Below are 57671 nucleotides of genomic sequence, written 5' to 3'. Positions count from 1 at the left end.
GGGCTGATTAGTGACTGCTTTCAATTTTGCGATCGCATTCCCTAAAGCCTTGACATCATTGCCATCACAGCGCTCAACATACCAGCCATAGGCCGCAAACTTCCGTTCCAAGTCCCCCAAGTCACTCACTTCGGAAACCCAAGTATCGGACTGGATTTTATTATGATCCACAATCACAGTCATTTCATGGAGTCCCAGATTTGCTGCTGGTTGGAGAGACTCCCAAAACTGACCCTCCTGCAACTCCCCATCCCCAGTTAAGATATAAACGTTTCCCTCTCGACCCATCAGCCGATTTGCTAGGATCATCCCCTTAGCCTTAGAAACCCCCATTCCCAAGGAACCAGTATTCGTTTCCAACAACGGAATCGAAATATCTGGATGACCAGGAAGTCCATCTAACCGCCTCAAGCTATGGATACGCTCAAACTCCAGCAAACCATGGCCAATCAAAACCGAGTAAAAACCCGGTACATCGTGACCCTTAGAGGAAAAATAAATATCCCGTGGTTGATTAGAGTTAGTTTTCCTAACCCGTAATTCATTTAAAAACAGCCAACAAACAATATCTAAACTACTAAAACTACTACCAATATGCCCTGAACCCGCCTGTTTTATCATATATAAAGTATTGATTCGACAGTAGGTAGCAAAAAGCTCAGTATGAGTTTCGGGAGTAATGTCTAAATCCTTCAGGCGTTCAAACTCCCGAAACGGGACTAGAGATAGATTTGTCATTTAATAAATATAACTAAATTGGTTTTTGACAGACGAGAGGTAAGTGAGCGTCTCCCTGTTCTATTAAATAGTTCACATACCACCAATCTTTCAAGTCATTAATATCTAATCCCTCATGATCATGGGTAATAAATGGCATAATCACCTTTCCAGCAATTGTATACTCTTCCAGCACTACTCTTGACCAAGCAATTTCTAAGCTAGCATTTTGCACATAGACCTCTGGCAAGGCCTGATAGGGAGTACTATGCCAGGGGGTATGGGGGGTTGAAGGTTGGGGGGTTGAAGGTTGGGGGGTTGAAGGTTGGGGGGTTGAAGGTTGGGGGGTTGAAGGTTGTTCGCGTAGCGTGGCCTTTTGGCCAAGGTTGGCTGGTTGGGTGGTTAGCTGGTTGAAGGTTGTTCGCGTAGCGTGGCCTTTTGGCCAAGGTTGTTGGCCTTTGGGGTTCGAGAAGGGTAGGTTGGGGGGTTGGAGGTTATGGTTAACCTGACAATTGCCTAATTCAAAAGTGTTCTGCTCAAGCAACGGTTTCATCAGGCTGCCGTTGAGTACCCACATTTTCCCAGGATGCTGCTGGCATTTCTCTACTGCCCGTAAGGAGTCTACTTGATCAGCTTGAGCCAAAAACGCTTGCCAAGCTCGTTGAATCGTCTGGGGTTGGCGACAAGGACTGGTTGGTCGCAGGATGCTGAAGCAATCAAAGTCTCGCCCCAGATTACTCAAATGCCTCAGGGTGTAATCAATCCACTCAATATCTGGTGACTTGTCGGTAGCATACTCTGGCGGACGCAAAAATGGTACATCAGCGCTATAGTAACGAGCAATTTCCGCCACCTCTTCTGAGTCAGTGGAAACAATCACGGCTGAGAACACTTGGCTTTGAGTTGCAGCAGCAATAGTATAAGCAATTAACGGATGCCCTTTTAAACGACGAATATTTTTACCAGGTACTCGTTTGGAACCAGCCCGGGCTGGAATTAGGGCAACTACTGTCGGAGTTTTAGAATCCACCAATTTTCTTGATCTTAGACAATAATCTTGCTGGCAAATTTTTGATCACCACTTTATAGTTTACAGAAATAGGGAATAGGTAAGCTATCAGCTATCAGCTATCAGCTATCAGCTATCAGCTATCAGTTATCAGCTATCAGCTATCAGCTATCAGCTATCAGCTATCAGCTATCAGCTATCAGCTTAAGCGCTACGCGCACGCTACGCGAACAGCTATCAGCTATCAGTTATAGCAATCCTAAACGAGGTTTATTTTCAGCTGACGGCTAACAGCTGACGGCTGACAGCTAACGGTAGTCGGGAGTATAACGGGCATCTTGCCCGTTACAATTTTACTAGTAATTGTTGGTTTTATAATAACTCATTATTGCAGTTAGTTATCTATTAGTAATTACTAATTTTAATACTTGTCAATATTGACAAGTATAGTGTATAATTATATATGGCTCAATCAATTACTTTAAGTACAAATTACTGGGTTTTAGGAAGTAGGGATTAGGTAGTAATAATTGCTCCTTGCCACCGTGAATTAAATCCCACAGACAGGATTTACTTAATAAGGAAATAAACTTGTTCGCGTAGCGTGGCCTTTTGCCCAAGGTAAATCATCTGGTAAATCATAAGTAGTAAAAAACCGTTCTAATAGAGCAATGGTAAAAATTAACATTCACAGCGTGTAATCGCAAATCACACTATAAAAATAACACCATAAACAGAATCTACACTAGTTTAATCAAAATAATAGCGGTGATACTACTTAGGATTTACACAGATTTTTTATTTTATGCCCTATTGCCTGTTACCTAAAATCCAAAACGTACTTCAACCAATTGATAACTACTATCGTAAACATTCTATTGCAGCAAAGCAAATGACAAACTCAGACCAGTTTGATACTCGTTTCAACCTTTTACTAACTGCCTTCGAGCGGATCACCCAACAGATTGAACAGCTCGGTCAAAGAACCGATTCCAATGCTCGTGCCATCGAGCAGACCAACCAACAGATTAAACAGCTCGGTCACAGGATCGATTCTAATGCTCGTGCCATTGAAGCTCTAACCAATACTGTCCATGAGTTCAAACGAGATCGCGCTCAAGCATACTCTTTGATGGCAGATTTAGCTCAAAATCAATCCCGAATGTATGGCATGATGGCCAACTTAGATGAGCGACAGGAACAACTCTCCCAGCGACAAGGTGAGATTGTAGAAATTATGAAGTTACTGACTAAATCTAATTAGGATTTAGAACCACTAGGGTGAGGATTTAGCTATAAACAGTCAGCTGACTGCTTATAGCTATTGAGAAAACACTAAACACTATTGCAGCAAATGACAAACTCAGACCAGTTTGATACCCGTTTCAATCTTTTACTAACTGCGATCGAGCAGATTAGCCAACAAATTGAACAGCTTCGTCAAAGAACCGATTCTAATGCTCGTGCCATTGAAGCTTTAACCGATACTGTCAATGAGTTCAAACGCGTTCGCGTAGCGTGGCCAAAGGCCATCGCTCTCAACTGTATTCTGTAATGGCTAATTTAGCACAATCTCAGTCTAATTTATTTCAATCTCAGGCTAATTTAGCGGACAGTCAATCCCGAATGTATGGCATTATGGAAAATTTAGATGAGCGACAGGAACAACTTTCTCAGGGACAGGAACAACTGTCTAACCGACAGGGGGAGATTGTAGAAATTCTGAAATTATTGACTCAATCTAATTAGGGTTTATAACCACTAGCGTAAGCTATCAGCTTAAGCGCTACGCGCACGCGATCGCGTTCAGCTGATAGCTTACAGATCTTGATAAAACACTACACACTATTGCAGCAAAGTAAATGACAAACTCAGACCAGTTTGATACCCGTTTCAACCTTTTATTTACTGCCATTGAGCGCATCGACCAACAGATTGAACAGCTCGGTCACAGAATTGAACAGCTTCGTCAAAGAACCGATTCCAATGCTCGTGCTATCGAAGCTCTAACCGATACTGTTAATGAGTTCAAACGGGATCGCGCTCGACTGTATTCTGTGATGGCCGATTTAGCAAACTCTCAGTCTAATTTAGCTCAAAGTCAATCCCGAATGTATGGCCTAATGGAGAACTTAGATGAGCGACAAGAACAACTTTCCCAGCGACAGGAACAACTGTCTAACCGACAGGGTGAGATTGTAGAAATTCTGAAATTATTGACTAAATCTCAACCAGCTTAAATCTAAGCTATCAGCCCTCAGCTATCAGCGGTCAGCTGAGGGCTGATAGCTGAATGCTTAAGCAAAAGGGGCAAGGGAGATTTATATCAATTGTTTTGGTTCCCTTCTAGTAAACTATCCAGCTTATTTTCAATGGTGTTAAGTTTCCTGAGAATAGTGGGACGGTCATCATCGATAGCTATTAACATCCGAGTCAATCCTTCCTCAACTCTGGTAACTCTATTGACAACCTCTTCCATGGTCTGAATTCTCTCTCCATGGTCATTGGCAATAGCTTCTACAGAACGAGCTAATGACTGCACCACTGCTTCAACCTCTTCCATGGTCTGAATTCTCTGTTGATGATCATTAGTAAGAGCTTCTACAGAACGAGCTAATGACTCCACCACTGCTTCAACATTTTCAATGGTATGAATTCTCTGTTGATGGTCATTAGCAAGAGCTAGTACAGAACGGGCTAATGACTCCACCACTGCTTCAATCCGGTCTAATCTATCGTTGTTATTACTCACTGCTATAGCATTTATAAATAGCTTATGAACACCAATACTAATTTAGTATAGCATTTCGATTTAGTATAGCATTTCCTGTAGTAATTTAATAAAAATATTACCGCTTTTTACATTACCCAAAATCCCTTTATACTCGATTAATTATTGCCTGTTGGGTGCATCTCACTTTTGCCTAATTTCAAAACTGAGATGCACCGGTACCTACTCCCTACTCCCTACTCCCTACTCCCTACTCCCTACTCCCTTTCCTAATACCTTACTCACAAATCAGTTTTTTATTACTGATGAGTAATTGAGGCTAAACCTTTTGTTTAGATGGGGAAGGTTTCAGCTTACGTTTGATGGTTGAAGCTAAGCCGAGAATGGCAAGGGTAAAGATACTTATACTATGAGTGGGTTCAGGGACAATCACCGGTTTCGCAGAAAAACTAATCGGCAACTCGCTATCTTCTGGTCCAAAATTTTCAAAACCAGTGATAAATGGCGGTGCTGAAAAAATTTCAAAAAAACTAGGGGGCTGCAAAAAACTAGCGAAAAAGACATTAACAAAGTTTCCAGCTGAGGTGGAAAATCCAAAGCCGTCAGTTGTTAACTGATTACCATCAATACTAATTAAATTGTCAACCTCGAAAGGTTCGTTTCCCGGTGTAGAAGTACCAGTAGGTTGCAAACCAGTAATTGTTTCGCTGTTGCGCGTGCCAGTAATTTCATAAATCAGGAAAAAACCCAAATCATCAGGAGTATCATTAGTAGTGAAAGTACCACTGGCTTCGATACCAGGAGCAGAATAACTCCAGTTCCAATTTAAAGCTGAAGCTGCCTGGGGTGCCACCAAAACCAATCCAGAGGTAGCAATCAGGAGTGTGGTAGATAGCAGAGTTAGATTTTTCATCGCAAATTTAGGGTTGATCAAAACTGTAATTTAGACTAAACATTGAATAATATAGCGTTTCTCTCAGTTATGAGGTACGCTTTTCAACTTCAAAGTCCCCCTTATTAAGGGGGATTTAGGGGGATCAAGTTGTACCTTATGGGATATAGAATTAAATAATAACTCAATACATGAAGCCGCACAACATGATTATCCGAGATGCAGAAATAAGGGATCGTGAGAGCCTGCGCTCCTTACATATGTCAGCCTTTCCGATCGGGGAGGGTGATATGGTGGCAGGTCTCGCTGATGACCTCATCTCCAATATTACCGAGCCATGTACCTTATCATTGGTAGCAGTCGATGACAATAAAATAATTGGAAACGTTGCATATAGTCCTGTATTTATTTCCGAAAAACAAGATTTTCATGGCTATATTCTGGCACCACTCGCTGTTAAGCCAGAATGCCAAGGTAATGGTATCGGGAGTCAACTAATTGATGCTGGGATTAAGAGATTGCGTAGTATGAATGTGAATATTGTCTTCGTGTATGGTGATCCTAGGTATTATCAACGATTTGGCTTTAAGGCAGAGTTGGCAACACATTTCATTCCTCCATATCCATTGCAGTGGCCTTTTGGTTGGCAGGCGCTCCTACTTCGCGAGATAGAGAAGTCAGGTGCTGCTGTGAATATCAAATGCGTAAAATCTTTAAACAATCCTAAACTATGGTGATAGGTTGCTAGGATTGCAATAACACTTTCAATTATGTTTTAAAACCATAGTATTATCGTTAGTTTTAGGGATGGATTTGCTGCCAAATTGTACCAAATACTCTTCCCATACTCCCCTGAGCCGCATAGTCCTAGATTCCTGGCATAAAAAGATTTGAAAGATTTGGTTGATTTTCATAAAGGGGTTTTGACAAGCGGATTTGGTATTAGATCTTCCCAATAGATCTTCCAAGTTAAGGGAAATAATGCGAGTTGTAGGATGTTCCTCTCCCAACTGTTTGACAGCAATCTTTCGAGCCTGCTGGTACAGGGGTTCCGCTTCCAAGTACTGTCCCTGACTTTCGTACAGTACTGCCAGGTTGTTGAGGATTTCTGCCACATCTGGGTGTTCTTGGCCCAGGAGGCGTTTCCTCAGGTCTAAAGCTTGCAGGTAAAGGAGTTCCGCTTTTTGGTATCGCCTCTGACTATAGTACAGTAAAGCCAGGTTTTGGAGGGTGCTTGCCACATCTCGGTGTTGTTGACCCAGCAGACGTTTCATCAAGTCTAAGGCTTGCAGGTAAAGGGGTTCCGCTTTTTGGTATCGCCCCTGCTTCCAGTACAAATAAGCCAGGTTGTTGAGGCTGATGGCCACATCAGGGTGTTCTTCACCCAAGCGCTCTCTAACCGTTGATAAGCATTGCTCATACCAAGGCCATGCTTGTTCGTAAGCGCCTTGACCATGGTAAAACCAGGCTAAGCCAACAAAAGGACAGATTAAATCTTCGTTATTTAAGTAATCCTTTTGGTTAGTGACAACTTCCACCAGGTGAGGGATAGCAGGGGTAATTGCTAGAATGTCTGACTGAGTTGGGGTCTCAGGAATATTCTTTGCTATTGTTACTATCGCTGAACAAAAGCCCTGTTTGAGGATTTCAATATCAGCTAATTGTTCCCCCTTGATACTCAAAAAGTCTCTAATCCGTTCCTGAAGTTGGTAGGTATTATCATCCAACTTCTGTAGTAAATACTTTTGAACTAAGATATCCCGATTAACGACCAAATCAAAGTCTAAGCTAGCAGCTCTAGCAGCCTTTGAAACTAATGACCAGGGAATAGGAGCTAAAGCAAATAAACTCAAGAGACCAGCCATGGTTTGAGCTGAAGACTCTAAGGAATCCCAATTGAGTTCCAGCACAACATCTGTACCAGAGTCACCTTCTTGAGATTGCTTCTGCTCTAGGAGCAATAAAATTTCTTCTAGCATCATGTACTCCCTGGCTTTGAGAACAGCCCTGCCAACGTATATAAAGCTAAAGGTTCAAAGTGAACTTTTTTACAGAGTGTTTTGGCAAACTCTAGCTCTTGTTGATCAAACTCTTGCCTTAACAAGTTTGCTAATAACTCTAGAGCCTCATTTTCTGGTAATCCCCCCAGAGAAAGTGATGGATAGGTTAACTGTGAGCTACGTGTGGTGATTAATACCCTGAATCGAGAACCCATGGGCGGTAAGTAGTCTTTGATTTGCTCGATGTTAGTGACATTATCGAAAACTAATAAAACCTTACCTGGTTGCCAGCTACGCCAGCAATAAGCTAGTTGGCTAGCAATGCTGAAATTTTCAGGAATATTAAAACCAGGAAATTCATTCACAATTGCAAATTCCGAGAGCTGGGTGACGATATCCACTCCCTTGAAATACAACCAACAACATCCACCGGGATAATCTTCTAATTTGTACCAAGAGTATTGAATTGCTAGTTCTGTTTTCCCTACTCCCCCCTTACCTGTGCGATCAGTAATCGCCACAATAGTATTGTCTTGCAATAGCTGATCTAACTTTTCCAGTGGCTGGTGTCTATCCACAAACTTACAGGCTTGAGTACTGGGTATATTGTGGGAAATTTCAAAGGGATTAGGATGATAATCCTCCCGATCACCATCCCAACTGCGCCGATAAAAATAGGTTGGTAGTTGTTGTTTATTTAAACTAGCAAATTGTTGTTTAACGTGCTTAGCAACTGCTGGCATATCTGGCAGCCAGTCATGGTGCGCCAACGCTTCTCTTACTGCTTGGGAAAAGTATCCCATTTTTTCTGAGGAGTTAACTTTGGCTGTCTCCCCTTCTCTAGTAGCTAGTAAGACAAACTGTTGACTGTCTTTCCTAGGTTGACCACTAGGAAACTGTTTCCCTCCCAAATTGGTTGGTCGCCCTTTTGACTCTAAAACATAATTAGCACAAGCATCGACTATACAAATATGATGTGGAATTTTAAAGGCATCTGAACCTAAAAGCAGTAACAGGGAATTAAAATCTAGATTCTGCCAATTATTTTTACTAGCATCAGCACAAAGTAGCCTGCGATTCCGCTCCGAAGTAATTAAACCATGACCAGCCCAAAACATAAACAGTAAATCTCCGTTTTTTTGGGACAGGTCATTGGTAATGATATCAACTAGATTATGCTCCGTTGCTGGCTTTGACGTTATCTCAAATTCCTTAACCAGTTCACTATTTTCAGTTAAAGGAGACAAACAGAGCTTGATATTATCTGTTGGCACTGCTTGTGATAACAACCAATCAGCAAACTTGATGGCATCATGAACGGGACCATTAACATTCCAGTTTGTTGCTTGATAGTTCTCGATACCGACAATCAACCCATAGGTTTTTTCTGGCCTAGCATTAATGGTCATGGAGTGCATCTCACTTTTATAAATGTCCCGTAGGGTGCGTTAGGGGCGGACTTGCCATGATTTTTTGCGTAGCCAGGGTTGTGATAGCCCGCCCCGTAACGCACCACCGGTTCAAACAGCAAATATGAGATGAACCCATAGTCATGGTAATCGCGGGATAATTGCTTTCCAGGTAGCTGGGTTTGTCCAATAAGCACTATGAGCTTGGGGAAACGGTTGTTTACTATCCACCAAAACATCCTGCACTTTATTAGGGAATAGAGTAGCGCCAATGTAACTAAGGAAATCGCGTGAATCATAAATATTCAACCACTCCGGAAAAAAGTCGGGCAGAGGCTGACCAAATTCTAGGCTATATAAGCCATTAATTTCGTATAAAAAGGGAGCTTGAGAACCAACTGTAATTAATAATGTCACCTGTGCCATTGGTTCAGTTACCAGTAAATCAACACAAGCAATCCCTCCTAAACTATGGGCTAATATAACAACTGGTGGTTCAGCATCTTCTATAGTTTTTTGGATAAAATCACGTATTTTATGACCCCGACTTTGATAGAGTATAATATCACCAGGTGTAGGAGTATTTGCTTCAGTAATTGCACCCCTCTTACTCCTCACCCAAGCTGTCGCTGGACCCGCCAATAAGGAAAGTGGTTTCTGGATCCAGTCACCCAATCCCAAGTCTTCCTCCTTACCCAAAGCATTACTGAGTGATTTCACGAGTTGATCACGCAATTCCGGATCAGGAAGGATGAAGCCATGGTGGTGCTGCTGAGAGTCAAAAATTGCCTGAGCAACAATTGCTCTTGCGATAGTATCATAACAGTCACTATCTGAATCAGAGACTTGGTTTAATACTTCTTGATAAACAGCACTGCGAGTAACATGGCGTCGTGCCTGATCAAACACCTCTGCTATGCCCGCTGCTTGTAATTTTTCTTGCAATTCTCCAGTAGGAATCAAATCCAGCAACCGGTCATGTAATTGATCACCCGGTTGTTCTCCAAAGGGATTACTATCACCACCAGTCCTAGGTTTAAACGACAACAATCCCAACTCATAAAGGGGATTGCGATATAACTCCTGCCAAAGAATAATAGTTTGATCCTCTTCTTCTCCCTGATCCAGAGCTAAGGTAGCATCATACAAGGGTATCGATGCCCCTTCAGCATTGAGCTTACTCCCAAATTGCTCACCCCAAAAGCAAGGAACAACGGTAATATCTGGACGTTGTTTTGTGACAAAACCCTCAACTATCTTAAAGGTTTGCTCATAGGCAGCTTGCCTAACCCCTGTGCCATGGACAAATACGAGAGTTGTCATAGTTGAGAAGATAGTTGATCAATATCTATATATTTTACTGTGAGCGGTCAGCGGTCAGCGGTCAGGGGTCAGCGGTCAGGGGTCAGCCGTCAGCGGTCAGCGGTCAGCCGTCAGCAGACTTAACTCAGATTAAAAGAATGCTTATATCTTTTATTCAAAAGCTGAAAGGTAAGCATATGCCCTACGTGCAGGCTACTTGATGTGACTTCAGCTGATAGCTGTTCGTGTAGCGTGCGCGTAGCGCATAAGCTGATAACTGATAACTGACCGCTAGCTGATAGCACCTCAAGTAGCGTGGCCAACGGCCTTTAGCTGATAGCTGATAACTGACCGCTGATAACTGACCGCTAGCTGATAGCTGATAACTGACCGCTGATAACTGACCGCTAGCTGATAGCTGATAACTGACCGCTGATAACTGACCGCTAATAGCTGATAGCTGATAGCTTAGATAAAAAAATTCGGTCAAGTTTGGTTTAACCCAAATGCTTGACCGAATTCTATTGTGTAAACCTAATTGAGTACAGCTTAGCTGTCATCAAATCCAAACAAAAACTGAATCAAGGAATCCATTCTTATCAAGTTACTCAGGTACTGCTTTCCAGCAAGCACATCCTAACTCTGTTTACATTATACCCGATACTTTTTAGCTACCAAAGTCTACCAAGATAGACCTTGGCCCGCCAATGCAAGATGCAATAGCATCCAGGGGGTATCTCCCAAAGCTCTCAGGAATATCCCGCGAGCGCCATAAAAATGTCAAAACGTTAGTTCCACCGTAGGTCGAGAGCGCAACTATTAAACCCTTGGTTTTCGGCTTTAATTTAAGTTACATAATAATCCCTGTCGGTGTTACCCTAATTTAAGTCTAACAAATAATAAAAGTTTTTGGTAGACTCTGCGACATTTTCTCTAGCTGTTTACTAACCCTCCACGTAAGCATTCAGTAGTCAGCCGTCAGTGGTCAGTGGTCAGTGGTCAGTGGTCAGTGGTCAGTGGTCAGTGGTCAGTGGTCAGTGGTCAGTGGTCAGCCGTTGGCCACGCTACGCGAATGGCTGATAACTGATACGCGACACGCTGATACGCGACACGCTGATAGCTGATAGCTTAAAAATAACCTCCACAATTCTTGGCCGCCAGGGCGGCAAACCCTGGCAAAACCCTATCCTAATCTAGATATAAATACCGAATCAAGGTGGTCATCACCTCACCAGGATTTTCCGTAGGCTCGGGAGTGCTCCACTCATCGGGATAGGCGTATTTAAGGCCATAAATGGCATAAATAGTATGCCGAACTTGTTTAGGAGAACCAATCAAGATGTGCTTGACTTTCTTAGGTTTGCGACCTTGATTGTCAGGGTTTTGATTGTCATCGGAGTTGGGGTTAATGTTTTGATTCATGACCAGTAATTAGTGTAAATGGTTTACACTATAAATATATTAATAAATTAATATATTGTCAAGGGGTTTAGGAATTTTTTTTGTTACGAAATATGGAGATTGTGGAGAGGGTGGGGAGTGTTTAAAGTGTGGCCAGGGTGGGAATATCAAATAGTTTTTATTTGTTTACATTTTTGATAAAAATAATCCTATAGAGTTAGGGCAGCAGTAATCGTAGGGTGGGCAGTGCTTCATAGCAATTAAAAAGCTTGTAATCGGTTGAATCGGCACTGCCCACCGACAGTAACTTAGGGAAGTATGGGGCAGCAGTAATCGTAGGGTGGGCAGTGCTTCATAGCAATTAAAAAGCTTGTAATCGGTTGAATCGGCACTGCCCACCGACAGTAACTTAGGGAAGTATGGGGCAGCAGTAATCGTAGTAATCGTAGGGTGGGCAGTGCTTCATAGCAATTAAAAAGCTTGTAATCGGTTGAATCGGCACTGCCCACCGACAGTAACTTAGGGAAGTATGGGGCAGCAGTAATCGTAGGGTGGGCAGTGCTTCATAGCAATTAAAAAGCTTGTAATCGGTTGAATCGGCACTGCTGCCCACCGACAGTAACTTAGGGAAGTATGGGGGAGCAGTAATCGTAGGGTGGGCAGTGCTTCATAGCAATTAAAAAGCTTGTAATCGGTTGAATCGGCACTGCCCACCGACAGTAAATTAACTCGACAAAATAGTTAATTGTATTATTTTTTAATAATGTTAATCGTCAGGTGGGCAGTGCTTCATACCAATTAAAAAGCTGACAATCTCGAAGGTAAGCACTGCCCACCCTACATCTCTAATGAGGGATTTTTTCCCTCTTGCCTCTTGCCTCTTGCCTCTTGCCTCTTGCCTCTTGCCTGCTCCCTGCTCCGAACGCGCCCCGCGTGGCCTACGGCCTCAGTCCCTGCTCCCTAAAACCCATAAATTTGTACCTCACAAGTTGTAGAATTGCTATATCATTATCGGGGAGAAGAATTAGTGGACAGCAGAAAATACGCTGCAGCAACCCAGCGCAACCGGGAACCAATTTTAAAAGTACTTTTAGAGATACTACCAGCCACTGGCACAATTTTAGAAATTGCTAGCGGTACCGGAGAACATGCTATCTATTTTGCACAACAGTTAAACCCTCGAAAATGGATTCCTTCCGATATCAATGCTTCCCTCCGTGAAAGTATTATCGCCTGGGCTAAAGATTACCCTAGCGACAACCTCCATCAAACCCTTGATATTGATGTCAGTCAGCCAGTTTGGAAAGTAGAAACGGAAATACTATCAGAAATACCAGATATTGTAGCGATGGTGAACATTAATATGATTCACATTTCACCATGGTCTACTTGTTTAGGATTAATGGCAGGTGCTGGTCGTATCCTTTCATCAGGAGATATTCTATATTTATACGGTCCCTACAAACAAGGTAATAAACATACTGCACTTTCCAATGCTGATTTTGACTCCTATTTACGAGAACAAAACCCAGAATGGGGAGTACGTAATTTAGAAGATGTTGTAGACGTTGCTAATACTCATAATCTCATCCTTGAAAAAACTTATCAAATGCCAGCTAATAATCTTTCAGTAGTATTTAAACACATGTAAGTAAAATCGTAGGGTGGGCAGTGCCTAAGACCCATCCTAAAACTTGTAGTTGCTTTGATAAGCACTGCCCACCCTACTTGGATATAGTGCTACGCGCAAGGCATGCATGCCTTTAGCATGCATGCTAAAGAGAATAAAAATCATCGTAGGGTGGGCAGTGCCTAAGACCAATTTCAAAGGTTACCATCGCTATGATACTTACTGCCCACCCTACATCAACTAAAATAATTTAAAATTGCTATAATAAAATTAAGTATTTAAAACGAAGAATTATATGATTACAGTTACACGAGAAGAAATTGAGCAATTTCGGTATCAATTGGCAAATTATCCAGAGGCTTTGGCTGCCCTAAATGAGATAGAAGAAGAGGAAGGAGATTTGGAGTATGCGACTGAAATTATAGCTTCGGAAGCCGGAATCGACAGAATAGATATAAAAGAGAGTTGGTTGCAAAATTTAGCCAGGCGGTGTCGCCATATAATTTGTCAAGATGAATTTAAAAATGATCTACTCGCTGGAGGAATTACTACTTTGATTCCGTATTTAGTGCAGTCGGTAAATTTGCCCGTGGCATTGGCGACTCCAGTAGCTATTTATATAGTTAAGATTGGAGTCAAAAGTTTCTGCAATCAAGAGGAAACAAGAAACCATAAAGATTATCCATTAGCACAAGAATTAATTGCCGATAATAAAGGTAATATCGAGAAAGTATTAATTGATTTTCAGGACTATGAACGTTTAATTGAAAGCTTTGAAGATGAAGGACTATATCGTGCTATGATGGAAGTTAAAGATGAAACTCCCTTAAGTTTGGAAGAAGCATTAGCAGAACTAGATAAGGAATGAAAACCGAATATCTTCCAACCTTTCTTAAAGATCTTAAATCTCTGAAAAGCACGCCCGTTTATAGAACGATTAAAAAGTTTACGTTTCAGGATATTATTTCCTGTCAAAATCTTAGGGATATCAAAAACATCAAAAAATTAAAAGGAGAAGAAAATGCATATCGAATTCGTTTAGGGGATTATAGAATTGGTTTTTTTATAAAAGGCGATACTATCATATTCTCCCGTGTTCTCCATAGACGAGAATTTTATCGTTATTTTCCTTAAAGCAATAGAAAATTATAAAGTAGTAGGGTGGGCAGTAGAATCGCAGCCCACCGGCAGTAAATAAAATTAATCGTAGGGTGGGCAGTGCCTAAGACCAATCCCAAAGCTGGTAGTAGCTTTGATAAGCACTGCCCACCGACAGTAAATAAAATTAATCGTCAGGTGGGCAGTGTATATAACCAATTTCAAAGGTTTCCATCGCTATGATACTTACTGCCCACCCTACATCAACTACTCCCGACTCCCGACTCCCGACTCCCTACTCCCTAATGATCAAAATTGCTCAGGATCGATATTAATATAGATATCCTTCAACTCAGAATAGACATCCAACGCTTCTGTGCCTGGTTCACGGGTACCATTACCAGATTGCTTGAGTCCACCAAAGGGCATATGAGGTTCACTGCCATAAGTACCGGCATTCACTACAGCTACGCCAGTTTGGACTTTCTCACAAAACCTTACTGCACGGTGGATGTTGCGAGTGTGAATCGAAGCAGTTAAGCCATAGGGGGAATCGTTGGCAAGAGCAAGAGCTTCCTTAAAGTCTTTGACCCGGTAGAGACTAGCAATCGGACCAAATAATTCACATTGAGAAATTTCCGCGTGGGGGTCTACATTCTCTAGGAGGGTCGGAGCCATATAGAAACCAGTAGCATGGTCAGGGTCTGTTAAGCGATCGCCTCCCACCAACACCGTTGCTCCTGCTTCTTGTGCCTGTTTCACCGCTGCTATCATATTGATCAACTGTTGCTCATTAATCACTGGACCAAGGTCATCCTGGTCAGTGGGACCTAATTTTAATTCCTTAGTTTTCTCCACTAATTGGTCACGGAATTGATCATAAATGCTATCAAAGACAATGATTCGACTAGCAGAAGCACAACGTTGACCGGCATTACTGAACACTGAGAGTAAGGTCCACTTGATAGCATTGTTCAAATCCGCATCATCACACACGACCAAGGGATTCTTACCCCCCAATTCCAGGGATACCCTGCCAAAGCGCTCCCCAGCTACCCGTTGCACAATTCGTCCTACTTCTGTGGACCCGGTAAAGCTAACCACAGCGACATCATTATGAGCAACCAAGGGAGCGCCAGCTTCTTCACCATATCCCTGAATAATATTGAGGACACCAGGGGGTAACCCAGCCTCTTGAGCAATTTGTCCAACTATCCAAGCCGTGGCGGGAGTGTCTTCTGCTACTTTTAATACAGCGCTATTGCCACAAACCAGGGCTGGAAAGACTTTCCAGGCTACATTAGCAATGGGAGTATTGGCCGCAATAATTAATCCAGCAACTCCCAGAGGTTGACGCACAGTCATGGCATATTTATTAACCACACCGCTGGTAGTGGTGCGACCATACAACCGTTGTCCTTCACTAGCGTAGAATAATCCTAATGCGATCGCACCGCCAGTTTCTCCATAAGCTGAACTATAGGACTTACCGGTTTCTGCTGCTACTATCTTGGCAATCTCCTCCTGACGGGCTTTCATACCCAGGACAATCTCGTGTAAGATAGCTCCCCGTTGTACCGGGGGAGTATCAGCCCAAGCCGGTTGAGCCTGTTTAGCTGACCTTACCGCTTGCTCAATATCTGCTGCTCTTGAGCGAGCCACCTGACATAGCACTTGACCATTAGTGGGGTCTAGCTTCTCAAACCATTCTCCTGCCACTGCTGCTACTTGTTGACCATCAATCCAGTTCAAGACTTGGCTCGGTAAATAGTCTTGTGCCATTATTTTTTCCCCCTTGGAAGTGTCTCATGGTGAGTCATGATACCAATAGAAGTTCAAACAATAGCAATCAAGATAGGGAATAGGGAATAGGGAATAGGGAGTAGGAGTCTAATCTACCAAACTGTAAAACCACCATCAACTCTGAGTTCGATACCTGTGACATAGGCAGAGGCATCGGATGCCAGAAACACTAATGGGCCAAGTAAATCATCAAACTCTGCCATCCGTCCTAGAGGAACGCGATCGCAAAATTGACCTTTGAATTCCTCATCTTGTCCACCCAATACTCCTCCCGGAGAAAGGGCATTAACCCGGATGCCAAAGGGTCCCCAGTGGGTAGCAAAGTACCGGGTTAAATTCACCAGTGCTGCCTTGGATGCCCCATAGGCAGGGGGTTTTAAAAAAGGAGGGTCGCACTCCAGATGCTCATAAAACCGGGCATCGGGAGATACGCTCCCATACAAGGAACCGATATTAATGATTGAACCTCGTCTAGCTTCCAGCATCGGGCTACCGAAGACTTGAGTCACCTGGAATGCTCCCAAGACATTCACCTCAAACACATTGCGGCAAATCTCTAGGGGTATCTCTTCCAAGCTGTAGGTTTTCACTGGACCAGGAGGTTGGTCAATCCCAGCATTGTTGACAATCACAGCAGGAATGCCAATGTCGGTCAGGATGCGATCGCGGATTGCGATGATGGCAGTGCGATCGCATATATCACCCCGCTCCAAAAACAAACGAGTCTTGGGATAATGCCGTTGAAGTAGCTCAAAAGACCTTGGCACCTGAGCCAATGGTAGGTCTATCCCCACAACCGTTGCGCCAGCATCCAGTAATGCCCGACTCCACACCGGTCCAAGTTTACCTAAGACTCCAGTAACAATAGCGATTTTGCCAGAGAGGTCAAAATAGTTCACGAAGCCAACAACACCCTACAAAGCAACCTTTTCAACATTTTCCACCAACCCAGCCAACATAATCGACTCATCCACCCTTAGGGGTTTGGTTAAGACTTTACCAATCACATGGTCCAATTCATAAGGGGGTAAACCATCCCCTGGGGATTTCATCGCGATATCCTCTGCCCTTAAAACATGTCCTACAGGTAAATTATCCCCAGCAACCAGTTTTTTACCCATCTTCAAGTAAGCAGGACGTTCATTTAGGTGTACTTTCTTCACCCCATCCCCAAAAGCTTGGCGAGTGCGTCTGAGGTCTCTTACCATCTTGCGCAACCCTGTCGGTTCTAACGAGAAAGCATGGTCTGTTCCTTTCATCGCCCGGTTCAGGGTAAAGTGTTTCTCAATCACACGAGCCCCAAGAACATAAGCCGCCACTGCCATGGCGATACCGTTGTCATGGCTAGATAGACCAATCACAATATCACTGAACAGTTCCCGATAGGTCTCGATCACCTTCAGGTCAAGTTCTTCAAAGTCCGCTGGATAGCTTGCCGTACATTGGAGGATACACAGCTGGGGGTTAATCGGCATGATCGCATCATAAACCCGTTGCACATCCTCTAAAGTAGCTGCACCGGTGCTAACGATCATCGGCTTTTGGAATTGGGCAACATGTTTAATTAGGGGCAAGCTCTTAAGGTCTCCAGAAGCGATCTTATAAGCTGGCATATCCAACTCACCCAAAAAGTCCGCACTCGGAATATCAAAAGCAGTAGAGAAAAACGTAATCCCTACTTCTTCAGCATACTTTTTCAATTCCTGATATTCGTAAGCACCAAATTCTAGAAACTCCCGATGCTCACCGTAGGTCAAACCAAAACTATTTTCATGGTCATAAGGTCTGTCAAAAGCAGCTTTCGTGTAAAGGGCACGATTGTCTCGTTTTTGTAGTTTTACAGCATTCGCTCCGCATTCCTTAGCAATCCGGAACATTTCTTTACACTTTTCCAAGCTGCCTTGATGGTTATTCCCAATTTCAGCAATCACAAAGCAATCGCTATCGTCATGAATTTCAAAGCCATTAATAGTCAGTCTTCGAGACATTTTACACTCCTACAACCAATAAATTCCTATCGGTTTTTCACCACTGACCAATGGTTTACCATTAATTAGCTGAGATTTCAATACTTATTTGTCTTTTTGTCAGCATTCAGCATTCAGCAGTCAGCCGTCAGCCTTCAGCCGTCAGCGGTCAGCGGTCAGCGGTCAGCCGTCAGCTGATAGCTGATAGCTGATAGCTGATAGCTGATAGCTGATAGCTGATACGCGACACGCTAATAACTTATAGCTGATAGCTAATAACTTATAGCTGATAGCTAATAACTTATAGCGTTTCTCCCAGTTATGAGGTACGCTTGTCAACCTCAAAGTCCCCCTTATTAAGGGGGATTTAGGGGGATCAAGTTGTACCTTATGGGATATATAATTGCTATATAGCTAATAACTTATAGCTGATAGCTGATAGCTGATAGCTGATAGCTGATAGCTGATAGCTGATAGCTGATAGCTTTTACGATAACGGCTCGACTTCAAATGATCTCGGTCGTAAATATCCTGGACAATGTTGAATTAAGTGATAACTTTTACGTTGGGTAGTCATCGGATCGGTGATACTAATATACCGACTGGTCATGATGTTGTGCCAATCCCGAGGGATGAGATTCCAGAAGATCGGTTGGTCTGAATTGTAGTGTTGATCAAACCCGATCCCTTTACGAAACAATGCCCAAAGATACTTTTTCAGTTGCCATAACCAACCTGCTTTAGCATACTTTGAGTACCGTTCCGCATAAAGGGCTTTATAGTGCTTTTGCCTCTCCATCATTTGGGCATATTCTGGAGAATTAGGATCCGAACTCCAATTCCGGTAATGATGAATAGCAATTTTTTTAGTATAAACGATATCATTCCCTGAATATAAAACTTTCGTGGTCAAATCCGGATCAATCCCATAATCTCGAAATACTTCACAGAATCCACCCACCTGTTTTAATACGGAAGTTCTCAGCACACCTTGGTTAACATTTAATACACCAATTACTGAGACACCACCAATGTAGGGAGCACTCACGAAGGGACCTTGTTTATCCCTTACTTTCAGGGCTACCATCGCGATCTTCGGCTTATCCTCAAGTATTTTTACCGCCGTATCCAGACCCTGATTCACAATGACATTATCATCACTTACCCAACACACATAGGGAGTATCTACCAGTCTGAACACATCATTATAGGCTTTAGCTTGACCAAGCTTTTCTCCCACCAAAATCGGAATCACCTGTGGATTTGAGGATGCGATCGCATTTAAATACTCAATAGTGCCATCATCAGACCCCGCATCAGTTACATAAATTTTCGTAGGGGTTGATGTTTGTTCAAGAATACTAGTAATACATTGCTTCAGAAGACTCAATCGATTATAGGTACCAACAACAACAGAAAGTTTCATGGTTGCTTCACTCCTCACCTTCACTCCTAAAAATTAACGTAAGCATTCAGCTATCAGCATTCAGCTATCAGCATTCAGCTATCAGCATATGCGCTACCCGCACGCTACGCGAACAGCAGTCAGCGGTCAGCGGTCAGTGGTCAGTGGTCAGCCGTAGCACAGGCCACAAGCGTGATGTAGCCCATAAGCTAATAGCTATTAGCTGATACCTGATACCTGATAGCTGACCGCTGATAGCTGATACCTGATAGCTAATACCTGATAGCTGACCGCTGATAGCTAATACCTGATAGCTGATACCTGATACCTGATACCTGATACCTGATACCTGATAGCTGATACCTGATAGCTGATACCTGATAGCTGATAGCTTGCACAACCCTAACGGACATACAAACAATGACAGAATAATGGCTGTCCCGACTTGATAGAATTAATTTGATTTTTAATTCCCGCAAATCGGTAACCCAACTCTACCAAACATTCATGTACCTCTTCAAATAATGGTTGTTCCTTATACAGGGGAACAAATGACATTTCTACCAGAACACATCGCCCTATTGAAAATAGCTTTTTACCTCCCTTTATCACTTTATCTTCAACCCCTTGGACATCAATTTTTATAAAAACATCTCTCTCAAATTGATCAGACTCTAATTCTGACTGTAATAGGTCATCCAGGGGGCAAACCTTTACTTTCATTTCACTTTCTCCTGATGTCTGTGGAAATTCCTTCTTACATAGTTCACTGATTCTTAACATGGAAGAAGCTGGCCCATAAGAATTCTCATAGAATAACTCTTCTCCTTGATAATCCGACAACGCTACATTAAAAATTTTTAGATTAGGAATCTTAGCGCCTTTCCCTTCCAAGTCTGATATATAAGATGGCAATGGTTCAAATACATAGGTCTGTTTAGCATTGAAGTAAATGGCTAAAAATTCCGCAAAATCCCCATTATTTGCTCCAATATCAATTACCGTCTTAATCGAATAATTTTCACGAAGCCATCGCCATAGCTCCCTGCCTGGATCGGGACTCGCTTCAACAATTTGTTTGTAGTCTGAAAGCCTTAACAACTTTAAATTCATGGATGCTAACAGACGATTTACCAACCGACCAATTTCCTGTTTCACCGAAGCCATTTAGTTACTCCTATAAAACTTAATAAACTAAGTCCATAAACTGGTCTGCTGTTCTATTTTTGTCCTCATATAACCTATTTACTCGTCTCCGGAGATCCCGCTTATATCGATGATAATAAATTCCTTCCCATCGCTTCAAGTAAGCCTCTCGGTCATGGTCTAAAACAGCATTGTTAGTCTGGCGAACCGCTTCATTTCGATCATAATAATGTTCAACATAAGCCCCTGGACAATCTACAATTTCATAATTAAGCTGCCACATCTTTAAACAGAGATCACCATCAGCTTTATAAAAGATATATCGCTCTTCATCCGCCCAGTCAACTGCTGCTAGGGCTTCTTTTAAGTACATACCATGATTAACAAACAGTTTGCCACCAAGGGTATGTTGTACATAGTACTCTTCATCCTCTGGCCAATTCCGAAAATAGAAAGCTACTCCCCCTATTTTTCCGCCAGCTTTTTCCACCTCTTCAAACTTGTCCAACCCTAAATTAACCGCATTCGGTAATAGCAGACAATCATCACTGATCATCAAAATATATTTACCTTTAGCTGATTTAAAGCCAAGATTCATAAAATACCCCCAACTGCGACGCTTGAGTGGCTTTCCTTGGAATTCCCCTCGGTTATGTTGGATGATAGTAATAATATCTTTCTGCTGAATGAGCCATTCTAAAGAGCCATCCGTTGACCCCCCGTCAATCACAATGATTTCATAGGGAACCCGAATCTGATTATCTCGAACACTTTGAATCGCTTTTTCCAGTAAAGGTCTACGGTTATAACTCCCAATCACCACCGAGACGATGCAGGTTTTCTCAGAGCTAATTACCGGTTTAGCGAAAGACTTTAATATCTTCAAATGACTCAATTGTCCTGGATTAGCTGGTCCTGGATTAGCTAGTTTAATAGGAGAATGAGTCAATGAGCCATTATACAATTGTTTGACTTGACGAAAAGGCTTAGCTAGAATTTTGATATAGTTCATAAGGCACTCCTGAACACACCTGTATGGAGCCATCACCATTAAGCGATTTAGCTTAATCTGATGTGGCCGTTATAGTTGCACCCTCGGGGATAATGATATCAAACTATCCCATTGTTTATGTTATAATAACAAGTCATTATGGATAGATAAATCTAAAAATTTTCTGAAGGCTGGCCGAGTCCGTAGGGTGCGTTAGGGGCGCGCCTTGCCATCATATTCAACTTCGTAGCCAGTAGCCCCGTAACGCACCACCCAAGGGCTTGCCCTGATTTTCCGCCTCTTCGCGCCTGGTTGGGATAGTCCGTCCGGAAATTGATCACGGGCAAGATGCCCGTTCCACGCCTGATCCCCGTTCCACGCCTGATCCCCGTTCCACGCCTGATCCCCGTTCCACGCCTGATCCCCGTTCCACGCCTGATCCCCGTTCCACGCCTGATGCTCATGGCACCAAGATGCTCATGGCACCAAGATGTCCATGCCACCCACCGGGTCAAACAGCTTTAATGAGATGCACCAGATGCTTAATCCTTAGACGCGATCAATTCCCAACCGTTCCGCTGGATAGATAAAAGGAGAACCAGACAAGATGCCATCACAGATAATATCCAAACCCGGATCTGCACCAGGAAGTAATTGGTCTAGGCTAGTAATATTGAGCTTTACGTAAGGATTTTCCGATAGGGGTTCGGTAAACTGTAGGGGAATCATGCGTCTGAAAAAGAAATGGTAGGCGTACATCCTCGCCCGTTTCAGGGAATTAGAATCTAACCGTTCACCAAGGGGTAGCTTATCCAAGCATTGGAAATACTCCTCTGCTGTCGAAGGATCCATCGTGATTCCCTTATCTCGGATCCAAGCTTCACCACCAACGATCACCGGAATGCCTACACTGGTCAACTCTACTCCAGTTTTTGTCCCATAAATAATCACCGAATCGCACTCCATCATCGCTGCATAGGTACTCACAGGACTTTCTGGAGGAATGATGAAAATATTTTTAGGCAATTGAGACCAGACCTTCTTGATTTCTGGCAACAATGGTTGGCGAGAAGGCAACGTTCCCCGAATCTCTGCTGGATGAATCCGAATCAGCAGTTGTAAGTCAGAACGTTTAGCAAAATACTCAATCGTCTGGAGTACCCACGTTAGCATATTCGGAAAAGCATTAGCGCGATAGTGCAACTGGGCATCCCACATCACATTGGTGAGCATCCCAATCACCGGCTGGTTCAGGTCAAGCCCCATCTCCTCAGCATTTCGGCTAAATTCTTCATCAGGTTTTTCATGAAACCAAATCCAATCCCGAGTGCCTTGCCATCGACTTTTCAAATACTGTAGGATGTCATCTGTCATTGCCTGATTCCAAGGCATGGTTTCCCAGGCATGGAGAGGCTCACTGAGCATAGTGTGATGATAAGTGTCTCCATGGCTAAAAATAAAGCAACGCTTGCGGTAGGCAATCGTCCAGTTAACCACCCGCACTTGGCGTGAGCGACACACCTCACCAATGATGCCATGAGGTAAGTAGATGCCATGATTGAAGCAAGCAGCCTTAAAATTATAGTTACACAGTAGCTTACTGATAGCATACGCAGTCAGCAAAGCCCCTTCAAAATACCGACGCACCACGATTTCACTGTTGGGTTCGTTATCTAGATTCCCGCTGGTAAAATAGCGCAGCGCCCCAGCATAGGCGTGTTCACCAATATTCCAGTTGCCCAGGCAATAGTTTTCAATCTCTGATAGCCTTACGTGTGCTGCGATCTGTTTTGCCTCTAGCCTGTCGAGCCCAGTGAGCAGTTCACTGAATACATGGTTCGTCAAATGCAACGGTTGATACAGATAACGACCGGTTGCAAAACACTTTTGGCACTTGATCGTTTCTAGATCATAGTTTTCAATCCTTTCTTGAGGTGTATCTAGTTTTTGAAGATTGAGGCAGGCAGGCAGAGAATGGTCACACAGGAGAGTATGAACCTGTGCTCCTCTGAGGGTAAGGGCTACTGCTAGTAGGCTTTCTGGTAGTGACAGTGGCGCTGACCCCCCTACGGTAGTTGCTATTAGGACCATTGGTCCCTGGTGAGACCGTTGCTTGGCTTCTCTCCAGAGGGAGGGGTTAGTTTCGATAATAGCTCGCCAATCTAACAAGTTACTTTGCCCTAGTTGCCAAGAAAGCAAGGGACTTGGCTCTAGTTCGTCAGCACTAGTCAGAGACATATAATCAAGTCAGATACTTACTTCTCAAGGGATTATAACAAGTTCCTACTCGACAAATTTCCCTAAACTATGATAAGAATATACACACCGAAACAGAACGGTTGCGCGATGAAGCGTTCGCAAAGCGTGGCCTACGGCCTCAGCTTCCGCGCTTATGCGATTAGCCCAAAGGTCTACGCTACGCGAACGCGCCGTAACCAAAAGTGCGGGGTGGGAACACGACAGGGCGAATTTCTTCGCAGTATATGTTATGGTTCTAAAAATGCGCATCTAAGAACCAGTGGGGAGGCTAACTTGAATCCCTATATATTCGGTTCTATATATTCATATTCGGTTCTATATCTTCGGTGTATAAATTATGACCTTATCCCTCAAGGCTAACACCGCACGGTGGCAACTTCAGCGCTATTGGGAGTTGCTGTATATATTAACAGAGCGAAATCTGAAGGGACGTTATCGAGGATCGCTTCTGGGAGTATATTGGTCTTTGTTAAATCCTTTGATTATGACAGGACTATATACAGCAATTTTTGGTGCTACCTTTGCCTCTTATTATGACAACTCAACCATTAACTATATTCTGGCGGCTTTTACTGGGTTGCTTGTCACTAACTTTTTCTCCGCTTCAACCAACCAAGCATTAGTCAGCGTAGTTGGCAATGGTGCCCTGTTGAATAAAGTTCGTTTACCAATCAGTGTCTTCCCAGTTTCAACCATTGCTGCTAACGTGTTTCAGTTAGCTGTTGGCAGCTTTCCTCTCCTAGCTATTGTCACGTTGCTTACTTCAAAAAGTGTAGTCAATTTGCTAGCGTTGAGTCTTCCGTTAATCGCATTAATTTTGGTTAGTATCGGCCTCGGTTTTTTCGTCAGTGTTCTCTATGTTTTCTTTAGGGATTTACCTTATTTCTACGAACTAGTATGCTTTGTGATCTGGATTAGCTCTCCAGTCTTTTATCCAGCAGCAATTGTCCCAGAGGCGGTTCAACCCTTTTTGTTTTTAAATCCCTTATTGCCGATTATTGAAAGCATTCGACAGATTTCTTTGTCAGGAGGTTTGCCAGATGTAGGGTTAATTGGACACTCATGCCTAAGTGCCATAGTAATTGTATCCTTAGGCTGGACTTGCTTTCGAGTTTGGCAGCCTCACTTCATGGATTTGTTATAGATGACAGAAGAAGTTATTAGACTCGATCGGGTTTCATTGTGGCGAAGAACCCAAGAAGAGTTTTCCTATGACCTCAAGAAAACCATACTATCGTTTTTGGAGGGAAAATACCGCAAACCTTCCAGGAATTTAGTCCTTGATGACATTCATCTAGCAGTAGAAGCTGGGGAAAAAATCGGCATCATTGGACCGAATGGTTCAGGAAAATCAACGCTACTTAAAGTTATCTGTGGCATATTAAAGCCGACAGGGGGTCAGGTATGGATCAGAGGTGAAATCGCTCCTCTGATTGAGCTAGGAGCTGGATTCGATCCGGAACTTTCGGTAGTGGATAATATCAAACTCTATGGCGTGATGCTAGGTTTCTCTAAACAAGAGATGAAACTCAGAACCCCATCGATTTTGGAGTTTGCTGAGCTAGAAGACTACAAGTTAATGCCAGTGAAAGGATTATCCTCAGGGATGTCAGCGCGGCTAGGCTTTGCCATTGCCACTGATGTACAGCCAGATATCTTAATTTTAGATGAAGTGTTATCCGTAGGGGATCAAAGTTTTAGAATTAAGTGCCAGCGACGCATGGAAAGATTTTGGGAGGCTCATGCCACTGTTTTAGTGGTCTCCCATGATTTATCCTTTGTGCGCCATTACTGCAAGCGGGTAATTTGGTTAGACAAAGGCAGGATAAAGTTAGCGGGAGAGAGCAATGAGGTAGTCGATTCCTACTTAAATAGTGTTAAGGAAGTGGTTTAACCTTAAAAAAAGTTAAAAGTTTTAAACAAAAGTTAAAAGCTTAAGGTAAATGAAAGATGGTAATCTCAGCAGTTGGAATATAGTTAAACCTATAGTTAAACCGTCAGCTATCAGCCGTCAGCTATCAGCCGTCAGCTAATAAATGGGAGGTAGTAAACAAGCATCGGGGGGCTGGTACGGTTGGTTAAAAATCCCTGCTCATTTCACTGATCCAATCCCGTGCATTTAAAGCGCCTGGTAGCACCATCTGTAGCCCATAAGCTGATACGCGACACGCTGATAGCTGACTGCTGAATGCTTAGGTTAAATCTGTTAAACAAGTCTTATCACCCTAATAGTGATAATTTTGAGGAGGAGCATGTGAGGATTTCAATTATCACTGTATGTAAAAATGCTGAGCGATTTATAGAACGAGCGATCAAGAGTGTCGTCTCTCAGACCTATGAGGATATAGAGTACATTATTATTGATGGCAACTCCCAAGACAAAACTAAGGAGATTGTTCATAAATATAGTGATCACATTAGCAGATTTATTAGCGAACCTGATGGCGGTATCTATGAAGCCATGAATAAGGGAGTTAGGTACTCCTCTGGTGAGTTTATTGCTTTTATTAACTCAGATGACTATTATCTTGATAAAAAGGTAATCCAAGATACCGTTAACTTCCTGTTGGCAAATCCCTCCTGTGATTTTGTGTATGGAGACCTAGAGGTTAGAGAGCAATCTGGGTCTTCCTTTTTAGTGAAGCCTCCCATGCCTGAAGATGTAGCTGATGAACTGATTTGTGGATGTTTGCCTCACCAAGCCAGCTTCTCCAGAGCTAACTTGTTTTTCTCTAAGATAGGGCTTTTCAATGAACGCTACAGAATATCATCGGATTATGAATGGTTTCTGAGGCTAATCCAGAATGAGACTGTGAAATTGTGTTACTATCCTCGCACAATCACATCCTATTATGCAGGAGGACTTTCTAGTCAGTTAAGACTATCCCTACCTGAATCCTATAGTATTCAGAACCAATGCCCAATGTATCAAGATTCCTACTGGTTGAACAGAAGAATCCTCAAATATCAGGAGTTCGTCATTAACCTGAGAGAATGGCTTCAAAATGCCGAAAACGGTAGAAATACACTAAATCTCAACTATACAGCTCTTGAAAACAAATATCAAGCCGTTGAAACGGAATACCATGCCCTAAAGCTTGAATTAGAGCAAGCCCGGGCGAAAATTGCTGAAATTGCGAAAATTGTTGAGAGGGAAACCGATATAAATCAGAATGGACAAAGTTCTAATATCAAACTCAACTTGACGAATTTGGAACAAGTCTGATTAGGATAACAACTTAGACTAATACCTTAGACTAACAGGTTATAAATACTATAGGGATACTAAATGAATTGTGATAATTTTTGTTCCCTGTTCCCTGTTCCCTGTTCCCTGTTCCCTGTTCCCTGTTCCCTTTGTTATAACAAGTTAAACTTCTTAATTATTGCTATTTACTGCCAAATTTATGGTCAGGTGTGTGTGAGGGGCTGTGTAATATGCCAAGTAATAGGTCAGAATCCGAACTAGATTATGTGATTCCTCCTGAGATTAAAGACGACGATTTTTATAGAGCGATTCAGAGGATAGCTCGGGAAGAAGATATCAAGACGGTTCTAGAAATCGGGTCTTCATCCGGTGCGGGAAGCACCGAAGCGTTTGTGAAGGGGCTGCGGGAAAACCCGTCTAATCCAGTGTTATTCTGTATGGAGGTTTCAAAACCTCGTTTTACTGAGTTAAGGGAACGCTATCGGGAGGATTCTTTTGTAAAGTGCTACAATATTTCATCAATTTCCCTAGAACAGTTTCCTAGGCAAGATGAAGTCAGAGAATTTTATAATTCCCATCGTACCCCTCTAAATAACTACCCTCTTGAACAAGTCTTGGGTTGGCTTCGTCAAGATATCGATTATGTTAGGGAAATGGGAACCTCTGGAGATGGGATTGAAACGATTAAGCAAGAAAACCAGATCGAGGATTTTGATCTAGTCTTAATCGACGGCTCCGAGTTCACGGGTGAGGTGGAATTGGATCAGGTTTACGGAGCCAAATACATCCTACTTGATGATATTTGTACCTACAAAAATTATAGTAATCACCATCGGTTATTAAGAGATAAAAACTATAAACTGATTGAGCAAAATGCGTCTGTGCGCAATGGTTACTCCATTTTTGCTAAAGCGGGTAGTCACCATTTAGGTGGGCAGTCAGGTCAAGCCTCAACCCCTCTTCCCATCAATTTTTTTACAATTGTTCTCAATGGTGAACCCTTCATTCGCTACCATATTGACGTCTTCAGTAAACTGCCATTCCCATGGCATTGGCACATTATTGAAGGTGTAGCGAAATTGAAGCATGATACTGCCTGGAGTTTAGCGACGGGTGGGTATGTCAGTGATGAAATTCACCACAACGGTCGTAGTATTGATGGCACCACAGAGTATCTCGACCAACTGATGGAACGCTACCCTGACCAGATCACCGTCTATCGCAAACCTGATGGGGTTTTCTGGGAGGGCAAGCGAGAAATGGTGAATGCTCCCCTTGAGAATATCCAACAAGAGTGTCTGTTGTGGCAGGTAGATGTGGATGAGTTGTGGACAACTGAGCAAATCTGTAAAGCTCGACAGATGTTCATCGACCAACCTGACAAGACGGCTGCTTTGTTCTGGTGTTGGTATTTCGTTGGAGAAAATTTAATTGTCACCAGTCGCAATTGCTATACACAAAACCCCAAACAGGAATGGTTGCGCCTCTGGAGGTTTAAACCAGGAGCTGTCTGGGCAGCCCACGAACCCCCAAGGCTAGTCCAACCGTGGTCAACTAATCAGTCTAATCAGTCAAATCAGTCAGCTAATCAGTCAGCTAATCATGGGCAAGATGTAGCAACCATAAATCCATTCTTACATCGAGAAACCGAAGCGCAGGGACTGGTCTTTCAACATTTTGCTTATGTAACACCGGAACAGTTGCAGTTTAAGGAGAGCTACTACGGCTACCAGAATGCTCTGGCCGACTGGCAGGGACTACAGCAGCAGTCTGAATTTCCAGTTTTTCTGCGTCAACATTTATCTTGGGTTGAGGATGAAACCCTGGTTGAACCGGCGGATATCTGTGGTATAGTGCCGATTGCTCAGAAGGAGCCTGACGGCGAAAAATGGCAGTTTTTGCAACTGGAAGAATTTCAGCAACAAACTATGAAGATTGAAAGACCATTCCCCCAAATTGTGCTTGATGGGGTATTTTTCCAATTTTTTCCTAACTCTGGGATTTCCCAAGTCTGGAAGTCTTTGCTAGAGGTATGGGCAACTAATGGCTTTGGGAACCATGTGATTGTTTTAGACCGGGCTGGAACGGCTCCGAGGATTCCTGGAATTCGCTATCGCCCCATTCGAGCTTACGATTACAACAAAACGGGAGCAGATGCTGACTTGTTGCAGGAAATCTGTGATGAAAAAGGGACTGATCTATTCATTTCCAGCTACTATACCGCACCCCTATCTACTCCTTCTGTATTTATGGCTTATGACATGATTCCAGAAGTGATCGGAGCCAATCTTAACGAAGCAGGTTGGAAAGAGAAACATTACGGTATCTTACACGCCTCACGTTATATTACGATATCCGAAAGTACGGCTCGAGATCTGATTAAGTTTTTTCCCCATATTTCCCGGTCAAAGGTAACGGTAGCTCACTGTGGGATCAAAAAGGTTTTTTCCCCGGCAAGCGATGATGATATCGATGAGTTTAAGACTAAATTCAATGTGACAAAACCCTACTTACTCTTAGTAGGAGAAAGAACAGGTGTTAATGGCTATAAAAACGCTATCTTTCTATTCAGAGCATTATCTAAGCTGGTGGATAAGGAAGAGTTTGGGGTGGTTTGTGTAGGTGGTAGACCTGAGTTAGAACCTGAGCTAGCTGCCCTGGCAGCAGGAATAACAACCCAGGTTCTGCCCCTGAGTGATGAAGAATTGAAAGTAGCTTATTCTGGTGCGATCGCTCTGGTTGTCCCCTCTCTGTACGAAGGCTTCGGATTACCAGTTACCGAAGCAATGGTGTGTGGTTGCCCTGTAATTACCTGTCGTCACTCCTCTCTTCCGGAAGCAGCTGGGGAAGCAGCATTGTATGTGGATCAATCTAATGTTTACGAGCTGATTGATGCTCTGTACAAAGTTCAAAACCCAGAGGTTCGTAAGCAGTTGATTGCTGATGGTTTTGAACACGCGAAGAAATTTTCCTGGTCAAAGATGGCCGAGACTGTGGCAGAGGTTATGGTCGAAACTGCTAAGACCATCAAAAATGATGGTACTGGTATAGGTTCCCCCCTTTGGGGAGAATTCAGGAAGTTACAGGCTCAAATCCAAGAAAAGCTACCCCCAAGTCCGTCCCTAATTCAAGTTCAGCCAACTCAGCTTCAGTCAGGGGATCTCGAAGAGCAATTGAGGTACGCAGAGGCTCAACTTCACCAAAAACAGCGGGAACTTCAAGAAGCAGGGTCAACTCTAGCTGCAATGCAGTCCAATCAATTCTGGAAACTGCGGTCAGGCTGGTTTCGACTAAAACCCCTGTTAGTTCCACTAGTTAGTCTAATTTTAGGGATCAACTTACTACTGCTATCTACCGCAATGTATGCTAACAGGACTCTAGTGCAACTAATGTCATTCGTTTCTCCTATCCAAGGAAATCTATTCTTTAGTCTTGGCGGTAGTTTGTTGTCCATTGCACTAATGTTAGGTATGGTGGGCTATCTGGGCTATATGAAGCCTCAGGTTCTCCGCCGGGTCAGAATTGTCATGGGTGGTGGGGGATTAGCGTTGATAGGTTTGACGGTACTACAAAACATTAACCTGTTGTAGATAACAGCCCAGTTTTCCAAGTCTTAATTCTTAAGACCCTTTATTTTTATTCCGTCTCTGGGGAGTGAATTAAAAAAAGGGTTTTCAATCCGGACTTGTGACCAGACTTAAGTTCGAGCTAATTTATCAATACCTGGGTGTAACAACAACATGACACAAACCTTTAGAGATATCTGTTGGTGTGGAAATACTGAGCTAACTGAATTTTCCCCCGACTACTTGGCGTGCTCTGAATGTGGCACTCTAGTGTCAAAAACTGGTTTGAGGTCTGAGCAGCTTCGTGTACAGGATGATAACCATGACTTCTACGGTAAAGAATACTGGTTGTCTTATCAGACCGAGCATTATGGTTTTCCTGATATTCGTCAACGAGCCCGTCAAGACTTACCAGAGCGATGCCTCCACTGGTTGCGTACACTGATGGCTTATAAACTACCGCCAGCCAAAGTGCTTGAGTTAGGTTGTGCTCATGGTGGCTTTGTGGCAATGATGGGCTGGGCAGGTTTTGATGCTATGGGTTTAGAACTTAGCCCTTGGGTGGTGGAATTCGCACAACAGACATTCAATATGCCCATTTTGTCAGGACCGATCGAGGATCAGCAACTAGAATCGGAATTGTTTGATGCCATCGTACTCTACGATGTCCTGGAGCATCTACCTGATCCAGTGGCTACCATGAGCCATGGGGCATCTCTTCTTAAGGAAGATGGTATTTTCATTGTGCAGATGCCAAATTATGAAGAGGGTAAAACCTATTCAGAGATGGTTGCTCAAAAGGATAATTTTTTACACCAAATGAAATCTATTGAGCATATCCATCTTTTGAGTAGGCGAGGGGTGTCGCAATTCTTTAAAAACCTCGGTTTTGAATTTCTGCAATTTGAACAACAGTTGTTCGACTATGATATGTTTTTCGTAGCTAGTCGGCAGGCTTTGGTGCGCTATACTGATCAGCAAATTAGTTACTATCTGCTCAAGAGTCCATCTGGGCGAATGGTTCAGGCATTACTGGACAAATCATCTGAGTTTAATCAACTCCAAGTTCAGTATCAAAATATCCAAGTTCAGTATCAAACTAGCGAGACTAGGCGTGCTGAGCTTCTGAAGATTATTGAGCAACAGGATCAAGAGATAGCTTCCTTGCGCTCTCAGGTCAGTGCAACTGTCACAGACCTCCAGCAGACTAAATCACAATTAACCCAAGCCCACTCAGACCTTCAACATACTCAGTCACAATTGACCAATGCCCACTTAGATCTACAACATAGTCAGTCACAACTAAATCAATCAAACTCAGAAGTTCAGCATACTCAGTCACAGTTAGTACATGCTTACTCAGAAATTCAACATACTCAGTCACAATTAACCCAAGTACATTCAGACCTTCAGCATACTCAGTCACAATTAACCCAAATACACTCACACCTTCAGAATAGTCAGTCACAATTGGCACAGTCACAGGAAAAAATTCAGGATTTTCAGCAAAATCAATTACAGCAGATTCAGAACCAACTGAACGAAACTGAGACTAAGTTGAAGGTAATTAATGTAGAAATTGCGGCGATGAAGACCAGTAAGTTTTGGAAATTGCGATCGCTCTGGTTCAAATTAAAAGGGTTTGTTGGTTTTCCTACAGATAACGAATAAAATTTTCAATAATTAACGTCAGCTAAAACAGGAGTTTAATCATGCTTGATACGGTACTCAATCAAGTTGTCAGTGCTAAGGAACCATTCAACAGTTATGAGACGGTGAAAGAAGCTGTTGAAACCATTGATGGTTTCCTAGTTCCTGGTCAAGAAGAGTTTTTATTCAATAAAGTAAAGTCCCTTCCTGAGGATGCTCTTATTGTTGAAGTTGGCTCTTATCAAGGAAGGTCTACGGCAGCTATGGCGTTTGCCTGTGTAGGAAGTAATCGCAAGATCTACTGTATTGATCCATGGATAGGGCAATGTCCGGACTTACCTGAAAAGAGTGTCTTTGAGGTCTGGAAAGAAAACCTTGAAAATTACCAACTGACTCCCTATATCAAATCGTTTCAGGGATATTCTTCAGAAATTATGAAGCGTTGGGGTGAATTAACTGGAGAAAAGACGATTGACTTTGTGTTTATTGATGGTTCTCATGAATACTTAGATGTGCTGACTGATTTTGGGTTATTATTACCCCTGATGAAAGTTGGGGGATGGATGGCTTTTCATGATGTTGTTGAAACTTGGCCTGGATGCGACTATCTATGGCATGATATTGTAAAATTTCGTCTTACAGACCACGAGTACTCAACGACCCTTGCCTGTGGTCGAGTGAAAACGACTCAAGAACTCTCGGAGGAATTACAAGAACTAAATGAATTGCGGACATTGCTAGTTCAATCACAACAGCTTCAAGAGAGCGGAAGCATAGAATTAGAACAATCTCAAACTAAGCTAAAACAAACTCAAGAGCAATTACAAGACACTCAAGACCAATTACAACAAACTCAAGGGCAATTCCAAAATGCCCAAGTAGAGCTAGTTCAAACTAAACTTAAACAAACTCAAGAGCAATTACAAGACACTCAAAAGCAATTACAAAACGCTAAAGGTAAAGTAGAGCTAGTTCAAACTCAATTTAAACAAACTCAAGAGCAATTACAACAAACTCAAGAGCAATTACAACAAACTCAAGAGCAATTACAAAATACCCAAGTAGAGTTAGTTCAATCCCAACAACTTCAAGAGAGTAAAAGTATAGAACTGCAACAAACTCAATACGAATTACACCACAGCAAACTAGAAGTGGCGGCCATGAAGACCAGTAAGTTTTGGAAATTGCGATCGCTCTGGTTTAAATTTAAAGGGTTGGTTGGTCTACCAATAGATAACCAATAAAATTTCAAACAATTAACGTCGAAAAAATTGTTGCAGTCGATTGTAATTTGAGTCAGGCATAGCCTGACTCAAATTACAATCCGAGTTCACTCAGGTTCACTGTGTTTACTTTCAGCAATGGCAGATTGAACTTGGCTAGAAACGAAACTCTCGCTCTGTGCTATCCCAAATGGGGTTGGAGGGCTTTCTTCAATTCGCTATTATTAATTTATGGGTTTTGATATCACTCTCCTAAATTCGGATGAAACCCCATCCTGCTCTTCTTTTCAACCTTTTTGTCCTGTACTGAAGTGAGGGGTAGACTTTTGGCAGGAAAACATGTACTCTAACTTATTAGTTTTTCAAAGTCTGAGAGGAAATAAATGGGACTCCCAAAGCTCTCACCGCCAAAACAGTCTCTAAATCAGTCTCTAATTACTGACTTGACTGATAGGAGAAATCTAGTCATTGTCATTCCTTCATTTAATGACTGGGAAGCTCTGGAAAAGCTACTGCTACTTATTGATGAGATTATTATTCCTCAGGGCACCAATTTAGAAGTTGTTATTGTTGATGACTATTCAACGATGCCCATCCCACATTCACTTACTCATCAAGAACATCGCCAGATTCGAGCAGTTAACATCCTTCGACTTCGCCGCAACCTTGGTCACCAGAGAGCGATAGCGGTTGGCTTGTCCTATGTATATAGCCACTCAGACTGCGACTGGGTTGTGGTGATGGATGGTGATGGGGAAGATAATCCCTTTGCGATAGAGCACCTCCTGAATGTCTCGGACAAGACAGGTAACAATAAAATAATTTTTGCTAAGCGGAGTAAGCGCTCTGAAAGCTACACATTTAAGTTTTTATATTTCATTTACAAAAAGCTTTATCTCCTGCTTATAGGGAAAGAAATTAGCGTCGGTAATTTCAGTTTATTACCTGCTTATTTATTGAAGAACGTCGTAGTAATTTCAGAAATTTGGAATCATTACTCATCAGGCATTTATCGCTCTCGAATTCCCTATATTGAAGTAGATGTGCCCCGCGCAAAGCGACTAGCTGGACAGCCCAAGATGAACTTAGTGTCCCTCGTGACACATGGCTTGAGTTCTATTGCGGTGTACGGAGATATTGTTGGGACGAGAATCTTATTAAGTATCGTAGTTTTATTAGTTATTTTATTGTTGCTCTTAGGCTTAGTTTTGCTGATTAGAGTCTTTACCGATTGGGGGATACCAGGCTGGGCCACCTACGTGTCGGGTTTATTAGTTCTATCTATGTTGCAACTTGTCTTAATCGGCACTGTTTTCAGTCTGATCATTCTGTCAACGCGCAATCAGTCCAACTTGATTCCAGTTCGCGATTATAAATATTACGTTGATGATTTCTTTCCTTTAAAACCATGAGCCAGTTTACCTATGTCGGGACAGAGTTAGAGCTATTTGCTCAAGCCAATAATTGGAAGAACTATATAAGAGTATTATTAAGCAAATATATCAAAGGTGATGTCTTAGAAGTTGGGGCAGGCATAGGAAGCAACACCCGTTTACTCTGTCGCTCCCAATATAGTCAGTGGTTGTGCCTAGAGCCAGACAATCAGCTTTTCCATGCTCTAGAAAAATCGATTGATTTAAATGGTATCATCAACTGTTATGCCCGCAATGGAACTATTGATAGTTTGACTAATGAGCAATTCTTTGATTCAATTTTCTACATTGATGTTTTAGAACATATCCGCAATGATAATCAAGAAGTCATCAAAGTGTCTCAACATCTAAAAGCTAATGGAAATTTAGTTATTTTAGGTCCGGCTCATCAAAGATTGTTTACTCCCTTCGATGCAGCTATTGGTCACTATCGTCGCTATAGTCAATCCAGTCTTAAAGCAATAATACCAGATAATCTCAAGATTGTTAAATGTCTCTATTTAGATAGTGTGGGTTTACTAGCTAGTCTAGCTAATAAACTGATACTTAAGCAAAGTCAACCAACTTTAAAACAAATACAAGTATGGGATAGATTAATGGTTCCTCTCTCTAGAAAGTTAGATCCTATCTTCAGATATAAATTAGGAAAATCAATTCTGCTAATAGCAAAAAAAATCTCCTGATCAAATTGATAAAAGTTAATTTTATAGTTTGTTTTTAAAATTAACCCTAAATTTTTTTTTGGATAGCACCATTTCCTAATTCATTTTGGATGGCCATAATAACCTCTAAAACCTTTCCAAACTCTACCACCTTGTTGAAGGTTTTTATTAGCTAAAGACACCCAATACTGGTTAGACTCATCAACATTTTGATTTTGTAAATTTTTAGGGGGTTCAAAATATTCTAGAGACTCTAAATACTCAAAATAATATTGATATTTTTTTGAGATTACCGAAATTTGAGCCAACCTTTCTCTAAGAGCTTGATAATTAGAAATAGCTACTTTATTAAATTGAATAACTATAGGAGTAAAACAAAGCATTATCCATGAAAAAGCTAGAATTATATTAATTTTAGCAAAAATTTTTGATATTTTATACCCAAGCCAAACAAAAGCCAAAGGAACAAGTGAGATTGAAGCTACCCATTGTCTTGGTAGAATCCAATAGTTACTCCGAAAAGAGACATAAGATAAAACTATAGATATTCCCAAGGCTATAATTATTAGAAAAACAGGACTGATTAGCTCTTTAAGATAAACTTTCCTAAGTTTTGGGTAAACTATAATAATTGAGAAAATAACGAAAATGATAATAAGCAAGGGATATAAAAGTTTTTGTAAAAATTCAAAATGACTGAATTCCATAAAAGTGATGAGTAACTCATCCTTTTTTACCCAATGAAAAGGAGCAAATGTAAACTCTGGGCGCTCTCGTAACCAAGTTAATAATCCTAAAGTAAAATAGACTATTGTGCCGAGGACAGAAAGAGGAATATTAGTATGTTTAAGAACAGAGTTAATTGAAATTTTTCCGCCCGTTTGAATCAATTTTTGCAAGTATGTAAATACAATAATTGCCAACCAATAAACAGAAAAATAAGGATGGAATAGTACCCCCATTAAAATAGAAAATAATCCAAAAAATGTAAAAATAGCACGGGTTCTTTGGGGCAAAGGGGTACTGTAATAGGCTAAGGTACAAACGGTAGCAGTTACTAAAGGCATATAAGGGCGGGCTTCACCCACAAAATACATTAGCTGAGTTTGAGAAAAAAGAGCAAGAATACCAATAACTTGCCAGAAAAAGGGCATGCCCCAAAGACGGAAAAGATAAATTGCTGCTAAAAACAAGACCAAACCAGAGAAAATACTGGGAAATCTTAGCCAAAAGATGTTAGCACCAAAGAGCTGCATCAACCAGTGGTCAATAAGCATATAAATGCCTGTTTGTCCATGATTAATCGTTAGAATAGACTGACTGATAGCGTTCCAAGCTTCAGCCGTTGTGTCATAGCTACCGAAAGCAAAATGTAAAAACTCATCAATCCAAATTGGCCGACCAAAAGATGAGTTTAATGCTACACAAAACAGACATAGTAGTAACAAGCAAATATTAGAAATATGGTAATTGATTAATTTATTTTTCATCACCCTCAATAACCATTGATAAAAACACCCTTAAAACGGTATTAATATGCAGAAGCGATGCAGTCGCTCATGGGGTAAACCACTCGCGCTTTGCATCAAGACACTGGTTGGATTCAATTACTTTTTCCCAGTATCTGCTTCAATAATTGCTTTGTTTTTATTTTCACAAACCCCCCGATTATCTTAAAGGGATGAGAGTTACTTGGCTTTGCATCCCCCGCAGCTCTAGGAGGAAAACTAACAATTTTTTGATAGTCTAAAGGGTTAAAAAAACGCTCAGGAGTAAAGGGAGGAGAAAAGGCATCATTGACTAAATCTTCACGCACATAAAATCCATTGGCAGAATATAATCCGCAACCTACTAACACCATCCCCTTACGGCGAGCTAGCTTCTCTAAAGCTACAAGAGAAGCTCCATAAGCACTAGAATTACAATCCCAGCGAAAATTAGGGTCATAGGGCATGATCCATTCTTGAGGTGGTGGATAGGAATGATTGTGCTCTAAACAAACAACTCTAGGTTGTATAACCGAAATAGCCTCATAGACGTAATAGTCATTACTATCAATATCCACTGAAAGAAAATCAATTTCTCCAGTAATACCAGCACTTTCAATTAAATCATTAATATTTTCGGCGTTAACTGCCGCTTCGATAAATTTTAAGCGACCTTCACCGATGGCATCTTGATAATTGGCTCGAATAGTTTTTGCATAGTCTGGCAAGGATTCTATCCACAATCCTGTCCATCCCTTTTCTAAAAGATAATGACTATTGTTTTCTCGTCCTGTTTCTGCTCCAAACTCCACAAAAACCTGGGATTTTATCCCAATTCTATTAAAGATTTCTTCTATAATGCCGTCTTCATCCGATTGAGAGTGTACCTTAAACCCAAAATGCTCTAACCTTCGTGGATCATCCCCTGCTCGAATCTTTCGGTCTTGTTTAATTTGTTCTATAACTGAATCCTGTTTATTCATGACTGTATTACCTTAAAACCCAACCAAATTTTTGGTCACTACTTATCAGTGATGACGGGTATATAGATCAAATCTACCTCACACCAATCCAAATACTACCGTCTTCGGGGTTTGATTAGCAACTGATACTGCTGACAAACTTATAGCGGTGTCCAGAATTCATCACCTAATTGAACGATAACCATCCAAGGTCAGTTGAGCAGTCTTTTCCCATGTGAAAAGCTTAGCACGTTGCCGTCCTTTCTCAATCATAGATGCCCGATGTTCTGAGTCTTCTACAACTATCTCCATAGCGTTAACTAGTCCATCCACAGAATCTGGCTCAAATAAACTAGCTGCATCTCCTACCACCTCAGGCAAGGAAGAGGTTAAGCAGCAGATAACTGGACATTGGCATTCCATTGCCTCTAGGGGGGGCAAACCAAATCCTTCATAGCGGCTAGTATAAATTAGGGCTTGGGCATTACGATATAGGGTTTTGAGTAGGGCATCATCACCCCTAAGATAGATAAAATTTTGCCGCATATTATGCTCTTCCATAACCCTTAATTCGGATTCCAAAAAATCACAGGAACCCCCAAAACAGACTAATTTTAAATTATCCCGTAATTTAGGACTAGCAGCAAACGCTTTGAGGACTATTTCAAAATTTTTATATTTTGAACGAGTTCCCACATAAAGGAAGTAAGGCTGACTAAGGCAATCCTTTGGTAATTCAAATTCTTTAGCGTCTTGAATTCGACTTGCCCAATAGGTTACTTTAGTTTTTTGCGGATTAACTCCCAATAATTCTACTAAATCATTTCGGCTATTTTCGGAAGCTACAAAAATTAAATCGGCTTGTTCAACTAGCTGTTGCTTATTTTTAATTAATGGCTGAAACTTAGCTTGTCCTGATAAAAATTTTTCCGGAATCATATCATGGATTGTTATTACAAGTTTCTTAGGTTTAACAATCTCCACTAAGTCAGCATCATAGTAGGTAGGATGATAGATATCATATTGTCTACCAAATCTACGGACAAACCATTGAAAGGATAGTTTATTGATAGTGTCATTAATAGCCTTACCTGTTGGAAAGGGAAATTTTGGTATCACCCCATATCCGGTGAGTTGAGCGCGATACTCTGAGATATCGTACCCATCGGTCTTGATGCCACGATGCCAATGAATTGAGCAGTCAGAGTTTGGCGATAACTCTCGGATTAATTCAATAAAAATTCGGGATATACCACCAAATTTCTGGATGGCAAACATTTGATGGTCGTAGAGAATATCCACCGATTACCCAACCCCCCTATATTACATGCTTTTTAGATAAAATATATCAGGTTCTTTGAGTTGATTACTATCTTCCTTTGTCTGTAAATTATGATAGATTTTACTCAATTGATGTTCACGCTCTGAGCCAGAAACCATTAGGAATAAATTAGCGCTTGTAGCACTCCCTAACGTTAGTGCTGCTTCTGGAGTTGGTATGGATTTGAGTACTCTTGGGTTAGAATCCACGATCCAGCCTCGGAGGTTTTGATTGTAAAGATTCACAAGAGAGGACATCAATGCTTCCCGTCTGTGCTCATTTAGATTCTTGGCACTCACTTCCATCATGATCACTAGATTTGGTGAGCGCTGAATGGTTTCTATGGCACCATTTAATACGGCAAATTCGTATCCTTCTACATCAATCTTGATGGCATCTATCTGGGATAATCCCAACTCGGGAAGTATGGAGTCTAGACTACGCACTGGAATTGTAATCTTTTCACGCAAGACAGACCGTTTAGTATCATCCATACCACTAAATGCGGATTCCTGGGTAATATAAAAGTCTGTTTCTCCATCTTCAGCACCGACGCATAGGTCATGGCAAGAAACTAACTGTTGTAAGTGGTTAACTTCTACATTTTGTTGTAAAAGCTGGTAGGCATCTGGGTTAGGTTCAAAGGCATGAACACAACCCCTAGAAGTTAATTTGGTAGCTGATGATACGGCGTAGTAACCAAAGTTTGCTCCTACATCTAGCACAATGGAATTGGCATCCAGCAGACCTAAAAAGAGTTGGGCATCAAAGTATTCTTGGTAATGACCATAGTAAAAGTCACAGCCCAGTCGATCCCCAACATCAACGTGGAATGTCAAGCCTGATGGCAAATTCACTGCTTGGATATCCCGAACCCCTACTGGATGGAGTTTCTCTCGAAGCGATCGCAAAAACAAGGTGTAGGGTACCGCCAAGTTGGGAAAATCCATCGCCTGAGGCAGAAAATGATGGAATACCTGAAGATAAATCTCCATCTTATCCAACTGATTTATGGACTCATGGCTAGGTAAATGCTCTTCCTGACTATCCATTAATTCGTCAACTCGTCTAGTTATTGTTTAGCAAAATTATACTTTGGCGTGACAATCTCAGGTGAGGGAACTAAATCACTGACTTGTAACTCAACTGTAGATGCTAAAAATATTCGGCGTCTTTGGTGCTTGGTCTCCGTTTCCCAGAAATCTTCATGGTCTACATAACCCTGATAGTCGTATAGATATGGAAATCCTGAAACTTGGAGCATTTTCAGCAAGCAACTTCGGCTAGGAATCATGGCATGGTAGGTTAAGCCCTGGGTTTCATTTTTGCCTTCTTCAACTATATAGGTAACTGGTTCATTTAAAGGAACATTCATACTTTCAATAAATAACACTTTTTTGGTTAATAACTGCAAATTACGAATGACTTTGAAGGGATTTTCTGTATGATAGAGCAAGCCAAAGCAAAACACTAAGTCTGCTGCCGAAAATTGAGACATTTGTTGGGTAGATTCAACATCAACCTGATAAAACTTAGCTTCAGGTACCCGTTTACTTGCCTCTTCAACAAGTTCTTGTCTCCCCTCTAAACCAATTACATTTACTCCCCAATTCACCAGCTTTTCAGAAAACCAACCGGGACCACATCCCACGTCAAGGCAACTGGTAAAACTTAATCCCTGATGGAGTCTAAGCTGATTGAGAACGTTTTCTGCTACAGCCCAGCGGGCTTGATTAATCGCAATATAGAAAGGTTCATCAAATAACATGGTTATAATTTGGATAAAATTCTTGATAAACAACTTAAATAGCAAACGGAGTAGGGAGTAGGGAGTAGGGAGCAGGGAGTAGGGAGCAGGGAGTAGGGAGTAGGGAGCAGAGGCACCCTCCCCACACCTCCCACACCTCCCACACCTCCCACACTTCCGACACTTCCCTAGATTATGGGTATTCAACCGGATTTGAGATCAGTCCCAGGAGCAACAGTGGAACTTATGGCAGTTTTCCCTGATGCGATCGCGACACATTCCGGTAAACTGAGGGGTGGTTTATCGTATGATCTAGTAGCAATGAAAATCGGGCAAAAAGTAAAAGTGTTTCGTCTAAGAGACCGGGTAGGCAACGACATCGCAAATAAACTGGGAAAAGTAGGCACGATCACAGATTATAAAATGACCGATGGCAGTGGAGTTGGCGCAACGGTGAAATTTGAGGACAACTCCTCTACCTGGTTCTTTGAGGATGAATTGAAAGTCGTAGACTAGATTTTAGTAACCGCGATCGCACCGAGGCAAAAGACTTGCACTATGGCACGGATTCTAACATTTCTGGGTAAAGGCGGCACAGGTCGCACTACTGTGGCAATTGCTGCCGCTAAGCAGCTGTCGAGCCTCGGTCAACGAGTGCTACTGGTAGGACAAGACCCAAGTCCTAGCTTTGGACTGCTACTGGGGCTATCCCCAACGTCTGACCCGGTGGAAATAAGTCCTAACCTCCGGGTAGTACAGCTAATGACTACAGTACTACTGGAACGCAGCTGGGAAGATGTTAAAAAGCTAGAGGAGCAATATTTGCGATCGCCTACCCTAAAAAATGTCTATGGTCAAGAACTGGGCATCTTACCGGGGATGGATCATGCTTTAGCCCTCAACGCCCTTCGGGAGTACTACCAAAGCGGTCAGTATGACGCGATCATCTACGATGGCACCTGCTCTCAAGCTACCCTGAGAATGTTGGGAATGCCAGAAATTATCAGTTGGTATAGTCGTAGATTTCGCCAAGTCATGGCAGATTCTGACCTGGGCAAAGCCCTTTCCCCCTTTATCCAACCAGTCACTAGCGCCATCCTAAATGTGTCATGGACGAGTGACGACTTGGCTGGTGAATCAAGTAATAAGGCCAACAATATGTTGGAGGATGGAAAAAATGCGATCGCAAATCCCAATCGGGTCGCATCCTATCTGGTCACTACCGATGACCCCCTAGCCATGGCCACAGCCAAGTATCTGTGGGGTAGTGCCCAACAAGTGGGTGTTACTGTCGGTGGTGTGCTGGTCAACCAAACCCCGGTAACCCCAGCAATAGAATCGGAATTTGCCCCTCTAGTCGTTAATGCTCTTCCCACTTCCCCACCAGGGGAAGATTGGCAATCCCTGATCGATGCCCTGCCAGATTTTAAACAGGCATCCCAGGCACCCAGACCCATGACTATCGACATTCCTGGTCGCAACGTTCGTTTATTCTTACCAGGTTTTAACAAAAAGCAGGTGAAACTCACCCAATACGGTCCAGAAGTCACCGTTGAAGCCGGGGATCAACGGCATAATATCCTGCTTCCCCCACAACTTAGTGGTCAATCCGTGAAAGGGGCTAAGTTTCAAGATGGCTATTTGATAATTTCATTCTAGGTAGTAGCTATGGCTGAAGAAAATCTAACTGAACAAAGTGCCAAAACCCGTCAGCTACTGGGTATGAAAGGCGCAGCTCCTGGTGAAAGCAACCTATGGAAGATTCGCCTGCAGTTGATGAAGCCAATTACCTGGATACCCCTGATGTGGGGGGTAGTGTGTGGTGCTGCTTCCTCCGGTGGCTATACTTGGACACTCGAAGACCTTCTGATGGCCGCCGCCTGTATGTTGCTTTCTGGTCCGTTGATGGCAGGGTATACCCAAACCTTGAATGATTTCTATGACCGCGAAATCGACGCCATTAATGAACCATACCGTCCTATCCCATCGGGAGCCATCTCTATCCCCCAGGTGATCACCCAGATTGTGGTGCTACTCCTAGCAGGTATCGCTCTTAGCTACGGACTCGATGTTTGGGCTGGTCATGAATTTCCCACACTCACCTGTCTTACCCTAGGTGGTGCCTTTCTAGCCTATATCTATTCTGCCCCACCCCTGAAACTGAAAAAAAATGGTTGGCTGGGAAACTATGCTCTCGGTGCCAGCTATATCGCCCTTCCCTGGTGGGCAGGTCATGGCTTATTTGGTCATCTTAACCTGACTATTATGATTCTGACCCTGTTCTACTCCCTGGCAGGGTTAGGTATTGCAGTAGTTAATGATTTCAAGAGTGTGGAAGGCGATCGCGAATTGGGCTTAAAATCCCTACCGGTCATGTTTGGTGTTACCACAGCAGCTTGGATTTGTGTGGTGATGATTGATCTATTTCAAGCAGGGATTGCTGGTTATTTAATCAGCATTCATCAGAACCTCTACGCTGCTATCCTGATCCTATTAATCATCCCCCAAATCACCTTCCAGGATATGTACTTTCTCCGTGACCCCCTGAAAAATGATGTCAAATACCAGGCTAGTGCGCAACCGTTTTTGGTACTAGGGATGCTAGTTGCTGGTTTGGCTTTGGGTCATAGTGCTATTTAAAATAGAGAACAGGGAATAGGGAACAGGGAATAGGGAATAGGGAATAGGGAATAGGGCAAAAATCCTGTGTACCTCAGGTGTGACCCGTGGCGAATTTAATTCGCCAAGGTCAAGCTCACCTAATAGCTATGAGAAACGCTATATTTTAGGTTTAAACCAGACTCAATCTGAAAGCTTACTACTTACGGTCAATTGGTCAATCCGGGTAAGAAGCAATCAAATCAAGGTTTTTTGGCAGTTCTCTACCATCAGGGCTGATAGCTGATAGCTGATCGCTGAATGCTTAGAGTTTAAGACTACCAGTATTGACCACAGGTTGTATATTTTGCTCAGCAGTCAAAACCACTAGCAAATTGTTAATCATTGCTGCTTTTGTTTCCTCGTCTAGCTGAATAATTTGGTTATCGTTCAGCCGCTTGATGGACATTTCCACCATGCTTAAGGCACCTTCGATAATTTCTTGACGAGCTGCTATAATTGCTTGTGCTTGCTGACGCCGTAGCATGACTTGGGCAATTTCTGGAGCGTAGGCTAAATAGGAAATACGACTATCAATCACCTCGACACCTGACACCTCTAAGCGAGCCTGTAATTCTTCCTTAAGAGCTGCTGCAATCTCTTCGGGGCTGCCTCTGAGTGACGCTAGGTTTTCTTGATTAGTATCGTAGGGATAACGACTGGCTAAACCACGGATAGCGGTCTCACTTTGGATGGCCACAAAATCTACATAGGAATTTACGTCAAAGGTGGCTTTGGCTGAGTCTACAACTCGCCAGACAACTACCGCAGCAATCTCAATGGGGTTGCCTTTCGCGTCATTTACCTTCAGCTTATCACTATTGAAATTACGCACTCGTAGAGAAACCAATTGCTTGGAGGCAAAAGGGTTAACCCACCAAAAACCAGAGGTACGGACACTGCCAACGTAGTTACCTAAAAACACTAGCACTCGGGCTTGGTTAGGCTGCACAGTCAGAAAGCCTTTTACGGCAACCAAGGCTACAATCACTAGACCAATACCAAATAAGTTGTTGGTATAGATCAATAAGTCGTTGATATTGGAAAACCCGACTAGACCTTTACCTAACCAGACACCAAAACTAGCGATCGCAATAATGCCTACCAGAGCAGCAAAACCATTAATTTTAAAGGTAGGAATTTCCTGAATACGTTCCATTTTCATGTATTATTCGTGTATTGCTCTGTGTTGTTGTATCTAATTGGCTGATAGGTCTATTTTGCTTGGTTTATCGGGGGTTTGACAGTACCCTTGCGGGTACTAATCACTAATTTGACGGTAAACCTGAATCATTTGTTGTGCGATCGCATTCCAACTATAGTGCTTTAAAGCATACTCCTGAGCCTTGACTCCCCGCAGTTGGCATTCCTCTTTATTTTGAAGGGCTTCCCGTAACTGTCTAGTCAAAGCCTGAACCTCACAAGCACTCACCCATCCTGCTTCAGCATCTTTGACGTTTTCCCAAATATGGACCTGGTCAGAAATCACCACTGCTGTCCCAGCCACCATCGCTTCCGCTACCGCAATCCCAAAGTTTTCGTAGTAAGATGGCAGGACAAATACATCCGCATCCTTTAACAATGCTGCTTTCAAATCACCAGTCACGAAACCAGTAATGGTAGTATTTGATGATAGAGTTGAAGCCTTGATCTGGTCTATGATACTATTTTCATAACTTGGGTCTTGAGGATTAGTTCCCGCCAAGACAAAGTGAAACTGCAATCCCTCGTTTAATAGCTTTTCTAGAGCTGGGATAAGTAAATCCAATCCCTTCTTCGGGTCAATACGAGACATAAACAACACTAAGGGCTGGTCATGGGGAATCTTCAATTCAGTACGTGCTTGAGCTAGTTGTTGCTGAAGTTGTTGCTGGATTGGCGGCGTTACTCCTAAGGGAATCACGATATCAGGGGATGCTGTGCCAAAACGTTCCGAAATCTTAGCTTCCTGTTGACTGGTAAAGTGTATACCAGCTGCTCCAGCTAAATTCGGTTTCTCCCACAGTGCGGCATAGATGCGCTTTAGCTGTTGTTTCTTCCGCAAATCCGCTGGGTCAAGGGTACCTAAGGGACGCAATAGGTATGGTAATCCCTGTTTTCGGGCGATGGTAGCCGCTGCTGTACTGACTGGGGAAAACAAGGCATGGATATGGGCAAGGTCAAATTCTGAGGCGTGTTGCCATAGCCAGCGTAATAAGCCCAGGGAAAATTTATAGCGGCGAAAGGGAGAGCAACGGAAGTATCTGATCTGATAGCCATCCTGTTGTACTGGTTTATCCAGGGGTACATCTAAAGGGGGTTGACCAGCATCCCCATTAGAGTTAGTAGTTAGTACTGTAATTTCTACTCCTTGAGATGCCAGAGCCTGAGATAGTCCCTTTACCATTTGACTCGGACCACCATATACCAGGGAAATCGACGGGACGATTTGTAAAATTCGCATGGGAGATTTATTGATACCAAGTTGCGTCAAAGATAGCACTATTCCTAATCAACCTTAGGAGCAATCACGACCTTACGCCATAATTGAGCAACATGGGCGATTACTCAGGGTGCATCTCAATGCATGCAAAAACACTCTTCGGCAATAGAATGCTCATATTATTTTATGACAATTACCCTTAATAAAAATCTCCACCATCTCCCTATCTCCCTATCTCCCCACACTTCCTTTAGTTATAAATTTACAACAAAAAGATTCACCCGATTAATCCCGTTATTGCACCAATTCATAATACTCTTCCATCTGTGCTAAAGCTGCTTTTGCTTCTTGGGGAAATTTATCAAATTTGGCAGTCTTTTTGAACATAACATGTTCAAATCGGGGAGGATTCCTGTAAGCATTCAGCCGTCAGCTGTCAGCTATCATGCTTATTTTATTCAAAAGCACCATTAGTAGCGTACGCTATGGGCAGAAACTGTTCGGTGTAGCGTGGCCACAAGCCTTTAGCACCTCAAGTAGCGCTAATCGCTGTTCGCTGATACGCGACACGCTGATAGCTTACGGATTCCTGTTCCCTATTCCGAAGTTAAACAGTTGTGACGGTTAACCTTCTTCAAGGTCACCAATATCCCGCTTCAGAGGTCGCTTGTAGGTAAAGGTGAAGGTATCGCCACTCTCAATGACCTGGTGCATTTCGCTATACATGGGATAGTCACCCACTCCACTGACACTTGCCCAGCCCCGCGCCCGAGTTAATGCCACAAATAGCTGGTTACGCAGACTGACATCACTCTCGTTTCTGGCAACATTATCAACACCGACCACATAAACCATATCCGCTTCATTACCCTTAGCACGGGGCACACGAGATATGGTTACTCCACCATCTTTCCAGAAGCGATCGCGATCAACGTGGGGCCATTGAGGCTTTAGTTCATTCAACTCTAATGCTGTGGGAATATAAATATCAATGTCTTGCTCCATCAACACAACAGCGACCTGATTTTCTAATTCAATTGCTTCGGAACTAGAGCCTAAAACTAGCACTAAGATTTCTCGACTGGCTTTAAGGTCATCATCAACCAGATTATGCATAATCTTATCGGCCAACGCACTAATTTCTTCCTGGCGAGAGCCATAGGTTTCAAAGTCTAATACTGGTGCGCTCCACAATTCAGGAACTGGATTGGGGGAGTTTTCTTTTGGACGATGGATGGTGATTTGTTGACCGGGAATAAAGTTACCTTTGACTTCATAACCAATTTTTTCCCAATCTTCCTTTCTGGTAATTCCAGTTAGCATTCCCTCAGGACGTAGCAACCCCATTCCGAGCCCATGAGCAGCGGTAAGAATTGAGCCAGGAGTGCGGTAGCAGCGCCGCATAACTTCAGATTTTTTAATACCACCGGGGTATTGTGGTCCTTGTGACAAAAGTCGGCTGAGATTTTCACCTAACAGTTCTTTTGTGGTAGGAATTTTTAAGGTGTCTAGGCTTTGAGCTTCGTCATAAGCCCAGATTAAGCGCCGTTGTTCTGGCTGTTCTGGGTCAACGGGTCGTAAGGCTTGATAAGCTAGCCAATAAATGGCTTGTTTGCCCTGGAACTTTAAGTCATCTTCAGTAACTAAGTCTTGTCCTTCATCAATTAAAATGGCATCAAAGCAGGGTTCAATGTTGATTTCTTCCGATAGCCGTTTACAAAGTTCTGCCAAACCCCGATTGGGCTGCCTTTCCCGAGTATCCCCAGCGGATTTGGGTCTAGCGCCATTTAACTGGCAAATCCTGCTGTACAAACCAGGCTGATCCTTAGCACCCCAAGCATGAAGTACTCGCAGTTTGTGGTTAGTCTTGTGGTCATACTGGATATCACCATTGCTGAAACGACGTAGCCATCGATCCACTAACCCAATCATCAAGTCGTAGAGGGTGCGACTAAAAAACACTAATCCAATCGTCCAGTCTGGGTGCTTCAAGTGCATATGAGCGGCTTTTTGGCATAGCAGCACTGTTTTACCTGACCCCGCAATCCCCCGCAGCCGCTGAAACCCAGGAGGGATTTCTTTTCCAATGTGTTCCTGCTGCATATCTAATTCGTAGAGTTGTTCCGAGTAAGCGGCTACAACATTAGCGCGAGTTTTGCCTTCGGTAGAGACTAGGGTACGCGGAGGTTTACGGAAAATTGGTGCTCCGCTGATCACGGCTAAAAGTAACTTCCACTGCTGATCATCTATGTCTTCTCCTGGTATCACTGATTCAGTTTCTTGGATACACTCTAGGAAGCCAACTTTACCGAGTTGGTCCTGGAAGATAATGGGAGGACAGTCTGGGAGTTGGTCAAAACCGTGGTGTTGCCATTGTTCTTGAGTAATTAAAGGAAGAGCAATCATCGCCCTACCGGTAACTTTGCGCCAAAGGGCTGGTTCGCGATCGCAAAAAGCGAGTATTGCTTTTAACTGATGTTCTGCTTGTTGGTAGGGATTTGGGTCAGCGCTGTAAGGGTTTTGGAGTTGCCACTGATCATCATCAATAGTAATAATTTCATCAATAGTGACAGATTGGATTTTAATTACTACTAGACCAAGGTCTTGATCAGTAATAAAAATATCAGGCTCCTTAGAGATTTCCCCTACTTTAGAAAAAATAGGATAGCGCCAGTAACCAATACAATTGCGTTCTGAAAATGCACTGCGAGTGGCATCCCACACTCTTTGTTTTCCTGTTTCTTCACTTTCTGTGATCGGTTCAGTGGTAATAAATTTGCGACCCTGATCTGTATCGATAACCGACATTTGGGATAATTTCCTATGGTAATATTTACTTTTTAATTCGGTGAGGGACAAAGTTATGGGTTTTAGGGAACAGGGAACAGGGAACAGGGAACAGGGAACAGGGAACAGGAACCGACCCCTACTCCCTGCTCCCAAGCTCCCTAAACACCAAGAAGAAGGTACTTCACCTAATTGAGAACTATTTAGAACTGCTATACTGCTTTATACAGTCCTAACCGTAGAGTTCCCAAATGGTCAGCTATTGAATACAGGGTGCAGAGAATTCCAATGAAACGAAAAATTAAGGGTTTAGCCAATCAGACAAGACGATGCAAATTTCCAGACCAAAAATAACTTATAAATTATGTTCTAGGGTTGTAGTAATTCGTGCTATGATACTACCAGTGGAATGTGGGTTATAATGTAAAGGGTTTGAGTAAAAACAGGTGCAGAGAACAACAATGAAGACAGCACTGATACTAGTAGATATTCAAAATGACTACTTTCCTGGTGGTTCTATGGAACTAGTGGGGATGAATTTAGCTAGTCAAAATTCTCAACATTTACTAGATCATTTTCGGTCAAACAAGTTGCCAACTTTTCATATACAGCACTTTTTTGAAGCTGATTCTAATGAACCCTTCTTTATCCGAGGTACTGAAGGAGTTGAAATCCATGAGATTGTTAAACCCCTTCCTGGTGAAACTGTAATCCCGAAAAATTATCCTAATAGCTTTCGGGAAACTACTTTGCTGGATCAACTCAAAGAAGCTGAGATTGAACAGCTAGTTATTTGCGGTGCCATGAGTCACATGTGTATTGATGCTACCACTCGCGCTGCTGCTGATTTGGGTTTTAAGTGTAAGGTAGTTCATGATGCCTGTGCTACTAGAGATCTGGTTTTTGGCAATCAGACTATTATCGCTCAAGACGTACATGGGGCATTTATGCATGCTTTGGGTGTTGCTTATGCTGATGTGATTAGCTTATCGGATTTTTCGTAGGGATTGAACTGAGATAACAACCAGTGCGATTCGTTATTCAAGACTGATAAGAGGTTGTCTGAGAAGTCTCATTTGCTACATCCAAGCCCCCGTTGGTCCCCCAATTTTGGGGGACTTCTACCAGCAAATTGATTCTTGTTCCCCCCAGAATTGGGGGGCTAGGGGGGCAAAATTCAGTATCAAAAAACTTTTCAGATATCCTCTAACAAGAAGATCAATTGTTTAATCACAAAACATCTTCTTGTTATCAAGCCCAATTACTTAACAAATTAAATCTTATCATTCATTGTTTGACTGATGACGTTAATCCTTAACCTGCCACCAGAATTGGAGCAATATCTCTTGCAGGAAGCCAAGCAGCAAGGGATATCCCTCGAAGCTATAACATTACAACTTTTGGCAAACTCTATTCTGGTAAGACAAAAGCAAGCTGAAGCGGTTAATCTGCTTCAGTCCTGGATTGATGATCAGGATATTGACGAACAGCAAGAAACAGGTCAGTACTTGATCGATGCATTGGATCAGGATCGACTTTCTGAGCGTCAGTTATTCCCAATTGAGATGAAGGGTGTAACTTGGTGAGGGGAGTGATAGTGTTGGATGCAGGACCGGTTGGTCTGATCACCAATCCCAAGCTGTCTGCTCAGAGTGTTGCTTGTGCTCAGGGTGGTGCGTTACGGGGCGGACTATCTCAACCCTGGCTACCGTAAAAATAAGGGCAAGTCCGCCCCTAACGCACCCTACGCACTCTCCCCAAACTCTTCCCCCGATTCCCGATTCCCGATTCCCGATTCCCGATTCCCAATTACCTATCCCCTATTTCCTCCGCACTCTCAACCAAATCAATAAACTCAGCTCGATAACCTTCTAAATCTACCCCTTCGGATTCCTTTGCTAATTGTAATGCTTGGTCAAAACTGGCTTTACCTTTGTAAGGAGAATCTCTTAAGACCATACCAAAACTGGCAACGGCAGCAGAAAACTTAAAGTTATCGGAAGCATCCTCTAGCTTTACAGCTTTATCAACCAAGGGATAGGTGAGGAGTTGAGAGGTGTTACCGTCAGGCTCTTTGTAACGTAACTTGACCTGCATTAATTCTTTGGAATTAGTGGTTGAAGCAGCATTGGATTGATATTTCAGAGGGTCAATATCTGGTAATTTGACATTAGTTTTCGCTCCCACAGGAATAATTTCATACAGTGCGGTGACAGTATGACCTGCTCCTAATTCTCCGGCATCTTTAGTATCATCATTAAAGTCTTCATCCTTCAGTCGCCGATTTTCATAACCAATCAAACGATAAGCTTGGACTTTGGCAGGATTAAACTCTACTTGAATCTTAACATCTTTGGCAATAGTGAGTAAAGTAGCTCCGATTTCGTTAACCAGGACTTTCTTCGCTTCTAACTCGTTATCAATATAAGCATAATTGCCATTACCTTTATTAGCAATCTTCTCCATCTTGGAGTCTTGTAAATTACCAGTACCAAATCCTAATACGGTCAGGAAAACTCCCTTTTTTCGCTTCTGTTCAATTAGTGTAACTAATTCGGTATCACTGGAAACTCCGACATTAAAGTCTCCGTCGGTTGCTAGAATAACTCGGTTATTTCCTGATTTAATAAAATTATCCTGGGCGAGTTTATAAGCCAGTTTAATTCCTGCTCCCCCAGCAGTAGACCCCCCGGCATTGAGATTCTCAATGGCTGTTAAGATTTTATCTTTCTCGTTGCCTGGAGTAGGGGGTAAAACCACCCCAGCAGCTCCAGCATAGACGACAATACTGACCTGGTCTTCTTCTCTTAATTCATTGACGAGCATCCGAAAGGCATCTTTGAGCAAGGGAAGCTTATTGGGAGTATTCATGGAACCGGAGACATCCAGCAAAAAGACTAGATTGCTGGGAGGCAAATCTTCAATCGCCATCTTTTCCCCCTGGATGCCAATGTGAACTAATTGGTGAGTGGGATTCCAAGGAGCTTGGGAAATTTCTGTGGTAATCGAAAAAGGGCGATCGCTTTCCGGTTCGGGATAGTCGTAGTTAAAGTAGTTAATTAATTCTTCGATACGGATGGCATTAGTAGGGGGGAGTTGACCGTTATTAAGGAAACGACGAAGATTGCTGTAGGAGGCGGTATCAACATCAATCGCAAAGGTAGACAGAGGATTATGCTTTACTCTCTTAAAGGCGTTCTCATCAATTGCACTATAGTTTTCTCTGTTGCTGGCTTCTGGGATAGCTTGCTCTGCTGTCAGTAACGGCTTGGGTTTGCTCGCAATTGAGCTACTAGGAACTGATTTAAAGCGTGCATTTGGGCTATGGGAGAGTCGCCTTGAGGCTCGGGGTGTCAAACCTCTGTTACGGAAATTCTGATTAACACTATCCGCCGACCTCCCGAGCGGGGCTGATTCCATAAGTTCTGATTGGCGCTGTCTTTGGTCACGTTCTACGTCTTTCGCTACAGGTAGACTAGAGCTTTCTTCTAATTGGACTGATGGCTGATTGTGGCAAGCTGTTGTTAGCTGTGCCAAGATAGCGACCATTCCGGAAAGGAGGAATAGTCTTAGTAATTTGTTCATTTGATTTGCCCTCTGTATTGCTTATTCCTAAGCTAATCGACAACAGAAGGCTGTTTGTTTGTGTTGCGGTTTCTGTAACAGTTAATGGGGAGTCGGGAGTCGGGCATCGGGAGTCGGGCATCGGGAATCGGGAGTCGGGAGTCGGGAGTCGGGAGTCGGGAATAGTGATTAATCCTAAGGTGGGCAGTGCCTAGCAATGCTATGGTCAGCAAATGAATCTGGATTAGGCTCTATATTAAATGGTATTTTGCCGGGTAAACGGATCTAATTTTGTTAATTCCTATCTATAATGTTTTTACCATCAAATAAACACTATATGTATAAAATATATTGTCAATGAGCGCCATAAGGCCAGGTTTATTGAAAAGTACCCGTGGTTGATTGACAAGATGGGTTTATCCTATGATACTTTTACAGATATAGGACTGGAAGCAAAGCTTAAGATATCTTCTGCTTCCTGATCCAAAGCTACCTGTCCCCTTTCAATAATAAAACTATGTCTTAAGCTGTACTTCTCTTCCTATAAAACTAGATAAACCATGGCTACTCGCCATAGTTTATACTGATGATGTAGTTAACCCTTTTTATAGAACTTTTCTTAATTAGGAGCTACACATCATTTTTTTTCTGTTCGCTATTTCCTATTTCCTTTTGTAGGTTCCGGTGATCCGCTTTTTTGGTGATCCGCTATTTCCTGTTGCCTAAAATCCAGGATTTTCTACCTCAAATCGGTAAGCTATCAGCTATCAGCTATCAGCTATCAGCTATCAGCTAATGCGCTACGGGAGGTGCTTTTGAATAAAACAGGTCAGCATTCGAATAATCCTGAGTGATGTCACAGGGTTGAAGCCTGTGCCACAAACATTAAGCCTGTGCCACAAAGCTATTCGCGTAGCGTGAGCTTTTAGCTCACGGCTGACGGCTAAATGCTGAATGCTTACTAAAATCGTTTAATACAACTGTTTACAACCACTATATAATCCCTAATTAAGGAAGTTGATGATGTCTACTAAACATTCTGCAGTCTGGGGATCTTCTTCCTTAGCCATTGCCATTTTTGCCCTATCGTCTTCACCAATTCTGACTCGCATAACAGAACATGATATGGGTCCTTATGGAACAATATTTAATCGGTTTTGGATTGCCAGCCTAGCGTTGGGCCTTGGCAAGGTTGTCAAACTACTTTGGGATAAGCAGAGCGGACGCTTATCTACTACTGATAACAAGGCTTATACTGTCCAGGATTTTTTCTCCTTATTTCTTGTTGCTAGCTTAGATTCAATTTGCCTAGTGACCTGGGCTTGGTCTTTGACAAAAACAAGTGTTGCTAATTCTAATCTTCTCCACAACACCACTCCTATCTTTGCAGCTGTCGGCGGATGGTTACTGTTAAGCCAATCCTTTAATCGTCGCTTCCTAATCGGCATGATACTGGCTCTAGCAGGAACGTTCTTAATTGGTTTTAACGATTTTCATATCGATCGAGATACATTGATAGGGGACAGCGTTGCATTACTATCTGCCCTTTTCTACGCGGGGACACTTTTGGTAACAGAGCATCTCCGAGTTAAATTTGACACAAGCACAATTTTACTATGGCTTTATACCTTGGGTGGCCTATTGTTGTTACCATTAACATTGCTATTTGAAGATAGACTATTTCCTGCTTCCTTTTCATCATGGTCTGCTGTTATTGGCCTAGGACTTTGTGGCTCTATAATTGGATTGGGTGCATTATTCTATAGTCTCAAACAATTTTCATCTAGCTTTGTCTCTCTCATCCTATTGCTGGAACCTATGATTGCAGCAGTCTTAGCCTGGCTAATTTTTGCGGAAAAATTGAGTTGGTTAAATGGCTTGACGTTTATAATTGTATTATCTGGGATTTATCTGGCTAAATCAGATGGAGAATTAGATAATATTGGCTCTACCGAAGCTACTTAAGATGTAAGCGATCAGCGATCAGCTATCAGCTAATGCGCTACGCCCACGCTACGCGAACAGCGATCAGTGGTGCGTTACGGGCCGGGCTATCTCAACCGATGTCAAGAGGGGGAAAATCAAGGGAAGCCCGTCCCTAACACACCCTACACCACTATTCCCGATTCCCGGTTCCCGATTCCCGATTCCCGATTCCCGATTCCCGATTCCCGATTTCCTGTTCCCTCTTCTGTGCTTCCAATTCGCTATTTGCCCGCTCCCGTGCTTTGATAGCCTCTCGGTAGTTTGGCTGGTAGCGCACTGCTTTGTCATAAGCAGCGATCGCTTTTTTATACTTGTTGCGTTTAACTAATGCATTGCCTAGGCTATACCAGGCTTGGCTGTAGTCAGGTTTATAGTTAACTGCTTGTTGGTAAGATGCGATCGCATCCTTATAGCGTTCCAATTTATAGAAGGTATTGCCTCGACTGTACCAAGCTTGGTAAGGCTTGGATTTTAGTTTAATGGCTTTGTAGTAAGCTTCCAGGGCATCTTCATATCGCTGGACTTGATGGAGTGTCCAACCGCGACTGTACCAGGCTTGATAGGACTTAGGCTGGAGTTTAACGGCTTGGTCAAAGGACCCTAAGGCTTCTTGGTATTTCCCCAATTGATTTAAGGTATTGCCCCAGCTATACCAAGCTTGGTAGAAGTTGGGCTGGAATTGAACCGCTTGCTGATAAGACTTGGCTGCATCTTTATACTTTCGCAAATTGCTCAAGTCATTACCCCGCTGATACCAGGCTTCAGCGGAATTAGGTTTGTAGTCTAAGGCTCGGTCGTAGGATTCTACTGCTGCTTTATATCGGCGCAAATTATGTAATGCCCAGCCCCGTCGATACCAAGCTTGGTAAGAATCTGGTTTGAGTTTCAGGGCTTTGTCAAAGGATGCGATCGCATCAAAATAATTCTTGGACTTAACCTGAACATTACCAAGACTGATCCAAGCATCCAAGTCATTGGGCTGGAGTTCCAGGGCGCTATTAAAGGCTTTAATTGCTCCGTCATAACGCTCCAACTGCTCCAAGGTTTTACCCCTACCCTTCCAAGCTGCACTATAATCCGGCTCAATTTGAATCGCTTGGTCGTAAGCGTTTAGAGCTTCTTCATAGTACTTTAGTGCAAACAAAGTCTTACCTTGACCTTGCCAAGCTGGAGCATATTCTGATCGGATTTCCACAGCTCGATTATAAGCGTCCAGAGCCTTTTCATAGCGCTTCAATTCTAAAAAGGTTTCCCCCTGGTTATACCAATCCTTAGCACTAAATCCCCTGAATGTATGCACCATAAAAACCGTTGCTGCAAACCCCAATCCAATCACCCCGGTGTACAGTAACACTTGGTACCTTTTTAGTTTGAATCGTCGGGGTTTGGGGAGCAGGGGTTGTATTGATGACGCAATTCCCAACACTAAGGTAGCGCCAGTTTTAGTAGTGTTAGTATTTGTGTTATTATTATTAGTTATAGTAGTCAGTGCTTGTAATGCTAAGGTAGCTGATTGATAACGCTCTCGGAAATCATAGCACACCATTTTATCTAAAGTATCGGCTAATTCAGCACTTACTGATATCTGGTTATGCCAGGTGATTTCCCCTGTATCAGGGTGAAGGGGCAATTGGTGAGGACGTAAACCGGTTAAACCAACAATCCCGATCATCCCGACAGCATAGATATCACTGCTTAATTTCGGGTAACCATTGGCTTGTTCACTAGGTCGATAGCCAGGAGTACCAATGGCAACGGTAAAGCCAGTGTTCCCCCCTTCCAGGATTTGGGTACTAACTTGTTTAACCGCACCGAAGTCAATCAGTACTAATTTGCCATCTGATTTACGCCGAAGGATGTTTTGGGGATTAATATCTCGGTGAATAATACGCCGTTGATGAACAAATTCTAAAACTTCCAGGATTTCCTGCAACAGGGAAATAATCTGATTTTCATTGAGCTGGGTTCCCGGTACAAGTTCCTGGCTGAGGTCTTCCCCTTGAATGAATTCCTGGACGAGATAGAATTCTTGATTTTCTTCAAAATACGCAAAAAGCTGGGGAATTTGCTCATGACTTGCCAACTGGTGTAGTATTTTGGCTTCCGTCTCAAACAGTCGCCTAGCCGTCTGCAATGTCAAGGGATCCGTGGCTACTGGCTTGAGCTGCTTAACCACACACTGATTGTCACCAGGCAAGTGTTGGTCTTCAGCTACGAAAGTCTGACCAAACCCACCTTGTCCCAGTTGACGAATAATTTTATAGCGTCCACCGACTGTTTGTCCAAGACCCAAGTTCATGGAATTTCTACTGCTCCGGGAAAACCTCACCACCTGTTAAAGGAGGTAGATCACTAGGTATAGCGCTATGCGCAAGGCAAAAGGCAAAAGGCAACAGTTAACTACAAGAGCTTTTCACTTTGTATCAATGTCTTAACCTTAATGCGTACTGCTATATAGTGCTACCAATCATAGTATACAAAAGCCTTCAATAGTGATCGGAACATTATCCCTGGGAGAGGGAAGTAGTGCGTAGGGTGCGTTAGGGGCGGGCTTGCCATGATGTTCAACCCCTAGAGCCAGTTTTGGGACAGCCCGCACCGTAACGCACCACCAAGTAGAATGGGCGAATGTAGCAGTTGATGTAGGGTGGGCAGTGCCGCCGTTAGATTGATTTGCTTGGGTACACTTGTTTTAAGCACTGCCCACCAATTGCCGAATATCCTAGAGCGAAATTTTTAGCACAGAAAAATAATTAATTAACCAATAGATAAACTATAGAAATTATCTATGCCATGAGGTACAAATGGATCCCCCTAAATCCCCCGAGCGAGCAATCCCTCGCTCGGGTGACTTTGAGCTTAAGAAGCGTACCTCATAAATCCTAGAAACGCTATAATTACCAAAATAGGAGGAATAAAAAATGAGTGCAAAGACAATTAAGTGGGATGATATTCGTTCCCAAGTTCTAGCAAATCCAGAGGTAAAAGCCGAGTATGAAGCTCTAGAATTTGAGTTTAACTAGTGAGGGGGTCTGGGGGAGCTATAAGTCCCCCACTATACACGGAGTGTTAGTGGTGGGATACATGGACTCCCCCAGACAGATAGATAGGGTTCGACGCCCTCTCTATCTGTATTTACCATTGTCTTTTTCTGTGGTAAAATAAGATTATGTTAATGATGAACTATACATACAGGATTTACCCGAGCCAAGATCAACAACAGATCATCAAGGAA

Annotated in this window: 55 protein-coding genes and 1 pseudogene (1 of these 56 running past the window's edge); 27 read left to right on the top strand and 29 right to left on the bottom strand. The window is 42.7% G+C overall.

Features of this window, described 5'->3' with window-relative positions; all coding sequences use genetic code 11:
* Nucleotides 1–738, bottom strand: partial view of a thiamine pyrophosphate-binding protein gene (locus F6K64_RS28550; protein ID WP_287267139.1) — the 5' portion only. The gene continues 1176 nt to the left of window position 1, outside the view; only the first 738 of its 1914 coding nucleotides appear in the window; it begins with the start codon at nt 736–738; the stop codon falls past the left edge of the window.
* Nucleotides 739–751: 13 nt separating this feature from the next.
* The gene (locus F6K64_RS28545; RefSeq protein ID WP_287253798.1) at nt 752–1747 is read right to left on the bottom strand and encodes an acylneuraminate cytidylyltransferase family protein; all 996 of its coding nucleotides are present in this window, start codon (nt 1745–1747) and stop codon (nt 752–754) included.
* Nucleotides 1748–2531: 784 nt separating this feature from the next.
* On the opposite strand from F6K64_RS28545, the gene F6K64_RS28540 reads away from it, so the two are divergent.
* The 4 genes from F6K64_RS28540 (at nt 2532) to F6K64_RS28525 (ending at nt 3966) form a co-directional block, all read left to right on the top strand.
* Nucleotides 2532–2990 (top strand): hypothetical protein, encoded by a 459-nt coding sequence (locus tag F6K64_RS28540; RefSeq protein WP_287267137.1) that lies wholly within the window; start codon nt 2532–2534, stop codon nt 2988–2990.
* Between the two features lie 90 nt (nt 2991–3080).
* Nucleotides 3081–3281: a hypothetical protein gene (locus F6K64_RS28535; protein ID WP_008181902.1), complete on the top strand. Its 201-nt coding sequence runs from the start codon at nt 3081–3083 to the stop codon at nt 3279–3281.
* Nucleotides 3281–3475 (top strand): hypothetical protein, encoded by a 195-nt coding sequence (locus F6K64_RS28530; RefSeq protein ID WP_008181903.1) that lies wholly within the window; start codon nt 3281–3283, stop codon nt 3473–3475. The genes F6K64_RS28535 and F6K64_RS28530 overlap by 1 nt, the downstream gene beginning before the upstream one ends.
* 113 nt (nt 3476–3588) lie before the next feature.
* Nucleotides 3589–3966 carry a hypothetical protein gene (locus F6K64_RS28525; protein WP_287253795.1) on the top strand — a complete coding sequence of 126 codons (378 nt, stop codon included), beginning with the start codon at nt 3589–3591 and terminating at the stop codon, nt 3964–3966.
* 86 nt (nt 3967–4052) lie between these two features.
* Here F6K64_RS28525 and F6K64_RS28520 read toward each other — a convergent pair whose 3' ends face one another.
* Complete coding sequence (locus F6K64_RS28520; RefSeq protein WP_008181906.1) at nt 4053–4478, bottom strand: hypothetical protein; 426 nt, start codon at nt 4476–4478, stop codon at nt 4053–4055.
* Between the two features lie 151 nt (nt 4479–4629).
* Here F6K64_RS28520 and F6K64_RS28515 point away from each other — a divergent pair, with 151 nt between their 5' ends.
* Nucleotides 4630–4770, top strand: coding sequence for a hypothetical protein (locus tag F6K64_RS28515; protein WP_154659737.1), 141 nt, complete (start codon nt 4630–4632; stop codon nt 4768–4770).
* A gap of 6 nt (nt 4771–4776) precedes the next feature.
* Here F6K64_RS28515 and F6K64_RS28510 read toward each other — a convergent pair whose 3' ends face one another.
* A complete protein-coding gene (locus F6K64_RS28510) occupies nt 4777–5370 on the bottom strand; it encodes a PEP-CTERM sorting domain-containing protein (protein ID WP_287267134.1) in 594 nt (197 codons plus the stop codon).
* 185 nt (nt 5371–5555) lie between these two features.
* Here F6K64_RS28510 and F6K64_RS28505 point away from each other — a divergent pair, with 185 nt between their 5' ends.
* Nucleotides 5556–6086, top strand: coding sequence for a GNAT family N-acetyltransferase (locus F6K64_RS28505; protein ID WP_287267131.1), 531 nt, complete (start codon nt 5556–5558; stop codon nt 6084–6086).
* Between the two features lie 27 nt (nt 6087–6113).
* Here the strand turns inward: F6K64_RS28505 and F6K64_RS28500 are convergent, their stop codons facing one another.
* From F6K64_RS28500 to F6K64_RS28490, 3 genes are all read right to left on the bottom strand, one after another.
* Nucleotides 6114–7328 carry a tetratricopeptide repeat protein gene (locus tag F6K64_RS28500; protein ID WP_287267128.1) on the bottom strand — a complete coding sequence of 405 codons (1215 nt, stop codon included), beginning with the start codon at nt 7326–7328 and terminating at the stop codon, nt 6114–6116.
* The gene (locus tag F6K64_RS28495; protein ID WP_287267127.1) at nt 7328–8758 is read right to left on the bottom strand and encodes a caspase family protein; all 1431 of its coding nucleotides are present in this window, start codon (nt 8756–8758) and stop codon (nt 7328–7330) included. Before F6K64_RS28495 ends, F6K64_RS28500 begins: the two co-directional genes overlap by 1 nt.
* 141 nt (nt 8759–8899) lie before the next feature.
* Nucleotides 8900–10081, bottom strand: a complete 1182-nt coding sequence (locus F6K64_RS28490) for a hypothetical protein (protein ID WP_008181916.1) — start codon at nt 10079–10081, stop codon at nt 8900–8902.
* Nucleotides 10082–10095: 14 nt separating this feature from the next.
* Between F6K64_RS28490 and F6K64_RS28485 the strand changes: the two genes are divergently transcribed.
* A complete protein-coding gene (locus F6K64_RS28485; protein WP_131827191.1) occupies nt 10096–10281 on the top strand; it encodes a hypothetical protein in 186 nt (61 codons plus the stop codon).
* Here F6K64_RS28485 and F6K64_RS28480 read toward each other — a convergent pair.
* Both F6K64_RS28480 and F6K64_RS28475 read right to left on the bottom strand, forming a co-directional pair.
* Nucleotides 10263–10550 (bottom strand): hypothetical protein, encoded by a 288-nt coding sequence (locus F6K64_RS28480; RefSeq protein WP_008181917.1) that lies wholly within the window; start codon nt 10548–10550, stop codon nt 10263–10265. The genes F6K64_RS28485 and F6K64_RS28480 overlap by 19 nt on opposite strands.
* Nucleotides 10551–11248: 698 nt before the next feature.
* The gene (locus F6K64_RS28475; RefSeq protein WP_008181918.1) at nt 11249–11482 is read right to left on the bottom strand and encodes a hypothetical protein; all 234 of its coding nucleotides are present in this window, start codon (nt 11480–11482) and stop codon (nt 11249–11251) included.
* A 1006-nt stretch (nt 11483–12488) separates the two neighbouring features.
* On the opposite strand from F6K64_RS28475, the gene F6K64_RS28470 reads away from it, so the two are divergent.
* From F6K64_RS28470 to F6K64_RS28460, 3 genes are all read left to right on the top strand, one after another.
* The gene (locus F6K64_RS28470) at nt 12489–13112 is read left to right on the top strand and encodes a DUF938 domain-containing protein (RefSeq protein WP_044494669.1); all 624 of its coding nucleotides are present in this window, start codon (nt 12489–12491) and stop codon (nt 13110–13112) included.
* 607 nt (nt 13113–13719) lie between these two features.
* Nucleotides 13720–13959, top strand: a complete 240-nt coding sequence (locus F6K64_RS39145) for a RelB antitoxin-like protein (RefSeq protein ID WP_502708080.1) — start codon at nt 13720–13722, stop codon at nt 13957–13959.
* Nucleotides 13956–14225 carry a type II toxin-antitoxin system RelE family toxin gene (locus F6K64_RS28460; RefSeq protein ID WP_008188054.1) on the top strand — a complete coding sequence of 90 codons (270 nt, stop codon included), beginning with the start codon at nt 13956–13958 and terminating at the stop codon, nt 14223–14225. The genes F6K64_RS39145 and F6K64_RS28460 overlap by 4 nt, the downstream gene beginning before the upstream one ends.
* A 273-nt stretch (nt 14226–14498) precedes the next feature.
* On the opposite strand, the gene F6K64_RS28455 is transcribed toward F6K64_RS28460, so the two are convergent.
* The 5 genes from F6K64_RS28455 to F6K64_RS28435 form a co-directional block, all read right to left on the bottom strand.
* Nucleotides 14499–15971, bottom strand: coding sequence for an aldehyde dehydrogenase family protein (locus F6K64_RS28455; protein WP_008188055.1), 1473 nt, complete (start codon nt 15969–15971; stop codon nt 14499–14501).
* Nucleotides 15972–16084: 113 nt separating this feature from the next.
* Nucleotides 16085–16891 carry an SDR family oxidoreductase gene (locus tag F6K64_RS28450; protein WP_008188056.1) on the bottom strand — a complete coding sequence of 269 codons (807 nt, stop codon included), beginning with the start codon at nt 16889–16891 and terminating at the stop codon, nt 16085–16087.
* Nucleotides 16892–16906: 15 nt separating this feature from the next.
* Nucleotides 16907–17980 carry an N-acetylneuraminate synthase family protein gene (locus tag F6K64_RS28445; RefSeq protein ID WP_008188057.1) on the bottom strand — a complete coding sequence of 358 codons (1074 nt, stop codon included), beginning with the start codon at nt 17978–17980 and terminating at the stop codon, nt 16907–16909.
* Nucleotides 17981–18142: 162 nt separating this feature from the next.
* Nucleotides 18143–18298 carry a hypothetical protein gene (locus F6K64_RS28440; RefSeq protein WP_008188058.1) on the bottom strand — a complete coding sequence of 52 codons (156 nt, stop codon included), beginning with the start codon at nt 18296–18298 and terminating at the stop codon, nt 18143–18145.
* Nucleotides 18299–18446: 148 nt separating this feature from the next.
* Nucleotides 18447–19385, bottom strand: coding sequence for a glycosyltransferase family 2 protein (locus F6K64_RS28435; protein ID WP_287249501.1), 939 nt, complete (start codon nt 19383–19385; stop codon nt 18447–18449).
* 2 nt (nt 19386–19387) lie between these two features.
* Between F6K64_RS28435 and F6K64_RS28430 the strand changes: the two genes are divergently transcribed.
* Nucleotides 19388–19591, top strand: a complete 204-nt coding sequence (locus F6K64_RS28430) for a hypothetical protein (RefSeq protein ID WP_287249499.1) — start codon at nt 19388–19390, stop codon at nt 19589–19591.
* A gap of 175 nt (nt 19592–19766) precedes the next feature.
* Here F6K64_RS28430 and F6K64_RS28425 read toward each other — a convergent pair whose 3' ends face one another.
* The 3 genes from F6K64_RS28425 to F6K64_RS28415 all read right to left on the bottom strand — a co-directional run bounded on the left by F6K64_RS28425 (nt 19767) and on the right by F6K64_RS28415 (nt 23739).
* Nucleotides 19767–20531, bottom strand: coding sequence for an FkbM family methyltransferase (locus F6K64_RS28425; protein ID WP_287249497.1), 765 nt, complete (start codon nt 20529–20531; stop codon nt 19767–19769).
* A gap of 19 nt (nt 20532–20550) precedes the next feature.
* On the bottom strand, nt 20551–21522 hold the full coding sequence (locus F6K64_RS28420) for a glycosyltransferase family 2 protein (protein ID WP_008188061.1): 972 nt from the start codon (nt 21520–21522) through the stop codon (nt 20551–20553).
* Nucleotides 21523–22050: 528 nt separating this feature from the next.
* Entirely contained in the window at nt 22051–23739 is a 1689-nt protein-coding gene (locus F6K64_RS28415) for a capsule biosynthesis protein (RefSeq protein ID WP_287249495.1), read from the bottom strand.
* Nucleotides 23740–24097: 358 nt separating this feature from the next.
* Here F6K64_RS28415 and F6K64_RS28410 point away from each other — a divergent pair, with 358 nt between their 5' ends.
* From F6K64_RS28410 to F6K64_RS28385, 6 genes are all read left to right on the top strand, one after another.
* Nucleotides 24098–24904 carry an ABC transporter permease gene (locus F6K64_RS28410; protein WP_008188064.1) on the top strand — a complete coding sequence of 269 codons (807 nt, stop codon included), beginning with the start codon at nt 24098–24100 and terminating at the stop codon, nt 24902–24904.
* A complete protein-coding gene (locus tag F6K64_RS28405; protein WP_287249492.1) occupies nt 24905–25654 on the top strand; it encodes an ABC transporter ATP-binding protein in 750 nt (249 codons plus the stop codon).
* 360 nt (nt 25655–26014) lie between these two features.
* Complete coding sequence (locus F6K64_RS28400; RefSeq protein WP_287249491.1) at nt 26015–26986, top strand: glycosyltransferase family 2 protein; 972 nt, start codon at nt 26015–26017, stop codon at nt 26984–26986.
* A gap of 212 nt (nt 26987–27198) precedes the next feature.
* Nucleotides 27199–30558, top strand: a complete 3360-nt coding sequence (locus F6K64_RS28395) for a glycosyltransferase family 4 protein (RefSeq protein ID WP_287267120.1) — start codon at nt 27199–27201, stop codon at nt 30556–30558.
* 150 nt (nt 30559–30708) lie between these two features.
* Nucleotides 30709–32205 (top strand): methyltransferase domain-containing protein, encoded by a 1497-nt coding sequence (locus F6K64_RS28390; RefSeq protein ID WP_287249487.1) that lies wholly within the window; start codon nt 30709–30711, stop codon nt 32203–32205.
* 41 nt (nt 32206–32246) lie between these two features.
* Nucleotides 32247–33428: a class I SAM-dependent methyltransferase gene (locus F6K64_RS28385; RefSeq protein WP_287267117.1), complete on the top strand. Its 1182-nt coding sequence runs from the start codon at nt 32247–32249 to the stop codon at nt 33426–33428.
* Nucleotides 33429–33446: 18 nt separating this feature from the next.
* On the opposite strand, the pseudogene F6K64_RS28380 reads toward F6K64_RS28385, so the two are convergent.
* A pseudogene (locus F6K64_RS28380) lies at nt 33447–33636 on the bottom strand (IS4 family transposase); the annotation flags it as partial.
* A 154-nt stretch (nt 33637–33790) separates the two neighbouring features.
* On the opposite strand from F6K64_RS28380, the gene F6K64_RS28375 reads away from it, so the two are divergent.
* Nucleotides 33791–34819: a glycosyltransferase gene (locus F6K64_RS28375; protein WP_287267114.1), complete on the top strand. Its 1029-nt coding sequence runs from the start codon at nt 33791–33793 to the stop codon at nt 34817–34819.
* Entirely contained in the window at nt 34816–35523 is a 708-nt protein-coding gene (locus F6K64_RS28370; RefSeq protein ID WP_287249481.1) for a class I SAM-dependent methyltransferase, read from the top strand. The genes F6K64_RS28375 and F6K64_RS28370 overlap by 4 nt, the downstream gene beginning before the upstream one ends.
* Before the next feature lie 80 nt (nt 35524–35603).
* Here the strand turns inward: F6K64_RS28370 and F6K64_RS28365 are convergent, their stop codons facing one another.
* The 5 genes from F6K64_RS28365 to F6K64_RS28345 form a co-directional block, all read right to left on the bottom strand.
* Nucleotides 35604–36992 carry a glycosyltransferase family protein gene (locus F6K64_RS28365; protein WP_287267111.1) on the bottom strand — a complete coding sequence of 463 codons (1389 nt, stop codon included), beginning with the start codon at nt 36990–36992 and terminating at the stop codon, nt 35604–35606.
* Nucleotides 36993–37105: 113 nt separating this feature from the next.
* Entirely contained in the window at nt 37106–37972 is an 867-nt protein-coding gene (locus F6K64_RS28360) for a hypothetical protein (protein ID WP_287267109.1), read from the bottom strand.
* A 162-nt stretch (nt 37973–38134) separates the two neighbouring features.
* Nucleotides 38135–39253 carry a glycosyltransferase family 4 protein gene (locus F6K64_RS28355; RefSeq protein WP_287267107.1) on the bottom strand — a complete coding sequence of 373 codons (1119 nt, stop codon included), beginning with the start codon at nt 39251–39253 and terminating at the stop codon, nt 38135–38137.
* A 21-nt stretch (nt 39254–39274) separates the two neighbouring features.
* Nucleotides 39275–40324, bottom strand: a complete 1050-nt coding sequence (locus F6K64_RS28350; RefSeq protein ID WP_287251635.1) for an FkbM family methyltransferase — start codon at nt 40322–40324, stop codon at nt 39275–39277.
* A gap of 20 nt (nt 40325–40344) precedes the next feature.
* A complete protein-coding gene (locus F6K64_RS28345; protein WP_008188079.1) occupies nt 40345–41040 on the bottom strand; it encodes a class I SAM-dependent methyltransferase in 696 nt (231 codons plus the stop codon).
* A gap of 300 nt (nt 41041–41340) precedes the next feature.
* Here F6K64_RS28345 and petP point away from each other — a divergent pair, with 300 nt between their 5' ends.
* From petP to chlG, 3 genes are read left to right on the top strand one after another with little or no spacing between them, the layout of a single operon-like run.
* Nucleotides 41341–41535: a cytochrome b6f subunit PetP gene (gene petP / locus F6K64_RS39140; RefSeq protein WP_044494701.1), complete on the top strand. Its 195-nt coding sequence runs from the start codon at nt 41341–41343 to the stop codon at nt 41533–41535.
* A 42-nt stretch (nt 41536–41577) separates the two neighbouring features.
* A complete protein-coding gene (locus tag F6K64_RS28335; protein ID WP_008188081.1) occupies nt 41578–42678 on the top strand; it encodes a Get3/ArsA fold putative tail anchor-mediating ATPase NosAFP in 1101 nt (366 codons plus the stop codon).
* Between the two features lie 9 nt (nt 42679–42687).
* Nucleotides 42688–43659: a chlorophyll synthase ChlG gene (gene chlG, locus F6K64_RS28330; protein ID WP_008188082.1), complete on the top strand. Its 972-nt coding sequence runs from the start codon at nt 42688–42690 to the stop codon at nt 43657–43659.
* Nucleotides 43660–43942: 283 nt separating this feature from the next.
* Here the strand turns inward: chlG and F6K64_RS28325 are convergent, their stop codons facing one another.
* From F6K64_RS28325 to F6K64_RS28315, 3 genes are all read right to left on the bottom strand, one after another.
* Nucleotides 43943–44836, bottom strand: coding sequence for an SPFH domain-containing protein (locus tag F6K64_RS28325; protein ID WP_287267105.1), 894 nt, complete (start codon nt 44834–44836; stop codon nt 43943–43945).
* A 102-nt stretch (nt 44837–44938) separates the two neighbouring features.
* Nucleotides 44939–46120, bottom strand: coding sequence for a hormogonium polysaccharide biosynthesis glycosyltransferase HpsP (hpsP, locus tag F6K64_RS28320; protein ID WP_287267103.1), 1182 nt, complete (start codon nt 46118–46120; stop codon nt 44939–44941).
* Between the two features lie 603 nt (nt 46121–46723).
* On the bottom strand, nt 46724–48907 hold the full coding sequence (locus F6K64_RS28315; protein ID WP_287267100.1) for a DEAD/DEAH box helicase: 2184 nt from the start codon (nt 48905–48907) through the stop codon (nt 46724–46726).
* A 40-nt stretch (nt 48908–48947) separates the two neighbouring features.
* On the opposite strand from F6K64_RS28315, the gene F6K64_RS28310 reads away from it, so the two are divergent.
* The 4 genes from F6K64_RS28310 (at nt 48948) to F6K64_RS28295 (ending at nt 50739) form a co-directional block, all read left to right on the top strand.
* On the top strand, nt 48948–49082 hold the full coding sequence (locus F6K64_RS28310) for a hypothetical protein (RefSeq protein WP_287267098.1): 135 nt from the start codon (nt 48948–48950) through the stop codon (nt 49080–49082).
* A gap of 265 nt (nt 49083–49347) precedes the next feature.
* The gene (locus tag F6K64_RS28305) at nt 49348–49890 is read left to right on the top strand and encodes a cysteine hydrolase family protein (protein ID WP_008188089.1); all 543 of its coding nucleotides are present in this window, start codon (nt 49348–49350) and stop codon (nt 49888–49890) included.
* A 297-nt stretch (nt 49891–50187) separates the two neighbouring features.
* The gene (locus F6K64_RS28300) at nt 50188–50472 is read left to right on the top strand and encodes a hypothetical protein (RefSeq protein WP_008188090.1); all 285 of its coding nucleotides are present in this window, start codon (nt 50188–50190) and stop codon (nt 50470–50472) included.
* Between the two features lie 75 nt (nt 50473–50547).
* Nucleotides 50548–50739, top strand: a complete 192-nt coding sequence (locus F6K64_RS28295) for a hypothetical protein (RefSeq protein WP_165691859.1) — start codon at nt 50548–50550, stop codon at nt 50737–50739.
* Here the strand turns inward: F6K64_RS28295 and F6K64_RS28290 are convergent.
* Nucleotides 50696–52471: a vWA domain-containing protein gene (locus F6K64_RS28290; protein WP_287267096.1), complete on the bottom strand. Its 1776-nt coding sequence runs from the start codon at nt 52469–52471 to the stop codon at nt 50696–50698. The genes F6K64_RS28295 and F6K64_RS28290 overlap by 44 nt on opposite strands.
* A 32-nt stretch (nt 52472–52503) precedes the next feature.
* Nucleotides 52504–52683 carry a hypothetical protein gene (locus tag F6K64_RS28285; RefSeq protein WP_154659911.1) on the bottom strand — a complete coding sequence of 60 codons (180 nt, stop codon included), beginning with the start codon at nt 52681–52683 and terminating at the stop codon, nt 52504–52506.
* Between the two features lie 790 nt (nt 52684–53473).
* On the opposite strand from F6K64_RS28285, the gene F6K64_RS28280 reads away from it, so the two are divergent.
* Nucleotides 53474–54415 (top strand): DMT family transporter, encoded by a 942-nt coding sequence (locus tag F6K64_RS28280; protein WP_008188093.1) that lies wholly within the window; start codon nt 53474–53476, stop codon nt 54413–54415.
* 151 nt (nt 54416–54566) lie between these two features.
* On the opposite strand, the gene F6K64_RS28275 is transcribed toward F6K64_RS28280, so the two are convergent.
* Entirely contained in the window at nt 54567–56735 is a 2169-nt protein-coding gene (locus F6K64_RS28275; RefSeq protein WP_287267094.1) for a serine/threonine-protein kinase, read from the bottom strand.
* Between the last annotated feature and the right edge of the window lie 936 nt (nt 56736–57671).

This window comes from Moorena sp. SIO3A2 (assembly GCF_010672265.1).
Classification (GTDB): domain Bacteria; phylum Cyanobacteriota; class Cyanobacteriia; order Cyanobacteriales; family Coleofasciculaceae; genus Moorena; species Moorena producens.
The sequence above is the reverse complement of the archived record's forward strand: the minus strand, read 5'-3'. Positions and strand labels throughout refer to the sequence as shown.

Excerpts from the sequence above, each read along its gene's own strand:
- F6K64_RS28540 (WP_287267137.1), top strand. The coding sequence starts at position 2,532 with ATGCCCTATTGCCTGTTACCTAAAATCCAAAACGTACTTCAACCAATT.
- F6K64_RS28535 (WP_008181902.1), top strand. The coding sequence starts at position 3,081 with ATGACAAACTCAGACCAGTTTGATACCCGTTTCAATCTTTTACTAACT.
- F6K64_RS28530 (WP_008181903.1), top strand. The coding sequence starts at position 3,281 with ATGGCTAATTTAGCACAATCTCAGTCTAATTTATTTCAATCTCAGGCT.
- F6K64_RS28525 (WP_287253795.1), top strand. The coding sequence starts at position 3,589 with ATGACAAACTCAGACCAGTTTGATACCCGTTTCAACCTTTTATTTACT.
- F6K64_RS28510 (WP_287267134.1), bottom strand. The coding sequence starts at position 5,370 with ATGAAAAATCTAACTCTGCTATCTACCACACTCCTGATTGCTACCTCT.
- F6K64_RS28505 (WP_287267131.1), top strand. The coding sequence starts at position 5,556 with ATGATTATCCGAGATGCAGAAATAAGGGATCGTGAGAGCCTGCGCTCC.
- F6K64_RS28500 (WP_287267128.1), bottom strand. The coding sequence starts at position 7,328 with ATGCTAGAAGAAATTTTATTGCTCCTAGAGCAGAAGCAATCTCAAGAA.
- F6K64_RS28495 (WP_287267127.1), bottom strand. The coding sequence starts at position 8,758 with ATGACCATTAATGCTAGGCCAGAAAAAACCTATGGGTTGATTGTCGGT.
- F6K64_RS28490 (WP_008181916.1), bottom strand. The coding sequence starts at position 10,081 with ATGACAACTCTCGTATTTGTCCATGGCACAGGGGTTAGGCAAGCTGCC.
- F6K64_RS28475 (WP_008181918.1), bottom strand. The coding sequence starts at position 11,482 with ATGAATCAAAACATTAACCCCAACTCCGATGACAATCAAAACCCTGAC.
- F6K64_RS28460 (WP_008188054.1), top strand. The coding sequence starts at position 13,956 with ATGAAAACCGAATATCTTCCAACCTTTCTTAAAGATCTTAAATCTCTG.
- F6K64_RS28455 (WP_008188055.1), bottom strand. The coding sequence starts at position 15,971 with ATGGCACAAGACTATTTACCGAGCCAAGTCTTGAACTGGATTGATGGT.
- F6K64_RS28445 (WP_008188057.1), bottom strand. The coding sequence starts at position 17,980 with ATGTCTCGAAGACTGACTATTAATGGCTTTGAAATTCATGACGATAGC.
- F6K64_RS28435 (WP_287249501.1), bottom strand. The coding sequence starts at position 19,385 with ATGAAACTTTCTGTTGTTGTTGGTACCTATAATCGATTGAGTCTTCTG.
- F6K64_RS28425 (WP_287249497.1), bottom strand. The coding sequence starts at position 20,531 with ATGGCTTCGGTGAAACAGGAAATTGGTCGGTTGGTAAATCGTCTGTTA.
- F6K64_RS28420 (WP_008188061.1), bottom strand. The coding sequence starts at position 21,522 with ATGAACTATATCAAAATTCTAGCTAAGCCTTTTCGTCAAGTCAAACAA.
- F6K64_RS28415 (WP_287249495.1), bottom strand. The coding sequence starts at position 23,739 with ATGTCTCTGACTAGTGCTGACGAACTAGAGCCAAGTCCCTTGCTTTCT.
- F6K64_RS28410 (WP_008188064.1), top strand. The coding sequence starts at position 24,098 with ATGACCTTATCCCTCAAGGCTAACACCGCACGGTGGCAACTTCAGCGC.
- F6K64_RS28405 (WP_287249492.1), top strand. The coding sequence starts at position 24,905 with ATGACAGAAGAAGTTATTAGACTCGATCGGGTTTCATTGTGGCGAAGA.
- F6K64_RS28395 (WP_287267120.1), top strand. The coding sequence starts at position 27,199 with ATGCCAAGTAATAGGTCAGAATCCGAACTAGATTATGTGATTCCTCCT.
- F6K64_RS28390 (WP_287249487.1), top strand. The coding sequence starts at position 30,709 with ATGACACAAACCTTTAGAGATATCTGTTGGTGTGGAAATACTGAGCTA.
- F6K64_RS28385 (WP_287267117.1), top strand. The coding sequence starts at position 32,247 with ATGCTTGATACGGTACTCAATCAAGTTGTCAGTGCTAAGGAACCATTC.
- F6K64_RS28375 (WP_287267114.1), top strand. The coding sequence starts at position 33,791 with ATGGGACTCCCAAAGCTCTCACCGCCAAAACAGTCTCTAAATCAGTCT.
- F6K64_RS28370 (WP_287249481.1), top strand. The coding sequence starts at position 34,816 with ATGAGCCAGTTTACCTATGTCGGGACAGAGTTAGAGCTATTTGCTCAA.
- F6K64_RS28365 (WP_287267111.1), bottom strand. The coding sequence starts at position 36,992 with ATGAAAAATAAATTAATCAATTACCATATTTCTAATATTTGCTTGTTA.
- F6K64_RS28360 (WP_287267109.1), bottom strand. The coding sequence starts at position 37,972 with ATGAATAAACAGGATTCAGTTATAGAACAAATTAAACAAGACCGAAAG.
- F6K64_RS28350 (WP_287251635.1), bottom strand. The coding sequence starts at position 40,324 with ATGGATAGTCAGGAAGAGCATTTACCTAGCCATGAGTCCATAAATCAG.
- F6K64_RS28345 (WP_008188079.1), bottom strand. The coding sequence starts at position 41,040 with ATGTTATTTGATGAACCTTTCTATATTGCGATTAATCAAGCCCGCTGG.
- petP (WP_044494701.1), top strand. The coding sequence starts at position 41,341 with ATGAAAATCGGGCAAAAAGTAAAAGTGTTTCGTCTAAGAGACCGGGTA.
- F6K64_RS28335 (WP_008188081.1), top strand. The coding sequence starts at position 41,578 with ATGGCACGGATTCTAACATTTCTGGGTAAAGGCGGCACAGGTCGCACT.
- chlG (WP_008188082.1), top strand. The coding sequence starts at position 42,688 with ATGGCTGAAGAAAATCTAACTGAACAAAGTGCCAAAACCCGTCAGCTA.
- F6K64_RS28325 (WP_287267105.1), bottom strand. The coding sequence starts at position 44,836 with ATGGAACGTATTCAGGAAATTCCTACCTTTAAAATTAATGGTTTTGCT.
- hpsP (WP_287267103.1), bottom strand. The coding sequence starts at position 46,120 with ATGCGAATTTTACAAATCGTCCCGTCGATTTCCCTGGTATATGGTGGT.
- F6K64_RS28315 (WP_287267100.1), bottom strand. The coding sequence starts at position 48,907 with ATGTCGGTTATCGATACAGATCAGGGTCGCAAATTTATTACCACTGAA.
- F6K64_RS28305 (WP_008188089.1), top strand. The coding sequence starts at position 49,348 with ATGAAGACAGCACTGATACTAGTAGATATTCAAAATGACTACTTTCCT.
- F6K64_RS28300 (WP_008188090.1), top strand. The coding sequence starts at position 50,188 with ATGACGTTAATCCTTAACCTGCCACCAGAATTGGAGCAATATCTCTTG.
- F6K64_RS28290 (WP_287267096.1), bottom strand. The coding sequence starts at position 52,471 with ATGAACAAATTACTAAGACTATTCCTCCTTTCCGGAATGGTCGCTATC.
- F6K64_RS28280 (WP_008188093.1), top strand. The coding sequence starts at position 53,474 with ATGTCTACTAAACATTCTGCAGTCTGGGGATCTTCTTCCTTAGCCATT.
- F6K64_RS28275 (WP_287267094.1), bottom strand. The coding sequence starts at position 56,735 with ATGAACTTGGGTCTTGGACAAACAGTCGGTGGACGCTATAAAATTATT.